This is a genomic window from Rhizobium sp. 01L419, from assembly GCF_056400025.1.
The window spans coordinates 54442-112112 of sequence record NZ_JBFTSM010000021.1 but is presented as its reverse complement, the minus strand read 5'-3'; the positions used below and the strand labels follow the sequence as shown (position 1 = coordinate 112112).

General features: G+C 59.4%; 48 protein-coding genes and 3 pseudogenes (1 of these 51 running past the window's edge). 27 read left to right on the top strand and 24 right to left on the bottom strand.

All coding sequences use genetic code 11. From position 1 onward, the window contains the following. From AC1DUP_RS31295 to AC1DUP_RS31275, 5 genes are all read right to left on the bottom strand, one after another. On the bottom strand, nt 1–70 hold the 5' end (the start) of the coding sequence (locus AC1DUP_RS31295; RefSeq protein ID WP_477836657.1) for an MBL fold metallo-hydrolase. It extends 809 nt beyond the left edge of the window; only the first 70 of its 879 coding nucleotides appear in the window; it begins with the start codon at nt 68–70; its stop codon lies off the left edge, out of view. Nucleotides 71–185: 115 nt separating this feature from the next. Further along, nucleotides 186–5654 carry an AAA family ATPase gene (locus AC1DUP_RS31290; protein ID WP_477836656.1) on the bottom strand — a complete coding sequence of 1823 codons (5469 nt, stop codon included), beginning with the start codon at nt 5652–5654 and terminating at the stop codon, nt 186–188. Between the two features lie 309 nt (nt 5655–5963). Further along, nucleotides 5964–6794, bottom strand: coding sequence for an alpha/beta fold hydrolase (locus tag AC1DUP_RS31285; protein ID WP_477836655.1), 831 nt, complete (start codon nt 6792–6794; stop codon nt 5964–5966). A gap of 256 nt (nt 6795–7050) precedes the next feature. Further along, nucleotides 7051–7398 carry a DUF302 domain-containing protein gene (locus tag AC1DUP_RS31280; protein WP_477836654.1) on the bottom strand — a complete coding sequence of 116 codons (348 nt, stop codon included), beginning with the start codon at nt 7396–7398 and terminating at the stop codon, nt 7051–7053. A gap of 96 nt (nt 7399–7494) precedes the next feature. Further along, entirely contained in the window at nt 7495–7887 is a 393-nt protein-coding gene (locus AC1DUP_RS31275; protein ID WP_477836653.1) for a DUF983 domain-containing protein, read from the bottom strand. Nucleotides 7888–8064: 177 nt separating this feature from the next. On the opposite strand from AC1DUP_RS31275, the gene AC1DUP_RS31270 reads away from it, so the two are divergent. After that, complete coding sequence (locus AC1DUP_RS31270; protein ID WP_477836652.1) at nt 8065–10395, top strand: PAS domain S-box protein; 2331 nt, start codon at nt 8065–8067, stop codon at nt 10393–10395. Between the two features lie 74 nt (nt 10396–10469). On the opposite strand, the gene AC1DUP_RS31265 is transcribed toward AC1DUP_RS31270, so the two are convergent. The 4 genes from AC1DUP_RS31265 to AC1DUP_RS31250 all read right to left on the bottom strand — a co-directional run bounded on the left by AC1DUP_RS31265 (nt 10470) and on the right by AC1DUP_RS31250 (nt 13684). Next, the gene (locus AC1DUP_RS31265) at nt 10470–10934 is read right to left on the bottom strand and encodes a nuclear transport factor 2 family protein (RefSeq protein ID WP_477836651.1); all 465 of its coding nucleotides are present in this window, start codon (nt 10932–10934) and stop codon (nt 10470–10472) included. A gap of 22 nt (nt 10935–10956) precedes the next feature. Next, a complete protein-coding gene (locus AC1DUP_RS31260; protein WP_477836650.1) occupies nt 10957–11589 on the bottom strand; it encodes a pyridoxamine 5'-phosphate oxidase family protein in 633 nt (210 codons plus the stop codon). 56 nt (nt 11590–11645) lie between these two features. Next, the gene (locus tag AC1DUP_RS31255) at nt 11646–12614 is read right to left on the bottom strand and encodes an MBL fold metallo-hydrolase (protein WP_477836649.1); all 969 of its coding nucleotides are present in this window, start codon (nt 12612–12614) and stop codon (nt 11646–11648) included. 80 nt (nt 12615–12694) lie between these two features. Continuing rightward, the gene (locus AC1DUP_RS31250; RefSeq protein WP_477836648.1) at nt 12695–13684 is read right to left on the bottom strand and encodes an alpha/beta fold hydrolase; all 990 of its coding nucleotides are present in this window, start codon (nt 13682–13684) and stop codon (nt 12695–12697) included. A 309-nt stretch (nt 13685–13993) separates the two neighbouring features. On the opposite strand from AC1DUP_RS31250, the gene AC1DUP_RS31245 reads away from it, so the two are divergent. Beyond that, on the top strand, nt 13994–14821 hold the full coding sequence (locus AC1DUP_RS31245; RefSeq protein WP_477836688.1) for a response regulator: 828 nt from the start codon (nt 13994–13996) through the stop codon (nt 14819–14821). 78 nt (nt 14822–14899) lie between these two features. On the opposite strand, the gene AC1DUP_RS31240 is transcribed toward AC1DUP_RS31245, so the two are convergent. Continuing rightward, nucleotides 14900–15148: a hypothetical protein gene (locus AC1DUP_RS31240; RefSeq protein WP_477836647.1), complete on the bottom strand. Its 249-nt coding sequence runs from the start codon at nt 15146–15148 to the stop codon at nt 14900–14902. Between the two features lie 257 nt (nt 15149–15405). On the opposite strand from AC1DUP_RS31240, the gene AC1DUP_RS31235 reads away from it, so the two are divergent. The 3 genes from AC1DUP_RS31235 to AC1DUP_RS31225 are packed head-to-tail and all read left to right on the top strand — an operon-like array spanning nt 15406 to nt 17777. Continuing rightward, nucleotides 15406–16179, top strand: a complete 774-nt coding sequence (locus tag AC1DUP_RS31235; protein WP_477836646.1) for an alpha/beta fold hydrolase — start codon at nt 15406–15408, stop codon at nt 16177–16179. Nucleotides 16180–16226: 47 nt separating this feature from the next. Next, nucleotides 16227–17174: a helix-turn-helix domain-containing protein gene (locus AC1DUP_RS31230; protein ID WP_477836645.1), complete on the top strand. Its 948-nt coding sequence runs from the start codon at nt 16227–16229 to the stop codon at nt 17172–17174. A 54-nt stretch (nt 17175–17228) separates the two neighbouring features. Continuing rightward, a complete protein-coding gene (locus AC1DUP_RS31225) occupies nt 17229–17777 on the top strand; it encodes a carboxymuconolactone decarboxylase family protein (protein WP_477836644.1) in 549 nt (182 codons plus the stop codon). 197 nt (nt 17778–17974) lie between these two features. Here AC1DUP_RS31225 and AC1DUP_RS31220 read toward each other — a convergent pair whose 3' ends face one another. The 6 genes from AC1DUP_RS31220 to AC1DUP_RS31195 form a co-directional block, all read right to left on the bottom strand. Next, nucleotides 17975–18370 carry a DUF6130 family protein gene (locus AC1DUP_RS31220; protein WP_477836643.1) on the bottom strand — a complete coding sequence of 132 codons (396 nt, stop codon included), beginning with the start codon at nt 18368–18370 and terminating at the stop codon, nt 17975–17977. A 157-nt stretch (nt 18371–18527) separates the two neighbouring features. Beyond that, nucleotides 18528–18911 (bottom strand): response regulator transcription factor, encoded by a 384-nt coding sequence (locus AC1DUP_RS31215; RefSeq protein ID WP_477836642.1) that lies wholly within the window; start codon nt 18909–18911, stop codon nt 18528–18530. A gap of 81 nt (nt 18912–18992) precedes the next feature. Continuing rightward, entirely contained in the window at nt 18993–19649 is a 657-nt protein-coding gene (locus tag AC1DUP_RS31210) for a response regulator transcription factor (protein WP_477836641.1), read from the bottom strand. Next, on the bottom strand, nt 19646–21997 hold the full coding sequence (locus AC1DUP_RS31205; protein WP_477836640.1) for a PAS domain-containing sensor histidine kinase: 2352 nt from the start codon (nt 21995–21997) through the stop codon (nt 19646–19648). The genes AC1DUP_RS31210 and AC1DUP_RS31205 overlap by 4 nt, the downstream gene beginning before the upstream one ends. 75 nt (nt 21998–22072) lie before the next feature. Then, a complete protein-coding gene (locus AC1DUP_RS31200; RefSeq protein ID WP_477836639.1) occupies nt 22073–22873 on the bottom strand; it encodes a CbtA family protein in 801 nt (266 codons plus the stop codon). Then, nucleotides 22824–23033 (bottom strand): CbtB domain-containing protein, encoded by a 210-nt coding sequence (locus tag AC1DUP_RS31195; protein ID WP_477836638.1) that lies wholly within the window; start codon nt 23031–23033, stop codon nt 22824–22826. The genes AC1DUP_RS31200 and AC1DUP_RS31195 overlap by 50 nt, the downstream gene beginning before the upstream one ends. 186 nt (nt 23034–23219) lie before the next feature. Between AC1DUP_RS31195 and AC1DUP_RS31190 the strand changes: the two genes are divergently transcribed. From AC1DUP_RS31190 to AC1DUP_RS31165, 6 genes and pseudogenes are all read left to right on the top strand, one after another. After that, nucleotides 23220–23570, top strand: a complete 351-nt coding sequence (locus AC1DUP_RS31190) for an SH3-like domain-containing protein (RefSeq protein ID WP_477836637.1) — start codon at nt 23220–23222, stop codon at nt 23568–23570. Further along, nucleotides 23567–24223: a nitrile hydratase subunit alpha gene (nthA, locus tag AC1DUP_RS31185; RefSeq protein WP_477836636.1), complete on the top strand. Its 657-nt coding sequence runs from the start codon at nt 23567–23569 to the stop codon at nt 24221–24223. The genes AC1DUP_RS31190 and nthA overlap by 4 nt, the downstream gene beginning before the upstream one ends. Next, nucleotides 24220–24552, top strand: coding sequence for a nitrile hydratase (locus AC1DUP_RS31180; protein ID WP_477836635.1), 333 nt, complete (start codon nt 24220–24222; stop codon nt 24550–24552). Before nthA ends, AC1DUP_RS31180 begins: the two co-directional genes overlap by 4 nt. Continuing rightward, nucleotides 24534–25232: an aquaporin gene (locus AC1DUP_RS31175; protein WP_477836634.1), complete on the top strand. Its 699-nt coding sequence runs from the start codon at nt 24534–24536 to the stop codon at nt 25230–25232. Before AC1DUP_RS31180 ends, AC1DUP_RS31175 begins: the two co-directional genes overlap by 19 nt. A 68-nt stretch (nt 25233–25300) precedes the next feature. Continuing rightward, nucleotides 25301–25825: a cytochrome P460 family protein gene (locus AC1DUP_RS31170; RefSeq protein ID WP_477836633.1), complete on the top strand. Its 525-nt coding sequence runs from the start codon at nt 25301–25303 to the stop codon at nt 25823–25825. A 98-nt stretch (nt 25826–25923) separates the two neighbouring features. Further along, nucleotides 25924–26091: pseudogene (locus AC1DUP_RS31165) on the top strand (SOS response-associated peptidase); the annotation flags it as partial. Between the two features lie 606 nt (nt 26092–26697). Here AC1DUP_RS31165 and AC1DUP_RS31160 read toward each other — a convergent pair. Next, a complete protein-coding gene (locus AC1DUP_RS31160) occupies nt 26698–27138 on the bottom strand; it encodes a YybH family protein (RefSeq protein ID WP_477836632.1) in 441 nt (146 codons plus the stop codon). Nucleotides 27139–27237: 99 nt separating this feature from the next. Further along, the gene (locus tag AC1DUP_RS31155) at nt 27238–27786 is read right to left on the bottom strand and encodes a DUF599 family protein (protein ID WP_477836687.1); all 549 of its coding nucleotides are present in this window, start codon (nt 27784–27786) and stop codon (nt 27238–27240) included. A 441-nt stretch (nt 27787–28227) separates the two neighbouring features. Between AC1DUP_RS31155 and AC1DUP_RS31150 the strand changes: the two are divergent. From AC1DUP_RS31150 to AC1DUP_RS31130, 5 genes and pseudogenes are all read left to right on the top strand, one after another. After that, nucleotides 28228–28452: pseudogene (locus AC1DUP_RS31150) on the top strand (glutathione S-transferase N-terminal domain-containing protein); the annotation flags it as partial. 207 nt (nt 28453–28659) lie between these two features. Continuing rightward, a complete protein-coding gene (locus tag AC1DUP_RS31145; RefSeq protein ID WP_477836686.1) occupies nt 28660–29154 on the top strand; it encodes a GXWXG domain-containing protein in 495 nt (164 codons plus the stop codon). A 4-nt stretch (nt 29155–29158) separates the two neighbouring features. Further along, nucleotides 29159–29521 (top strand): c-type cytochrome, encoded by a 363-nt coding sequence (locus AC1DUP_RS31140; RefSeq protein ID WP_477836631.1) that lies wholly within the window; start codon nt 29159–29161, stop codon nt 29519–29521. Next, complete coding sequence (locus AC1DUP_RS31135) at nt 29449–29895, top strand: SRPBCC family protein (RefSeq protein WP_113309532.1); 447 nt, start codon at nt 29449–29451, stop codon at nt 29893–29895. Before AC1DUP_RS31140 ends, AC1DUP_RS31135 begins: the two co-directional genes overlap by 73 nt. A gap of 129 nt (nt 29896–30024) precedes the next feature. Then, nucleotides 30025–31082, top strand: a pseudogene (locus AC1DUP_RS31130) (adenylate/guanylate cyclase domain-containing protein). Nucleotides 31083–31146: 64 nt separating this feature from the next. On the opposite strand, the gene AC1DUP_RS31125 reads toward AC1DUP_RS31130, so the two are convergent. The 3 genes from AC1DUP_RS31125 to AC1DUP_RS31115 all read right to left on the bottom strand — a co-directional run bounded on the left by AC1DUP_RS31125 (nt 31147) and on the right by AC1DUP_RS31115 (nt 41880). Next, on the bottom strand, nt 31147–39642 hold the full coding sequence (locus AC1DUP_RS31125; RefSeq protein WP_477836630.1) for a glycoside hydrolase family 94 protein: 8496 nt from the start codon (nt 39640–39642) through the stop codon (nt 31147–31149). A 341-nt stretch (nt 39643–39983) separates the two neighbouring features. Further along, nucleotides 39984–41198, bottom strand: coding sequence for an NO-inducible flavohemoprotein (hmpA, locus tag AC1DUP_RS31120; RefSeq protein ID WP_477836629.1), 1215 nt, complete (start codon nt 41196–41198; stop codon nt 39984–39986). Continuing rightward, on the bottom strand, nt 41191–41880 hold the full coding sequence (locus AC1DUP_RS31115; RefSeq protein ID WP_477836628.1) for a TehB-like domain-containing protein: 690 nt from the start codon (nt 41878–41880) through the stop codon (nt 41191–41193). Before AC1DUP_RS31115 ends, hmpA begins: the two co-directional genes overlap by 8 nt. 102 nt (nt 41881–41982) lie before the next feature. Here AC1DUP_RS31115 and AC1DUP_RS31110 point away from each other — a divergent pair, with 102 nt between their 5' ends. Beyond that, nucleotides 41983–42402 (top strand): RrF2 family transcriptional regulator, encoded by a 420-nt coding sequence (locus tag AC1DUP_RS31110; RefSeq protein ID WP_477836627.1) that lies wholly within the window; start codon nt 41983–41985, stop codon nt 42400–42402. A 29-nt stretch (nt 42403–42431) separates the two neighbouring features. Here AC1DUP_RS31110 and AC1DUP_RS31105 read toward each other — a convergent pair whose 3' ends face one another. Beyond that, nucleotides 42432–43451 carry a LacI family DNA-binding transcriptional regulator gene (locus tag AC1DUP_RS31105; RefSeq protein ID WP_113296413.1) on the bottom strand — a complete coding sequence of 340 codons (1020 nt, stop codon included), beginning with the start codon at nt 43449–43451 and terminating at the stop codon, nt 42432–42434. 141 nt (nt 43452–43592) lie between these two features. On the opposite strand from AC1DUP_RS31105, the gene AC1DUP_RS31100 reads away from it, so the two are divergent. From AC1DUP_RS31100 to AC1DUP_RS31080, 5 genes are all read left to right on the top strand, one after another. Further along, complete coding sequence (locus tag AC1DUP_RS31100) at nt 43593–45926, top strand: family 78 glycoside hydrolase catalytic domain (protein WP_477836626.1); 2334 nt, start codon at nt 43593–43595, stop codon at nt 45924–45926. 68 nt (nt 45927–45994) lie between these two features. Beyond that, on the top strand, nt 45995–47275 hold the full coding sequence (locus tag AC1DUP_RS31095) for an ABC transporter substrate-binding protein (protein WP_477836625.1): 1281 nt from the start codon (nt 45995–45997) through the stop codon (nt 47273–47275). Between the two features lie 62 nt (nt 47276–47337). Next, the gene (locus AC1DUP_RS31090; RefSeq protein WP_477836624.1) at nt 47338–48201 is read left to right on the top strand and encodes a carbohydrate ABC transporter permease; all 864 of its coding nucleotides are present in this window, start codon (nt 47338–47340) and stop codon (nt 48199–48201) included. Then, nucleotides 48198–49022 (top strand): carbohydrate ABC transporter permease, encoded by an 825-nt coding sequence (locus tag AC1DUP_RS31085; RefSeq protein WP_477836623.1) that lies wholly within the window; start codon nt 48198–48200, stop codon nt 49020–49022. Before AC1DUP_RS31090 ends, AC1DUP_RS31085 begins: the two co-directional genes overlap by 4 nt. Nucleotides 49023–49025: 3 nt before the next feature. Further along, complete coding sequence (locus AC1DUP_RS31080) at nt 49026–50006, top strand: ATP-binding cassette domain-containing protein (protein ID WP_113309552.1); 981 nt, start codon at nt 49026–49028, stop codon at nt 50004–50006. Between the two features lie 3 nt (nt 50007–50009). Here AC1DUP_RS31080 and AC1DUP_RS31075 read toward each other — a convergent pair whose 3' ends face one another. Both AC1DUP_RS31075 and AC1DUP_RS31070 read right to left on the bottom strand, forming a co-directional pair. Further along, nucleotides 50010–50294: an acylphosphatase gene (locus AC1DUP_RS31075; protein WP_113296408.1), complete on the bottom strand. Its 285-nt coding sequence runs from the start codon at nt 50292–50294 to the stop codon at nt 50010–50012. A gap of 113 nt (nt 50295–50407) precedes the next feature. Further along, on the bottom strand, nt 50408–51319 hold the full coding sequence (locus tag AC1DUP_RS31070) for a helix-turn-helix domain-containing protein (protein WP_477836622.1): 912 nt from the start codon (nt 51317–51319) through the stop codon (nt 50408–50410). A gap of 86 nt (nt 51320–51405) precedes the next feature. Between AC1DUP_RS31070 and AC1DUP_RS31065 the strand changes: the two genes are divergently transcribed. From AC1DUP_RS31065 to AC1DUP_RS31045, 5 genes are all read left to right on the top strand, one after another. Next, nucleotides 51406–52680 (top strand): ABC transporter substrate-binding protein, encoded by a 1275-nt coding sequence (locus AC1DUP_RS31065; protein WP_113296406.1) that lies wholly within the window; start codon nt 51406–51408, stop codon nt 52678–52680. Between the two features lie 89 nt (nt 52681–52769). Further along, nucleotides 52770–53630: a carbohydrate ABC transporter permease gene (locus AC1DUP_RS31060; protein ID WP_113296405.1), complete on the top strand. Its 861-nt coding sequence runs from the start codon at nt 52770–52772 to the stop codon at nt 53628–53630. Next, the gene (locus tag AC1DUP_RS31055) at nt 53627–54463 is read left to right on the top strand and encodes a carbohydrate ABC transporter permease (RefSeq protein WP_113296404.1); all 837 of its coding nucleotides are present in this window, start codon (nt 53627–53629) and stop codon (nt 54461–54463) included. The genes AC1DUP_RS31060 and AC1DUP_RS31055 overlap by 4 nt, the downstream gene beginning before the upstream one ends. Before the next feature lie 11 nt (nt 54464–54474). Beyond that, nucleotides 54475–55560: a sn-glycerol-3-phosphate ABC transporter ATP-binding protein UgpC gene (locus AC1DUP_RS31050; protein WP_113508605.1), complete on the top strand. Its 1086-nt coding sequence runs from the start codon at nt 54475–54477 to the stop codon at nt 55558–55560. 36 nt (nt 55561–55596) lie between these two features. Continuing rightward, nucleotides 55597–57600 carry an aldo/keto reductase gene (locus AC1DUP_RS31045; protein WP_477836621.1) on the top strand — a complete coding sequence of 668 codons (2004 nt, stop codon included), beginning with the start codon at nt 55597–55599 and terminating at the stop codon, nt 57598–57600. Nucleotides 57601–57671: the final 71 nt, after the last annotated feature.

The following is a 57671-nucleotide window of genomic DNA, read 5'->3' as shown; positions in this document are numbered from 1 at the left end:
GACCATGCTTCAACTGGTGAAAGCCATCTGCGTGAACGCCCGGCGGAAGCTTGCCCATCTCTGATGCCATGACGGTCTCCTTAGAAGTGCGTCGTCCTGGATCCTGCCGCCTTGGCTTTCGAAATGCGAGTGTGTTCCTGTGAAATCTTGTGAGCCCGATCGTCGTGATCGAGACTGTGCTGTGGTCACTTCGCTGTCCCGAGCGTAAAGGAAAATACACTTCCTGCTGGTTCGTTCGGGGTGACCCACAGACGACCTCCATGCGCCTCGACGATCGAACGGCAGATGGACAGTCCAATACCAAGACCGCCCGACTTGGTGGTGAAGAACGCGTCGAAGACCTGATCGGACGTCGACGGTTCAATCCCCGGTCCCGTGTCGGCCACACTGACGATGATCTTGTCATCGGAACACCTCGTTCCCATGGTTATCCTCCCTGCCTCGCAATTGGCTGAAGTTATTGCCTCAACCGCGTTCAGGATCAGGTTCAACACGACCTGCTGCAACTGGATCCGGTCGCCGACCGTGGATTCGCCATTGGCCTGGAGGTTCGTCTCCAGCACGATCCCGTGCCGCTGAAGTTCGGCGCGGGTGAGAGCAAGCACGTCCTCCACCATGCCATTGACATCGACTTTCGCCATGGCGAGCGGCGATTTCTTCGCCAGCGCCCTGATGCTCGTGATGATATCGCCTGCTCGATGCCCATCCCGAATGATCCGTTCCGCAGCCCCCCGAGCTTCGCCGATATCGAGTTGGTCATCGCTCAGCCATCGCAGGCACGTCGCGGCGTTTGTGACGATTGCCATGAGCGGCTGGTTAACCTCGTGGGCTATGGATGCCGTCAGCTCACCTAGGGCCGTCAGGCGCCCCGCGCGCGCCATCAACTCCTGAGCTTCTTCGATGCGCTTTAGATCCTCGATGTCGGTATGGGTGCCGTACCATTTTATGATCGCTCCGGTCTCGTCACGCACGGGCGTGCCCTGCACAAGGAAGGTGCGTGCGACTCCATCATGACGCATAATCCTCGCATCGATCTGTCCTGCCGTTCCGGTCGCGACCAGCTCGGCCCACTTGCGAACTACCTTTTCTCTGTCGTCGGGATGGTACGTGTCCACCCAACCACCTTCGCGGGCCGCCTCAGGTGAGACCCCTGTGTAGTCGTGCCATTGCTTGTTGAATACCGGGAAAAGTCCGTCGGGTTGCGTGTTCCAGGCCTGTGCCGGGATCATGTCGTACGAAACGCGAAGTTCTTCCGCCACGCGTCGAGCCTGCTCTTGGGCTTCTCGGGCGTCCCGGTACAACGCGGCGTTCTCCAGAGAAATTGCTGCCTGAGATGCCAGGAGCCGTAGGATTGTCACCTGTTCCCGGGTGAACAGATGTGAGGATAAGCTGTTCTCGAGATACAGAATCCCAACGAGCTGCTTCTGCTTGACCAGCGGGAGGCAAAGGATTGATGTCGCGCCGACCCGGCGAATGTAATCGTCACCTGAAAACAGATCGGCATCCTGCGCGTCATCGAGGATGATCACCTCCTGGGTGTGGGACACGTAGCTTACGATGGTTTCCGGGAAATCGACTATACCCTGCGGATAAAGGGATACTGAAACGCCGCTGCGATCGGTGATCGCCTCCGAAATGACCCGCATTCCCTCCTCTAGCGAGAGGAGGAGCAGTCCTCGGACAGCGCCCGAATGTTCCACCACGGTAATCATCAGACGTTCGATGAGGCGGTCGAGGACAATCTCTCCGGACACCGCTTGAGACATCTCAACGATGGCTGCGAGGTCCAGATGCTGGATCTGGTTGACGCTCGACGGCTGGGTTCGTCGGAAGTCGGCTACCCGCCTTGAGCGATCGATCTGCCGAACCTTGTCAGCCGCGCCCCATTTCGCAAAGCAAGCCCGGGCGTTTATCAGGAAGGCATCCGCGCTGGTCGTTAACCCATGTGAGGCGCAGAACTTCGATGCCAGCTCATTTGCGATGGCCTCATTCTGCGTGAAGTCATACCGCTGTGCGGACTGAACCGCTTCTTCATAAAGGCGTAGCGCATCGAGACTGTCGCTTTCCAGCCGGAGAACTTCCGCAGCAATCAACGCCCGGCGGTTGTCGAAGTTCTCGGGACAGCTTTTAGCCCAGATCTCGGTCTGCAGCTGGTGCTGCCTAATCGCATCAAGATGTACGGATCTCTCGCTTTCCGTCGCGCCATCACACTGAGCGGCATGCGCCAGGGCGCCGTAGAAGTGATATTCGGCAACGTCGATAAACGACCGTGCTGCGCGAAGGTTAGCGCGGGCCTCGGTCTCGGCCTCAATCGCTCCGGAGTAGTCACCCGCCAAGTAGCGCGCCTGAATCTTCTGTATCCAGTACCATGCAAGCGGCAGAGCGAGCTGGTCGCCTGCATCCTGCAGGTGATGCTGGAACGCCGTTTCTTCGGGCAGGCTGAGGTCGCCCGCCCCCTCGAACTCATCCAACCCACGAAGGGACCGAATAAGGAGCAGTTGGCCGATTGCAGAGTCGGCGGCGAGACCAAAACCAGCCTTCCTCGCTGAAGCCAGAAACCGTTCAGCCTCGTGTTGAACCGAGGCGAGATCTCTTCCGGAAACGAGGAGATGCGAAACCAGGAGCTGCGCGGTCGTGACGATGAACACAAGGTCGCCCGCCAACTGCCCCACCTTGATAGCGGCGCGGCTGTAGTCCTCGGATACGCTGATACGGCGCGCCCAAGGCACCACGAATGCGGCATAGCAGGTATACGCGCGTGTCTTGAAGCGGTCCAGGCCGTGCCTATCAACGAGTTCGAGCCCGAGGTCTCCGAAACGGCCTCCAGACTCATAGTCGCCAAACCTAAGGCCAAGGGGAATCATTATGGATACATATGCATAGCATGACGCGTCGCAGTTTCCGTATGTCAGGCTAAGGTTGACCATCTGGACATAGATCAGATCCTCGAGGTTCTGATCGGTCAGGAGAGCTGGAAGGATCATGTATGCAAGAACATCCATGGTCGCGAGCCAGTCCGGGTCGGACATGCGGGACAGATCCACGAGCTCTTCTATTCGCCGCCCTGCGAGAAGTCCTCGCATCGTTTCGACTTCCCTGCGAAGATACTCCTCCATGGGATGCGCCGACCAGTCGATGCCCATCCTGCGAAGGAAAGCTAATCCGGCATCGACGGCCTTTGTTTGCTCCCCCCGGGCGACGTAAAGGGAAGAGAGGAGACGCACGACTGCGGCCTCGTCAACACGCGACGTTGCATGCTTGTAGAGTTCGACCAGCCGGGCTTCCGCTGCGTCGTGATCGCCTGTAACGAACTCGCACTCGGCGCGATGAAGCTCCAGGGCGAACTTCAATGGATACCGCGTTTGCCATTCCGCGTTTTGCAGCAGGCTAGAGCCTGTCCGGAAATATCTAAGTGCCGAAGGATAGGCAGCGGACGTCTTCGCACGTATTCCAGCCTCCAGAAGAAGGCCAGCGACCTGCTCCTGCTCATCCTCCGAGGTGATGAGTGCCAGGCCCCTGTCGATCTGGTCGATGACTTCGAATATCCGGTCGCGAAGATGCGTCGGAGCCATCATCGACATCAGGGATCGGCCGATTCGGAGATGGATCATCGGTCGCTCGTCTTTTGGGACGAGACGATAGACGGCTTCCTGCACCCGATCGTGAGCGAATACGAAGCCGTCTTCCACACGCAAAACAAGCCGTGCCTGGATGGCTTCCCACAAAACCGCGAGTATCTGCTGCTTCGATTTTCCCGTTACGATACAAAGCGTCTGCAAGGACGCACCGTTGCCCAGACAGGCCATCAGCTTGACTGTCTCGAGGGTAAGGCGAGGAAGTCTTTGAAGCTTCGATGCCACCAGCTCGGCCACGTTGTCGGTGATACCCTTGCTGCTGATCCTTTCCTCATCCCAGACCCACCGCGAGAGCGCGCTGTCGAACGTTACTAGCCGCTCCTCCTCCATCGCGGTCAGGAACTGCAGCACGAAGAAGGGATTTCCCTCGGTCTTGTCGAATACGAGTGCTGCCAGCGGCGCAACCGAAGAGGCGGGCGCGCCCAGGGCATCAGCAATGAGGTTCTGGAGATCCGTCAAGGTGAGCGGGGCGAGCGTTATCTCGTGCACGTTGATCGAGGCGCCGCGCATCGCATTTCGTGTCTTGCCAAAGGGATGCTCCTCGGAGACCTCGTCGTTCCGGTAGGCGCAGATGAGCAAAAGATGCCGGACGTCCGGCTCAACGGTGATCTGTTCGAGCATTTCGATGGTGGCCACATCGAGCCATTGCACGTCATCGACGAATAGGACCAGTGGTCGCTCGGGCATGGCGAACACCGCAAGGAAACGCCGGAAAATCAGATGGAACCGTGCCTTCGCTTGCTGCGGAGCGAGATCAGGTGCATCGGGCTGCTCCCCGATGACCAGGGCGAGTTCCGGAATGAGGTTGATCATCAGTAGGCCGTTCGGGCCAAGCGCTTCCAGGAGGGCTTGACGCCACCGGGCGAGACCTGCGTCGCCCGAACTGAGCATCTGGCGGACGATTCCGCTGAATGCCTGCGCAATCGTGGCATACGGGATATCGCGGGTGTATTGGTCGAACTTCCCTGAAGCGAAGAGGCCTCCCGCCTGTGAAAGCTTTCTTCGCAATTCATGAACGATGGACGATTTTCCAACGCCAGCAGGACCGGAGACAAGGATCGTCTCCACCTTGCCCGACAGCCGCACCCGGTCGTAGGCCGCTTCAATCAGCTCTAGCTGATCGGATCGCCCGTATAGACTGCTGGGAATTCGAAGCCGATCGTTGGCATCGCCGGATGCAACTTCAAAATCCACAATTCGCCCATCCTGGATCCAGCTATGCAGGCAGCGCCTCAGATCCGCCTCCAGACCCGCGGCGGTCTGATAGCGCTCGTCAGGCTTCTTTGCGAGAAGCTTCAGTACGACTGCCTCGAGAACGGGTTGGACCTCGTCGTTTCGCTGGCGGGGTGGAATGGGCTGTCGTGCAACGTGCGAATGGATCCACTCCATGGTGTCAATCGCAACGAACGGAAGCTCACCCGTCATCGCCTGGTAGAGAACGATGCCAAGCGAATAGAGGTCACTGCGCTCGTCCACCAACCGCTTTATTCGCCCGGTCTGTTCGGGCGAGATATAAGGCAGCGCCGACGCATCGAGATCGCTGCCGCCCTCTGCCTGATCGCTAGGAACAGCGGTGCCAGCTCTCCCTAACCCGGTCAGCCAGACTTTGCCGGATCCATCGACGAGCAAATGATCCGGCCTGATATCCTTGTGGACGAGCCCAACGCCGTGAAGCTCCCGGAGTGTTGCGGCAGCGTTGGTTGCGACAACCATGAATCGCTCGGCCTCGATGGGCTTTCCGAGCATAGTTCCGAAGGGCACGCCACCGGGGTCGGACAAGACCAGGACAGGTCGCCCTTCATTGCGCTCGAGTGCGAGCGGCTTGGTTGCCCAGGCCTCATCTAGTTTTCCCGCGAGAGAGAGCTCGCGTTCAAGCTTCTGGACTGTTTTTATCGTGGGACTGGAGGAGGTCGGCGTAACCATCAGAACGGAAGATTGTCTCTCCGTTGACCAGCCGCGGTAGAGGGCGAAGATTTCGTCCTCGCAAAGTAGCTGCGGCTGGTATCGAGACATTTTCATCACGATGCTCCGGGCGGCCCGACTGTCGGTGGAATGCCAGTGCTAACGAACACCTGCGGATCAGGCGCCTGCCGCTTGTCAGCCACTCTCGATGCTAGACCATTTCGCGCGTAGCGACGCAAAAATTCCTGTTGCGCAGATCATCGTCTGCGAGCAACTCGCAACCGTTGATGATAGTGGCAAGGTACTCCGTGCGTGTGGGCCGGGCTAAAAAGTTGAAGGGAGATGTTGTGAGTTTGCGTGAGATCGAAAACTTCAGCCTTTGGCAGGTAGCCGGGAGCGGCGAACGCCAGCTCCCGGCTCCTAAGATTAGGCCTTGATGAACGCCAGGATATCCGGGTTCAGAACCTCGGGATAAACCGACAACATCCCGTGCGGATACCCGTCGTACAGTTTCAGTGTGCCGTGTTTCAGGAGCTTAACCGAGAGCTCTGCGGCATCCTTGTAGGGGACGATCTGATCGTCGGTTCCGTGAATGACGTAGACAGGAACATCGATCTTCTTCAGATCGTCAGTGAAGTCCGTTTCCGAAAATGCCTTGATGCACTCGTAGTGCGCGTTCGCCGCACCCGTCATGCCTTGCCGCCACCAGTTGTTGATGAGCCCCTGCGAAATCTTAGCATCCGGACGGTTGAAGCCATAGAACGGCCCAGTGGGGACATCGATATAAAACTGCGCCCGGTTGGCGGCGAGCGCCTGACGCAGACCGTCGAACACGTCGAGCGGCAGGCCTCCCGGATTCTTGTCGGACTTCAACATGACGGGTGGAACCGCTCCGGCTATGACCGCCTTCGCCACGCGTCCCGGCTTCGCACGGGCCACGTAGTGCACGACTTCGCCGCCACCTGTCGAATGGCCGATATGGATGGCATTCTTTAGGTCGAGGACTTCGACGACCTCGGCAACATCAGCCGCGTAGGTGTCCATCTCATGGCCCGTCCGGCTCTGCGAGGAGCGGCCGTGACCACGGCGGTCATGCGCTATGACCCGGAAGCCTTCGCCGAGGAAGTAGAGCATCTGATTGTCCCAGTCGTCTCCGCTGAGCGGCCATCCGTGATGGAATACGATCGGCTGCCCATCCTTCGGACCCCAGTCCTTGTAGAAGATCTCCGTTCCGTCCTTTACTTTCACTGTTCCCATGAACTTGTCCTCCGTTCTGGATTCTCTCGGCTTGGTGGCGGCAGAAGCAGGCGACCCGACTGCGAGGGCAACGGCGGCAGCCGATCCGACAAGCAACGCGTCCCGCCTGGTGAGGGAAATAGCTGGCTCCGAAGTCATCTGAGCGATCCTCCTGTTGCGACGAGTGGAACATCGCCGCTCCTCATCGAACGACGCGATTGTTACGTCGAGGCTGACACTGGTCTTTCGAAAGAGTCTGTTTGGGATGATCGGCCGTTCATGGTCGAGCTGAAACCGCCGCGTCGTCCGGAGTTCTGGTTGGGCAATTGCCGCACGCAGCTTCGGCGACCAGCCGCTGAACCTCGTCGAAGCGAGCTGCGGCTTCCGCCTTCACACCCAGCGACTCGAATTCCTCTGCCAGGGGTCGAAAAGCGATCGCGGATCTGTTGCCGGGCAGCTCTCGCACGAGCATCTTCAGTGGCAGATCGAGCGCGGTCAGAGGGGAACCCAGCATGACAGGCGTTCCGCCCTTGGGGTTTCCGTAAATAACGACACGGGTCCGCGGCATCGAAAGACCGTTCTCTGTTGCGGCGATAGCGTGATCGATCTCCGTGAAAACCGTCATTCCCGCTTTCGCTATCGCGCTTAGGACAGTTTCGAGTGTCTCTTCGAATGCATGGGTCGTTCGGTGCTCGATGGGCTTCGATGGCATTGTTGCTCCTCAGTTCTCGCTCGTTTCGTGACTTCTGGATAACCGCCCCTCCCTGGCCTTGTAGAAGTACTGGCTAGCGACGAGCCAGCCTTTGAGCGGACGCAGGGGCGGAATGCACGTCAAGATCAGAAACGGACCGGTGATAAAGATCTGCGTCCAGATCGACGCGTGGTGCGCCACCTCGAGCCAGACAGACAGCAACACCGTTGGAATGCATGCAAAGCAGATCACGAAGAAAGCCGGGCCGTCGGCAGGATCCGCGAACGAGTAATCTAGTCCGCAGACCTCGCATTCCCTGCGCAAGGTGAGGAAGCCGTTGAACAAGTGGCCACGCCCACACCTGGGGCACAGACCGCGAATCCCTGTCTTCAGCGGCGATAGGGGCGGATAAGGGTTGTCCATCTGTGCCTTCTCCGCTGAACCGCGTTGGCCTCTATTAAGTCATCCGTGTCATTCGATGTCGAGAACCATCCGCGGGATGTCCGCACGCGATCGTACTTTGACGAAACTTTCGGACAACTTGCCGATCTCTCGCGTCCTGATACTCTGTGTCCGGGTTCCATCTGGGCGGAACGGACGATGGATGCGACGGAAGGCATGCGATTGCTGCAAGCGCTATCCGCCGATGCGGACCGCAGCCGTATCGCTGATGCGCTCGCGACTGTGTGCCTGAAGTTCGAAGATATCGAACGGGCAGAGGTGATCTTCTCAGGAGACGGCCCCGATGCTGAAACTCCCGACCCGATCATGTCAGTTTTAGAAACGGGAATGACTGCGGCAATCGCAAGCAACGATGAACACGGGCATGACTCTGGTGCTACGTGTGGGCTTCTGGTGCCCTTGGTGGCCGATAAGGAAGTTCTCGGCGTCTTGAAGCTTGAGAGCGCTACCTCGGCTGCATTCGATTCGGAAAGAACGAATATATTCGAATTCCTAGCTTCTACCGCGGCCTTGCGTGTCGATCGGGCAAGACTCTTGAGAGATCTCGATCGCGCTCGCGAAGACGCCCGCCTTGCCGAACGCGAACTCCGACTTTCATGGGATATGCTTCCCGCACATGCATGGCATTGCAGGCCTGATGGGACCCTAGAGGCTGTGAACCGGGAATGGTCCGGGTACTTCGGACTGACCGAAGAGGAGTCTTCCGGGTTCGGATACACGCGGGTATTCCATCCTGACGACCTACCGAAGGTGATGGATGTCTGGATGCGCTCCCTATCCGAAGAAACGCCCGGAGAGGTCGAAACCCGGATGATGCGGGCCGATGGCGAGGCTCGGTCTTTCCTAATTCGCACGGTTCCCATTCGCGACGAGAATGGGAAGGTCATCCGTTGGTATGGGATCAACACCGATGTTGAAGACCTAAAAGAGGCGCAACGTGAGATCGCCCGGACGGCAGCAGCACTCGCGGAAGGACAGAAGATGAGCCGCACGGGCACCTGGTCCTGGCGACCCGATACCGATACGTTCGCATGGTCTGATGAATGCGCGCGAATCTTCGGGCTTGCGGACGCGACTCATCCGCCAACGTTCGCTGCCATGCTGGAACGTGTGCATCCGGAGGACAGGGCCTCCATTGAGCCATTGCGGGCCGCCCGAGCGAGTGCCGCGCGCGACACCTATGCCGAGAGACGCATAGTCCTCCCGGGTGGCACTACCACCTTTGTGGAAAGTCGAACCCGAGCCGTGGTGGACACATCAGGCAAGGTCACGGAATACGTAGGGACCGTGCGCGATTTAACAGAATACAAGGTCGCCGAAGATCGGATTCAAGAAAGCGAGCGGCGCTATGCAGCGACACTCTCAAGTATTGGCGACGCCGTGATATCGACAGACGACCAAGGACACCTAACATTCCTCAACCCGGTGGCCGAAAAACTCACGGGCTGGACGCTGCAGGAAGCCGCCAACAGACCGGTTGAAGACGTATTCAAGTTGATAGACGAGACCAACCAACTCATCATCGACCCGGTATACGTAGTCCTCGGTCTTGAGGTCGATCTTGCAATAGGCAACCAGTACGGGCTTCGGGCGAAAGCCGGATCAGTGCTCACAATCGAAGTCTCGGGCGCCCCGATCATTGACGCCCATGGAGACATGAAGGGCGCAGTGCTCGTCTTCAGAGACGTGACCCATAGAAACGAAACCGCCGAAGCATTGCGACGTTCAAAGGAGGATCTGACGCGAATGGGCCGCCTCACGGCGATCGGCGAACTGGCGGTATCGGTGGCGCACGAAATGAATCAGCCCCTCATGGCTATCGTAACGAACGCCGCGGCGTCCATGAGTTGGCTGAAGGGAAGTTCCCCGAACATCGACGAGGCAATGCAGGCGATGGACTGGGTTCTCAGGGATGGCCATCGGGCGGGTGAGGTGCTGAGCGGCATCCTTGCATTGGCAAGAAATTCGCGGCCGAAAGTTGAGCCCCTGAGCATCCGCAGCGTGATCGAGGAAGTGCTTCTCTTGACGAAGAGCGAGCTCCGCCAAAAAAGCGTCGTTGTGGAAACCGACTACGAAAACGAAGCAGATGCGGTGAACGGCGATCGCATCCAGCTTCAGCAGGTCCTGATCAATTTGGTCATGAACGGCGCGGACGCAATGGCGACGCTGGAAGATCGGCGGCGCTTGCTCCACGTCTTCACTAGGCGACAGAGCGACGGCCTAGTCGAGGTCAGCGTTTCGGACAACGGCGTAGGGCTCGATCCTGACACCGCCGAACGCGCGTTCGAAGCCTTCTTCACGACGAAGGCGACTGGGATCGGGATGGGTTTGTCCATCTGTCGTTCGATCATCGAGGCACATGGAGGTCACATCTGGGTGGCGACGGAAAAGGGCAAGGGTAGCACCTTCAGCTTTACACTGCGGCCTCCGTCATCCTCGACAGCGCAATCCGAAGCTCTTGCAGGATAGCTGGCCGAGAAACGAAACTCGTGTGAAAGAGATCGATGCGCCCACTCAATTCGCACACGCCGAGCTTCGTATCTTCAGAAGCCAAAGTGACTCAGCCCCCAGTGGCCATCCGGTCTCCTGCCGAGCGGCCATTTAAAGGCGCGCTCCTCAGGCCTGATCGGATGCTCGTTGATGCTGGCATGCCGATATTTCATGAGGCCATCGATGTCGAATTCCCAGTTTTCGTTGCCATATGCCCGAAACCAGGTGCCGCTGTCGTCGTGATGTTCGTAGGCAAAGCGCACGGCGATCCGATTCCCGGAAAACGCCCATAGCTCCTTGATCAGCCTGTAGTCCAGTTCCCTCGCCCACTTCCGTGCAAGGAAAGCTTCGATGGCCGCCCGTCCCACAACGAACTCTGCACGGTTCCGCCAATGGGAGTCTACGCTATATGCTAAGGCGACCATCATCGGGTCGCGTGTGTTCCATCCGTCTTCAGCCAACCGCACTTTATCGGTGGCGGACTGCAAGGTGAAGGGTGGCAGCGGCGGGCGGGTCATACCTTGAACCTCTCGAATTCCACTATCGGATGCCGGGAGATGCGGCGGATTTCAGCTTGGCGATCTCCGCCTCGAGTTCTTTGATCTGCGCGTCCCTGGTCTCGATGGCCCTCAGGACTTCGTCGGCCTCGAACCTCAGCGGTATGTGCTGCGGGCAGTTCGCGTCCCAGGCTTCGACATGGAAGATGACCACCTGCTCCGGTCTGGCCTGGTAGCCTTTCGGCATCAACTGCTCGAGGAGTGCCGGATCGTCTTCGACGACGCGGGCCGTTCCCCAGATCTTCACGCGCGAACGGCTGCCGTAGTCGATCAGGAAGAGCTGCGCCTTGTCATTATCGACGAGGTTTCCTTGGGTGATGTACTGGCGGTTGCCAACATAGTCGGCGAATCCCAGCGTGGTCTCGTTGATGACACGGAGGAAGCCCGGCGGTCCACCCCGATGCTGGATGTATGGCTGGCAGTCCTTGTTCGCAGTAGCCATGAAGATGCTAATCTGCTTTTCGATGAAGTCCTTGAGTTCAGGCGTGATGGCTGTCGCCCAGCCGCCACGTTCCTCGACCCGAGCATAGGATCGGCGCGAGCCTTTTCGTTCCTGGATCTCCTTCACCGAGCGCGAAAAGGCGACATCGCTTGAGAAGTGCTTTCCGGTGTCCACGGCCGCCTGCCCTCCTTGTAGGATCGGCGGCCGGCGCCGCCGCGAGGTGTTTCCACTCAGACGCCTTCGTAGGCAAGTCGGGTGAACAGCGCCGGCGAGATCGCCCAGTTGCCGAAGACGGGGTCCCATTTCGCCGTGGGCTTCGCGGCGATCGTTTCCTCGGCGGTGCGTCCATCCTTCTTCAACTTGGCGACATTCTCCCGGATGCCGACGAGCATGTCCCGCCAGGCGATCAGGTCCTTCTTGTTGCCAATCTCGCCGTGGCCCGGAATGACGATCGTCTGGTCGTCCACCATCTTGACGTTCGCCTCCGCAGCCTGGATCTGCCCGTCGATGCTGCCGCCCGTCGAGTAGTCGATAAAGGGATATACGCCGTTCCAGAAGGTATCGGCCACATGGACGACGTTCGCCTCCTGGAAAAAGACAGAGATGTCGCTGTCGGTATGGGCCGGGCCATAATACTTCAGCTTGATCGTCTGACCGTTATGCTTGAGCGTCTCCTCGTCGCCCTTCATCAGCATCGTGGGAAGCGCGCCCTTCGGCGACGCCGGGAAGTCGAAGTCCCAGTCCACGACACGCGTGGCGACGGTCAGATGCTTCAACGAGTTCGGGTGGGCCATGATCATGGCGCCCTCCGAATTGAGCCATTCGTTGCCGTCGGTATGGTCGAAGTGCCAGTGCGAATTGATCAGGTGCTTGATCGGCTGCGGACCGAGATCAGCGAGGGCCTTCTCGATCTTCGGGCGCGTAGCCGTAATCCCGGCGTCGACAAGCAACTTGCCGTCTTCGCCCACCAGAACACCCATGTTGCCGCCAGAACCCGAGAATGCGCTGATGCCACTCCGGAGGTTCGTCGTCGTGATGTCAGCGGCGGCCGCAGCCTCGCGGATCTGAACGACGAGGCTCTTGGCCGCGGCGAAGACTTCAGACGGAGTCAGCCATCCCCCCGTGGCAGCGAAGGTTGCGCCGCCGAGGCAGCAAAGGCAGAATCCACGTCGTGACAAATTGTAATCGTGCTTGTTCATTCTCCGCTCCATCTGTTTGGACAGTCACGCAAAAAGGGCGCCACCACGCAGGGAGGCGTGCGTGGTGGCTAGGCCTCGATCTAATCCCGGCTGAGTTTTCGATCGAGGAAATCGTGAATGAGCGGTGCCATCTCCGGCAGCTTGTCCTCCAGGGCAAAGTGCCCCGTGTCGAGGAGATGCATCTCGGCATGCGGCAGGTCGCGAAGGTATGGCGATGCCCCGTCCGCAGGGAAGATCTTGTCGTTCTTGCCCCAGACGATCAGCGTCGGCGGCTTCCTTTCACGGAAGAATTTCTGGAATTCCGGATAGAGCGGGACGTTGGTGCCGTAGTCGTGGAAGAGGTCGAGCTGGATGTCGTTGTTGCCGGGACGATCGAGCAGCGGCTGATCATGGCCCCAGTTGTCGGGGTCGATGTGCGCGAGGTCGCTCATGCCGTCCGTATACTGGAATTTGGTGGTTTCCGGCTTGAAGAGAACCATCAGAGCTTGGCGGTTCTCGGGCGTATCGTTTTTCCAGTACGCCTTGATCGGGTCCCAGAACTCCTTCAGGCCCTCCTCGTACGCGTTGCCGTTCTGCACGATCAGGGCCGACACCCGGTCCGGATGCTTCAGCGCGAGGCGGTATCCGACCGGAGCGCCGTAATCCATGACGTACATGGCATACTGTTTGATATCGAGCTTGCCGAGGAGACTATCGACGATGTCGGCGTAGTGCTGGAACGTGTATTCGAACTTGGTGTGATCGGGTGCGTCGCTCTGCCCGAAGCCGGGATAGTCCGGCGCGATCACGTGATACTTGTCCGCAAGGATCGGGATGAGGTTGCGGAACATGTGGGACGACGTCGGGAAGCCGTGCAGCAGGAGCACGACCGGAGCATCGGCAGGTCCTGCCTCGCGGTAGAAGACCTTTGTGCCGTCGATATCGACGGTATGATAGGTCACCTGCGGGACCACCAGCTTGTGTGTGACGGCAGCCTTCTTGGCGGCAAAGGACGCGGTCGGTACGGCCGTTGACGCAGATAGTGCGAATGCAAGTGCCAATACGGTCCGGCTCAAGATCATTCTGTTCATTTCAGCCTCCAGGGTGATGGTGAAATCAAATCGATCCAGGCCCTCGCAGAGCTCCAGTCGTTGTTAACTTGCTACGCTTGATGACCTTGGAGGACGAGCAAGTTGTCGTAAGGCGTGGTGAGTTCGCGTGAGACTTTATGAGGATGAAACTCGCCGACCCCCTCGATTTCCTAGACCTTGGTCTAGTTCCCCACGACCTTGTCCGAGGCCGAATGGACCTAAGGCGAATTGTTGCAGCTCAGAACCAGAGCTAGGCTTTCTCCGCAATCAGCAGTGCAGCAAACAATTGGAGCAGGCGGGGGGACAGCCATGCAAGTCCAGTTCAACGATACGCTCGCGCAGGCGGCACACGCACACACACCCAGGTATTCCGGCGAGGCATCCCGTGACGGTCTGGACGGTTCAATCCGCTTCGGCCGCTTCTGCGCCCTACCGCACTCGCGTCAGCTTCTGATGGATGGGCGGCCGCAGGAGATCGGCGGACGCGCCTTCGATCTTCTTATGGTTCTGCTCAAGTCGAATGGCGGCATCGTGAGCAAGGACGAGATCCTAAACGAGGTCTGGCCGTCTATGGTGGTCGAGGAATGCAATCTCCGCTTCCAAATCAAATCGCTGAGACGTGCCTTGGGCAGTCACGGCGACATGATCAAGACCATCGTCAGACGAGGCTACATGCTGATCAGGGACGACATCCCCCGCGGCAGCATTCGGCTCGACGCGGTTCCCTTGCCAGCGGTACACGAAGTCGACACGGGAGCGATCACCAGACCAGAAGCGCCCTACATTGTCCTGATCGAGGATGACGAAAGCGTCCGCCGCGCGATTTCGACCCTTCTTCGGTCGGTTGGCCTCACCGTCGCCGCGTTTGATTCCGTCAAAGCCTATCAGGAAAGTGGACGCTCCCCTCAACCAGACTGCCTGATCCTCGACGTCTGCCTTCCCGGCCGGAGCGGCCTGGACTTCCAGGCGGACCTTCTGCAGACGGGAGTTCGCTACCCGATCATCTTTATCAGTGGAAATGCAGACGTTCAGATGTCGGTCCGCGCGATGAAGGCTGGCGCTATCGAGTTCCTGACGAAGCCAGTGCGGCATCAGGATCTGCTCAGCGCGGTGGATATGGCTGTAAACGCTCTATAGGTTGACGCGATACTCGACATGCCGCTCGACGCATGTTTGCTCAAGCTCGCCATAAACCCGTATTGATGGACATCTTGTCTAGCGAGGCCATATCTTGATGGGCTTGATGGGTGTCCAGAGTTCCAGCTTGGTCTGCTCTTCGGTTCCTTTGAGGCCCGGTGCAAATATCTGAATGTTGGGTCCGTCGGCCCGCTCAAGGCCTAGATAAGGTGCGGTCTTCTGCCAGAACTGCTCCGTCAGCGTAAAACGCAGGTTTCCGATTTCCGACGTTGGACCTTCATAGCTCAGGACGTGGTACAGCTGCTGCGGAACAATGACGGAATCCATCGGCTGAAGAACCCCGGTGATTGCCGTCTGGGTGATAAATCCCGACAGACGACTTCGCGGGCGCGAGCGCAGACATCAACGGCAGTCCAAGCCATTTATCGAACCAGCAGCTTCATGCTGCCTGCAACACCGCTGCCGCACCACTTCTCACAGCGCATCGCGACATCTCACAACATAGGTCTAGCACCGCGTAGTAGGTTTCTCTCAACGAAACACTGCTCTGCCGAATGCTGAGCGCCAAGCGGGACAAACCTTCAATGAAAAAGTGGCTGTCGAGTTCAGTAATGGTCGCGGCTCTCATGGTGAGCCATTGTGCAATGGCGGCGTCGAAGCCCACGATCGTGCTCGTCCACGGAGCTTTCGCGGAATCAGCGAGCTGGGACGGCGTCGCCGCCAAGCTGGTGAAGGATGGGTTTCCAGTCGTCGCGGTGGCCAATCCGCTGCGGGGACTGAAATACGACTCCGACTACGTCTCGGCGGTCCTGAAGTCCATCGACGGGCCTGTCGTCCTGGTTGGTCATTCATATGGCGGCTCGGTGATCACGGACGTCGCGGTCGAAGGAACGAACGTCAAGTCTCTCGTCTTCGTGGCAGGCCTCGCGCCGGACACTGGTGAGAGTGCGGGCAGTCTTGGCAAGAAGTTCCCCACCGGGACACTCGGCGACGCTCTTGCTCCCCCCGTCCTCCAACCGGATGGCAAGCATGATCTCTACATCTTGCAGAGCAAGTTCTGGAAGCAGTTCGCCGCGGACGTCCCGGAGCAGCAGGCGGCGCTGATGGGTGCTGAACAGCGCCCGGTCACGGCCGAGGCTCTCAACGATCCTTCCGGAGATCCGTCCTGGAAGAAGCTGCCCTCGCATTTCATCTACGGAACAGCCGACAAGAACATCCCGAGTGAGCTTCACGAGTTCATGGCAAAGCGGGCGGGAGCGAAGGAGACGGTCGGCGTGAAGGGCGCGTCGCACGTAGTGATGATCTCCCATCCCGATCTGGTGTCCGCGATGATCGAGCGGGCCGCGGCCGCCAAATAGCAGCACGACCATCACATCAATTCGCGCCCTTTTGAGAGGAGCAGCCGATGCAGACCGATATCGCCATCAAGGTGAGCTTGGGCCGGATACGTGACGTTTTCGAAACCATCGACGACTGCCTGCATGTCGAGCACTTCAGCGTGACAGACCCGAACATCTCGCTAGCGAAGCTGACGCGTGAGAACGGCAATCGCGCGATTACGACCTCGCTGGGTTCCGGTGTCGGTACGTTCGTCGTTGCGGCCCGAGACTCCGAGCTTCGTCTCGAGCAGAAGGGCCACGTCCTGTTTCAAGGAGTGATGATCGAAGACAGCGTGACCTTCGTCGAAGGTCCGGATCCAATCGCCGTCGAACTCCAGTCCGACGCCTGCCTCTACGTACTCACCTTTCTGCGAAAGCCTTATCAAGGCCCATGTCCCGTCGTCGGCGGAAGGTTCAACATTCGCGATATCCGCCTGGCGGAGCTGATTGGCGAGATTTCAGAAAGCTCGCCGGCGCGGCGATGTGAACTCACGCGGGACTTCTCTCGGCTGGCGTTCGAACACTACCAGTCACTGCCGCGGGTTCATCCCCTCTCGGCATGGAGACTGAACCGGGTGAGACGCTACGCGGAGTCGCGCCTTGATCGGCGAATGTCTCTTGAGGAACTGGCCGACGTCGCAGGTTTTTCGCGGGCGCATTTCGCGGCTACGTTCAAGGCAGCCACCTCGATGAGCGCACATGAATTCCTCTTACGGATGCGAATTCAGGCCGCCGCTAGCTTGCTCGCTTGCACCAATCTGTCCCTCGTGGAGATCGCACTTCAGACGGGGTTTCAGAACCAGCCCCATTTCACAACTGTCTTCCGCAAGATCACCTCGGTCACGCCGGGAAAATGGCGGGCATCGCGCCGGGCAGCTAGTCTGGCGAGCGTGACGGACGCATTGGTCGGCGCCAGCATGGTCATCGACCATCAGGCTCAACCCGACGGATTCCTGCCGCACGATCTTCATTGAAGTCGGCTCGTAGCGCCGAAATGCAGCATCTGACACCATGGAAGGAAGTGAATCATGTCGCGAATACCTATCCCTGCAACTCTCGACGCCGCTCCGGAAGCTTCCAAGCCCACGCTCGAGGCGATCAAGAAGCAGGTCGGGGCCTTGCCTAACGTGTTCCGGATGATGTCGAACAGTCCCGCCGTGCTGGAAGCCTACGCCGCGCTCAATGGCGCGCTCGGCAAGGGGAAGCTCGATAAGAAGATCCGCGAACGGATCGCGCTGGCGATTGCCCAGATCAATGGCTGCGAATACTGCCTCGCAGCGCATACGTACACTGGGACGCATGTGGCGAAGCTGAGCCTGGATGAGATTCTCGCGGCTCGCCGCGGTGGGTCGTCTGAAGCAAAGGCCGACGCAGCGGTCAAGTTTGCGGTCAGGGTCGCCGAAGCCCGAGGCGGTGTCTCCACCGAGGAAGTCGAGGCAGTAAAGGCGGCGGGATTCGACGACGGTGAGCTGTTGGAAATCGTGGCTCACGTCGCCGCGAGCACCTTCACGAACTACATGAACGAGGTCTTCAAGACCGATGTGGATTTCCCGAAGGTCGACCGTCAGGCCGCCTGAGATCCTCTGCCCCGTCAAGTGAAAACGCCTGACGGGGCTTACGCTTGCAAACATTTGCCGCACCAAGAAAACAGACCCTCGCGGCGGGGAAAGCGCGAGGGTCTGTTCTTCGGGCATCGCGGCCTGAGAGGGTACAGGCGGCGCGGGGGCACAGCGGGTCCGCGTGCGATCGCCCTTGGACGTCGAATCCCTTCTAACTACTTCCTTTCGTGGATCACGAAACTGACCGTCTGCGCCGTGATCACATGATGGTCCGGATCGGCAAGCTCAACGAGGACCTTGTGTTCTCCGGCTGAAAGTCCGACGACGATTATTGTCTCGCCGCTGGCATCAAGGAAGTGCCATGGAAGGTCGTCTACAGTGATGTGGACATGCCCAATCCGTGGAGAAACCTGTAGCGCGCCTTTACCGAAGACCGGGACGATGCGTACGTTCTGCGCCCGGTACTGGATAAATACGAGACCTCGCGACAGAGGCTCCGGGAGCGGTGGATCGACGATGAGGATCGGCTCAGGTTCGTTCTCTATGCCGATAAGCGGCGATGGACCACGGATCTCGCGGGCGCTCGGCCTCAGGGGATACCCATCCGTCATGACGGCTCTCCAAGCTCATTGCTTCAATGGTGGCGTTTGGACGATCAGATGAGCCGTCCTCCATGCCGCCCATTGTCCGTCTGGGACCCGATAAAGTCGAACGAGATGGCGTGAGATGCGGTGTGATGTGGTTGGAAAAGCCGTCCGCCGAAGCAGTCTACGGAGTTTCCGCCAACGCAGTCCTGATGGCGTCGAGAAGATCCGCGGGATTGACGGGCTTCAGGAAGATTTTGATAGCGCCCGAATTGCGGGCCCGATCGCCGACGGCGACATCCGAATGCGCGGTGATAAGGATTGAGGGTATAGTGATCGCCATCCCGGAAAGCTTGTCCAATAAATCCAATCCTGAAATGCCGCCAAGCTGTATGTCCGTCACCAGACAGGACGCGCTCTCAAGATCCGAAGAAGCGAGGAAATCTTCCGCCGAAGCAAAGGCTGCAACCCGCATTCCCGAAGCACGCAGCAGTCCTCGCAGAGCGTCGCGAACTGGTTCGTCGTCCTCGACGCAAACCACGAGAGAGGACTGTGGAGCTTCAACCATTGACCGATCCTTTTTCTATAATCCTATGATCGCGTCAGCATGCTCACAATGCGACTTATGTCTGGAAAAAATGCCAGGAACCTAGCCTTTGGTCGAGATCTCTCGCCGCTCGTCTAGGTCGAGTAGATCAAAGTGACGTACGAGTTCCGGTAGCGTCTGGACATGCATCTTCTGCATGACGTTTCCTCGGTGCAACTTGACCGTCGCTTCCGTGATGCCCAGCGCCGCGGAGATCTGCTTGTTGCGTTGGCCTTCCACGACAAGGATCAAAACCTCCTGCTCACGCTTGGACAGCTTTTCGAAGTCTGCCCGAACATTCGCCGCTGCTTCCTCCTTCATCGTGGAGCGACTGTCTCGCTTCAGCGCCGAATGAACAGCATCCAGGAGATCTTGTTCGCGGACTGGTTTCGTCAGGAATTCCACTGCACCAGCCTTCATCGCCCTGACCGCGATCGGCACGTCCGCGTGCCCGCTCATGAAGATCACTGGTCTGTGGAATCCGCTCGCCCTAACCTCCTCGTAGAACTCAATCCCGCTCTGACCCGGTAGACGGACGTCAAGGATCATGCAGCCGACATTTGCCAACTTCCCCTTGGACGAGAACTCTGTCGCTGACGAAAATGCGACAACGTTGAACCTCATCGAACGCAACAGGCCCACAAGCGATTCCCGAACAGCCGCATCGTCTTCAATCACGACGACCAGCGCCGAGGCGTCTTCACGTTGCTTCTGGTTCATGGGTCCCCCCTTGCATACGGTATCGTGAATTCGAAAACCGTTCCCCCTGCCGCCAACGGCTGCGCCGAAAGCGTCCCACTATGCGCCTCGATTATCGACCGACAGATCGCTAGCCCCATGCCGGTCCCCTCCGGCTTGGTGGAGAAGAATGCTTCGAAAATATGCTCTGACGCAATGGGGTCGAGACCATGGCCGTTGTCCTCCACCCGAACCGCCAGATGGGAACCGAGGTCCACGCTCATCACGTTGATCGTCCTCCCATGCGCGGTTTCCGTCATCGCCTCTGCCGCGTTGAGTATGAGGTTTAGGAGCACCTGCTGAAGCTGAACCTTGTCTCCTCGGATCGCGCCGACGGTCGGCGACAACGAGACGGATGCGTTGATATGACGGCTGCGAAGTTCGCTTCGCATCATCGTCAGGACGTCGCCAATGACTTCGTTGATATCGACCATCGCGATCGAGGGACGCGAGTTGCGGGCCATGTTGCGAACGTTCAAAAGGACGTCTCCCGCCCGTTTTCCTTCCCTGACGATCCGTTCCGCTGCGACCTTCGCTTCCTCCAGGTCGGGTTCCGGACGGCTGAGCCAGCTCAGACAGGTTGCCGCGTTCGTGACGATGGCCATGAGCGGCTGGTTCATTTCGTGGGCGATGCTCACGGTTACGGCGCCCATTGCCGTCAGGCGGTTCATTCTGACGACGTCGGCCTGGGCCTTCCTGAGCGCCTCCTCACCGTTCACGCGATCCGTCAGATCGATGATCGCCCCGAACACCTCGGGCTCCTGCTCGGGGTCCGGCTCGACGCGGGTCATACAGTGGACATGCTTGATCGAACCGTCCGGTGTCAGCAGCCGGAATTCGGCCTCCCATGGGTCACGGTCACGTATAACCTTTTCTAAGTTTTTTTCGATGCGCTCTCGGTCGTCCGGATGGACCCTCGTCATCACCGCTTCGTGAGTCAAAGGCAGGGCCGGATCGAGACAGAATATGTTGTAGGTCTCTGCCGACCACATGGCCTCGCCTTTCAAAGGCTTGATGTGGAAGCTTCCGACGTGACTGAGCATCTGTGCTTCGGCAAGCGATGCCTGCGCCCGCTGGGCCTCAGCCAGGGTGGTGCGTATGCGCTCCTCGGCCCGCTTCGATTCCGTGATGTCGATAATCGTTCCGATGTATTCGCTACGGTTGCCGTTCTCGTCGGCGATCAGACGCCCGCGACCATGGACGAAGCGCACTTCGCCGTCTGGCATGACGATCCTGTGGGACACGTTCAGGTCATGGCCCGAAAGCATGTCTTCGTAGGCACCGTCAAACAGCGGGAGGTCATCGGGGTGCACCTTGGACCTCAAGTCCCCGGCGTTTATGGTCTCCTGCTCAAGTCCGACGATACGCGCGCATTCAAGCGAACATGAGAAAGTGTCAGTCGAGGCATCCCACGACCATGTGCCCGACTGGACCATCCGTTGCCCCTCTGCAAGAGCGGCGCGGCTCTTCGCCAGTTCGAACTGGGTTCGCTTCAAGTCGTCGATGTCGGCGTTCACTCCGTACCATTTTCGGATGGTGCCATCGTCGTTGAAATGTGGGACCGCTCTGAGCATGAAATACCTGGCCACTCCGTCGTGCCGCAATATGCGCGCCTCGATGCCACCCGGCTTCCCGGTAACGAGAAGCTCGGTCCACGCCTTGATTACCTTTTCGACATCCTCCGGGTGGAAGGAAGCAAGGAAGCCCAGTCCAAGCGCATCCTCGCGGCTAATTCCCGTGTACTCGTGCCATTGGCTGCTCGCTTCCTGAAGTTCCCCGCCAGGGCCGCCCACCCAGGTCAAAGCCGGGATCATGTCGAGATTCCGCCTCAACTCGCACTCGACTTGAACAGCGTCCTCGCGAGCCGATCCAAATTCTTCCCGTAGGTCGTCCAGACCGTGCGACGCTGAGAAAGCCGATGAAAGCCATTCAAGCTGCTCGATGAGATCGGCGGATGGCAAATCCTCATGGATTACGTACAGAGCTCCCTCCGACCGATGTCGGAGATCAACCGGGATGCAGACTATCCAGCCGCCCTTCACGCCGTGGACAACGGCGGTGGATTTCGTTGCAATAACTTGACGAATGACCCCCTGGTCGAGGTCCGATAGGGCCTCTCGGGTGTTGGAGGCCTGACTAACGGCGGTTTTGCCGTCAATCCAGCGGGCCACGGCGATCACAGCAAACTCGGCTCGCTCGACCTGCACCAGATAAACTGCGGCTCCGGTTGCGGAGCGCAATGCAGCCGCCAAGAACTGACGAACATCGCGGCCCAGCGCGGGGTCACCGTCCGCCGACTCCGAAACTGGTTGCTCCGAGAGATCGTTCATCGATGCGAATGCTCCGCGCTCAAGTGGCGAGATGCTATGCCTGCGGAGCAGGGAAAGCCAGACCCGGAGCTGCGGTCAAGCGTTTGGGATTATACGGCGAGATGCGTCCGCACGTCCGTAGCCGACCACATACTCCGCGACTTGTCCGAAAACGATGCCAAGCCCGCCCCAAACGATCAATTGCAGTGCTGCGGCATTCACTCGGAATTCCAGGAGCAAGCCCCTTGGAAGGGCGCGCGGAACCTCGGAGACACCGGGCATCGTGGCGATCCATACCGACGCGAGCGCGACAAACGTCGCGGCGCCCGCACTCACGGCGAGCGGGAACGTTGCTCGATGCGCGAGGCGGTACGCGATCCACGCCGCCAGTATCATGGATAAAGCCGACGCCATCACCAGAACAAAGTAGAGTTCCGTCCTGATGCCAATGGTCTCAGCAGTTCCGACACCGGGCGGGCTTGCCGGATATTTGAGCTGCGGAACCAGCACGAGCGCGATGTATCCGGCCGCCGTGATCATGCACACCATCGAGCGCGCACGCATCCTCAGCCGACCATGAAAGAATGAAAGTCCGATGGCGAGGAAACCTCCCAATGCGATGCAGTAGCTCGCGATTCCCACGAATAGGCCCCCGTTACGCTGCATGCTGCGACTGACGCTCTCCCCGTGTGCGTCCGCGTGCTGGTGATGGGAGCTCTCCTCGAGGGCAATCGCGCGCTCGATCGACGGCTCGGAATACACACGGGCGAAGGAGAAGGCGATCAGGGCCACGATCAGGCCGGAGAGCATACCCGTGATCAAAAGTCGCTGGATCATGACAGTCACCTCAGTGGCAGAAAAAGCCGAGTAGATGTCGGCCGTCGTGAACGAATTCATGCACGCTGTCCCCTTGGATCAGCGAAGTAGCACCCTGCTCCGCGCCTACGAAATAGAGGGTCATCAGGAGAAGCAGCCCGACGAAGAACGTCCAAGGAAGCAGCTCGCCCGCAGAGATGGGCGCTGGGCTGGGTGCGGGATGGACGACGATATGGGTCATCTGGGATTCCTCTTTCGATCAAGACCATTGCGGCGGTCATCATGACCGGGTCCCCGGCCCGCGTTTATCGAAAGCGTACGATTTCGCACGAGGGTGCCTCTGCTCCCGTCCCCGTGTAATCGCACAATTTCGAAAGATGAAATGCCGTCCACGGCCCTAGTGTTCGCAGACATCAGGGAGGATCGGATGAAGTCCGCTCGAACACCAGTCGGCAAGATCTCTGGCGTCGTGCCTGCGTGGGGACAGGTCGCCGTCTTTACGGTGGGCCAGCGCGTCAAGGTATTGACGCGTGCGCCCGTGGGACATTATCGGGTGCCCACGTACCTTCGCGGCAAGACCGCAGTCGTCGAAGCAGTGATGGAACCGATGGCGGTCAACAACGAAGAAGAGGGTTTCGGCCGCGACGCAGGCGCCGCCCGGCACTACTACCGCATCGCGGTGCCGATGACTGAAATCTGGAACGCCTACGCAGGATCGCCGAGCGACAACCTGCGCATCGAGGTCTTCGAAACCTGGCTGGAGGGGGTAGAGCCATGAGCGAGCACGAACACCACGACCACACCCATGATCACGATCATTCTCCGATCGTCGCAACTGACGCACCAGGCTACTACGACGTGATGGAGACGGCTTTCCAGGAACTCATGATCGAAAAGGGTTACTTCACAGCCGACGAGATCAGAAGGCAGATCGAAGTCCTCGACTCCAGGAACCCCGCTCTCGGTGCCCAGGTGGTGGCGAAAGCGTGGATGGATCCAGAGTTCAGAGCACGCCTGCTGGAGAACGGCCGGAAAGCCTGCGAGGAGCTGGGCATCAGCTTCTACGACGAAACCCAACTGATCGTGCTGGAGAACACCCCGAAGGTTCACAACCTCATCGTCTGCACGCTGTGTTCCTGCTATCCGCGCCCCGTCCTCGGACTGCCGCCGGACTGGTATAAGCTGAAGCCATATCGGGCGCGCGCCGTGTACGAGCCGCGCAAGGTACTAAAAGAGTTCGGCACCTTCGTCCCCGACAACGTCGAAATCAGGGTGAGCGACTCCACTGCCGTCCAGCGATATCTCGTGCTGCCCATGCGCCCGTCAGGAACCGAGGCTTTCACCGAGGAACAGCTTGCTGACCTCGTCACCCGGGACGCGATGATCGGTGTCATTCAGATCAAGTCGCCAGCAAAGGGAGTGGATTCATGAGTGGCAGCGAACAACTGCTGAAGAGGCTGCCAAACGATATCGGCGGGCTGGAAGCTCCGAAGATCGAAAAAGTGGAGCACGAACTCCTTCCATGGGAAAAGCGCTGCCACGCGCTGGCCGACGTGCTCGACTTCCACAAGATCATCAACACAGAAGAGAAGCGGCGCGGCGTCGAGTCCCTTGGCTCGGAGATGGTCGGAAAGTTGACCTACTACGAGCGCTGGATCGCCGCCTTTGCGAACATCGCGTTCCAGAAGCAGTTGATTACGCCGGAAGAGCTGGCTCTAAGAATGGCGGAGGTGGAAGCGCGATGGAGAGCCGACACCTAAGAGCTGTCCGGAGATCGTTGTGTTTCTTCGAGGACGACAGCACGGTATCCGTCCTCCGGCGATCGGYAGCAGAGGGAATTGGAACATTCCTTCTGATGGTCGCGGTCGTTGGATCCGGACTTCAGAAGGGAAGCTCCGTCATGTCGTCTTCCATCGCGATATCGGGGAGTCTGATAGCTCTGATATTGGCGTTCGGTGCAGTCTCGGGCGGCCACTTCAATCCGACGATTACGCTCGTCGAATGGAGGAGGAACCAACGGCGTCTCGACTGCACTGTCGGGTATGTCACCGCGCAGATCCTTGGAAGCGTTGCGGGCGCCTTGGCTTCAGGGCTGCTGTTCGGCGTGACACCCGGCAGCGCTACGTTCGATCCACCGAGCCTGTCCTCTTTGGCAAGCGAAGGGATCGCGAGCATCGGCCTGATGACGATCGTCTTCTGCTCCACGAAGAGCACAAGCAAATTCATCGGACCGTTTGCGGTTGGACTGTGGCTGATGGCCGCGATTGTTTCCACGCCTACAGGATCCATCGCCAATCCCGCAGTAGCGATCGGCCTGCTTGCGGCTCCGGGCAACATTTCAGTGTTTGCTGTAGTCACCTTCATTGTGATTCAGGTCGCAAGCGGAAGCTTGGCTGCCCAGATGGTGTCGTTGTTCTACCCGAACCCACGGCGACTGTGAGTCAGTCATTTCCAGCGCTCGGGTTCAACGGCTTGGTCGCAATAGCTCTCTCAAGGAAGAAGACCTCAATGCCCAAGAGATACGCTTTTCGATCCCTTGTTTCCGGCTGCATCGTTTGCTGCGTGGGTGTGGCTGCCGCCGGCGACGCCGCGGAGAACGTGTCTCCAATCTACGGTGTCAGTCTCCCTGATGAATACCGCGATTGGAAGATGATAACGGTGGCCCATGAAGCAGGGAAGAACAATGACATCCGTGGTATCCTGGGAAATGACATTGCTGCGAAGGCGTTTCGCGAAGGCACGCGGCCCTTTCCTGACGGATCAGTGATCGTTCGCCTGGCGTACGTCTACAAATCGTCGCCCGAAAACGACGCGGTGTTCCCTGCGCCGCAATCGTTCGTTGCCGGAGATCCCACCAACGTCCAGATAAGCGTGAAGGACTCGAAGAGGTTCGCCGATAGCGGCGGCTGGGGCTACGCGCAGTTCGAGAATGGCATCGCTAATCAAAATGAAGGACTATTGAAGTCCTGTTTTGCATGCCACACTAAGCTTGATCGTTCGAAGGACTTCGTGTTCAGCCACTACTCTCCGTGACCGATGGCCAAGTTTTACTTTCACATCCAAACGCAGGAAAGCTTCGATCCGACTACGAAGGTTTCGACATCTGGACGGAAGACGGGACCGCCGAGGCGCTCATGACGAAGGAGGAGACGGATATCTGGATGAATGCGCCGTGGGAAGAGGCGCAGCATCTCGCGCGCCCGGCGCAGGACGATGCAATCATGATCACTTCACGAGAAGCATACGGATCCAGCATCGTCTCAAAAGAGGGCGAACCCGTTCAGACGAGCTTGCTTTAGGCCTCAGTAGCATATGCAGGGCGACCCTTGTGGCCCCTGTTCTTCGAAGCTCAACTCTCCTTGGGTTATCATGGTCCAGTATTATCGCCGCTGCCTAGGGTCGCTCTTGGGCATGCAGGCAGCGCTGGACCAACCAGCAGCATCCATTCCCGATAGGAGGTACGGGCGGCAAGATGGTCGCAGTATTCTTTGTAGCGCTAATAGCCGTCGGACTCGTCGCCTTCGTCGTCAGCAGGATGCTTGGTTTGGACCTGAAGCTCCCTTAAAGCAACCGATATACCAACGCCATACGGGCTCACAGCGTCCAGCCCTGCGGACCGTTGCCTTCTGCCCGCGCCGGCACCAACTCCCGCCGGATAGTAAATGCTTGACGGTCGACCGCATGACCATTGCCATCGTCGTCAATGCGGGCGGCGGCAGCGTGCTTCCGCTTGGTTAGATCACCGAGGCGCAGTTCGATGACACCCTGGCGGCGGAACGCGCGCTGACGCTGGACGGAACGTCGCGGACAGCAACGGGATGCTCGTGGCAGAGCTTCCGTTCAGATCCTGCCTGACGCTCCAGTGAAGCGAGTTACAGTAGGTCCAAGCTTCGGCTCGAACCCGATCACGGCCTCAGATCGAGCATCGCCTTCCCGCTGCCGTCCATAGCAAATGGAACGGAAGCGTGCTGGTGAGCGACCAGCCACCGTCCATCCTTCTTCACGAGACCCAGGGTCTGACGAAACCAGAGATCGACCAGCGTGCCGTCTGTCTTTGTCCCCGTCATGTTGACGAGACCGCTCCAGAATGCCACATCCGCGCCAATCGTGAGCTTCGCATCCTGCACGTCACCGCCGATAGGGCCGTTCCACGTATCGAACCATTCCTGCAGTCCGGCCTCGTCCTTGCCATGGTAGACGAGCGGCGGCGCAAGCGAGAATTCCACGGAGTCGTCCGTGTCGAACGACAACGCCTCCTTCGCGCGCTTCTCGCCGATGGCTGTCGCGCGCATCATCAGCATGGCGACGATGGCGTCTTCTTCAGTGTTGGGGGCTTGCATTGTCATGTCCAGTCTCCTTCCACTTTCACGGAGGACGAACGGAGGTAGCGACATCCTACATCTCGAAGGAAAAATTCGGACTGCCAACCCGACACGCGGTGCCATTCAATCCAGCAGCTTGCGGATCGCCATAATCCCTTTGGCGGTGTCGGACCACGATTGGCGCCAAATCAGCAGGCCGACACCAAGTACCGTCGCCACAACGAATGGGACCGGGCCAAGAAACCAGAAGGCGGCCGCCACGGTGAAATAGTAGGAGCGGACCCCGACACTGAAAGAGCGGAGTGCTGGATTGAGAACCATTGTGAGAGCATCCGTCCACGCCGCGATATCGCGCTCCTCTTGCCGGGATGGACTGGCGCCGATTGCGGCCAGACAATAGTTGAGCTGACGCACAGCCCAGATGAAGTCCGACAACCCTCTCAGAAGYGTCGCGATGACCAGAAGCACCTTGGTCTGGAAGAGCCAGGCGGGATCCTTGGCCGCGAACGTCGCAATCAGGCCGCTACCATCCCCGTAGTTCGGTTCCATGAACAACGCGCCGCTCAAACCCACGACAACGATCAAGTTGGCGGAGCCAAAGAACGACGCCGAGTTGATCGTGTGGCCGAGGATGGCCAATACCCAGTTTCCGTTTTCAGTGGAAACTAAAATTTTCGGCTTTTAGCCTCTAACTTGATTACTTCGACGCACGAGCTGACAGGTTGCCAGCCAACCGCGGGCTGCGTCGAGAATGCCAAATTGTCATACTTATTTTGCGTCGCGAAAAGTTTGGCGCAAGCGCCGTCAGTCAGACTGAATTCGTTGAAATGTGATTATTGATCCAGTCTATATTGAAGCCATGACGGCTTTTTTCATTACTATCAGCCGTCCAGTACCTGCTGGACGGCTATTCCAACCTTAGTCGACTTGGATTAGCCTTTCAAAGAACTGTAACAAAGCCATGTAATCTCTTGATTTTATTATGATGGACGAGGCCCACAATAGCTTGCCGAGCAAGCGCAGGTAACCAGGTTTGTTATCGCCGGCATATGTTTGCTGCTACAACTTGACGTAACGTTCGATGCCCGTGACCCAATTGGATTGGAGCAGATCATGAGTGTCCTTCGAGTTCTTGGCAGGCAATCGTCCATCAATGTTCGGAAGCTTCTTTGGACCTGCGAAGAGATCGGCATGGATTACCTGCAGGAGGATTGGGGGACAGGGGTTGCTTCCACCCGGACGCCGGAATTTCGCGCGCTCAACTCGAATGGCCTGGTGCCGGTTATCGAAAGCGATGATGGCATCTTGTGGGAATCCAACACGATCTGCCGTTATCTCGCGTCCTGGCATGGTAGCGACGATCTCCTGGCGGCCTCCCCGTGGAGGCGGGCGCCGCCAGATAAGAGCAGATATCCAGCATCGAATTTGAAGGTTTCGCTCAGAGACATCCAATCAGGTCTCGGAATCTTCGTTGGCAATCGCTACTTCTTTCCTGATGTGATTGTGGGAAAAGGTGAGCCCGTGCAAGCGGACCTGCAGAAAGATATGACGGTCTGGTTCCGGTCGCTGGCGCCCGTCAAACCCGTCGAGATGGTTGGGTTATGGCGAGGCGTCGGCATTCCATCGGGGCATCCGCTCGATGGAGTCCTCGAAAACCTGCGATGGTTCGGCAAACGTTTTCATCCCGACATGCGGGCCGACGCGCTACTCTTTCAGTGGCATCCGGGACGGCTCGTGGCCATGGACCCGCGCTTCGCCCCGATCAGGCTCGCGATCAAGCTGGCACCATTCGGACGGACCGCCCTCGCCCGGACCATGTTTTCGTCTTTTCAGAAGGCGCTCCGCGCGCGAGGCACGACAGCCGCGCTGGAGGTTCGGGCATTCGAGCAGATCGCAAGCGCCGCAATGGTCTACAACGAGCAGCCGATCGTCGACCACTTCAGACGGGTGGACGAAAATACGCTGGCTGGGATGATGTGCTTGCGCGACGACGAAAAGCGGTTCTTTTTCAAGCTCACGAAGATGGACGCGCAAGGTTAGCGCGATGTTGAGGACAATCGCATGGGCAATCGCGGCAGCTTCAGTTACGGGCAACTGTTTCGCGGCGGATGCGGATCGTGGTGCGAGAATTTTCCGGGCCTGTTCTTCATGTCACACTATCGATGACACCAGAAGTACATTCGGCCCGTCTCTGAAGGGTGTCGTGGGACGGCGGGCAGCTATCAAAGACGACTATGCCTACTCTCCCGCGCTGAAGACAGCCGGCCAAGACGGGCTTGTGTGGAGCGAGCATGAACTTGCAGAATTTCTGGCAAGTCCGAGCAGAAAAATCCGATGCAAGAGGCCCTCGTCGTCCGCCGCGAAACGCATCTTTCTGCACCGCCTGCTGCAGTGTTCGCCCTGCTGACCGATCCGGAAAAGATCCTCCGCTGGATGGGAACAGAGGCGGAGATCGAGCCGCAGCCTGGAGGGCTCTACCTCGTCAACGTCACTGGTGCACGTTTCGCTCGCGGCTCTTTTCGCGAAGTGGTTCCGGTTCATCGTCTGGCTTACAGCTTCGGCTGGGATGGTAGCGAGGTGGTGCCGCCGGGCTCCAGCCTGGTGGAGATCGATCTGATCGAACAGCCTGATGGAACGCTCCTGCGTCTGACGCACACTGGTCTGCCCAATGTCGAGCAATGCGCCGGCCATGCCGAGGGTTGGGCTCACTACCTTGGCCGGCTGAGCACCGTGGCGGCCGGACGCGATCCGGGACCCGATGCTTTTCATGGCAGGAAATGACCAAGCTTCTCATTTGAAAGACAAGCTGAATTCATGCGGAGGGCGATGTCTTGCCGTATAAAAAACGGGCCGGCGTGCTGCAACAGCTACCCGGCTGACATCAGGTGAGCGCTATGGCATGATCGAGGAATGGATTTGCCCGCCCACCTTGCCTGGCTGATCGATGAGGCTAGCGGCTCGTCCGGCCCCGAACACTTCATAGCCGAGCTTGGCCCCAGTTGCTTGCCGACGGTCTGCCCCTTGTGGGCGGCGCCCTCACTCTTGCCGTTCCGCATTCGATCATTGCGCGCCGCACCTGGTTGTGGCGGGCAGAAACCGGCGCCGTCATCGAGGCGCTCGATTTTGCCGGCAGCCCACTCAACAAGGCTGCGGGCGACTGGCTTGCCGGACTTGGGCCAATACATGAAGGAAGGATCGGCCGAGACTCCGACAGCCCGATATTGGGCTGGGCCGGATCCCGTTTGTTCGATCCGACCGAGGCGGATCGGTTGAACCAGGCCGCGCGCTATGCGGCGGCACCCCTGGCAGCTCTGACCGCACGAACGGCGCTGACAACCCTGCTGGAGGCCTATCTCGGTCGACGAAGCGCCGCACAGGTGCAGGCCGGCGCGCTCGGCCGCAGCAGTGGCGAAACCATCCGCGCCGCTTTGCTCTGCGCTGATCTACGCGATTTCACAGCCCTCTCTGAAGCAACGGAACCCTCCCTCATGATCGCCAACCTTGATGCCTGGTTCGATCGGATTGCAGGCGCAGTCCACGCTTTCGGGGGCGAGGTGCTGAAGTTCATAGGTGACGGTGTCCTGGCAATCTTTCCCGTTACCGGCACGCCTGGTGAGGCCTGCGAAGCGTCGTTACGCGCCGTCGCGGCCGCCCGTGCCGGCATGGCCCATCTTGATACCTCGCGCCAAGCGCAAGGCCTGTCACCACTTCCGTTCGGCGTGGCGCTGCATTTCGGCGAGATGCTCTGGGGCAATGTCGGTGCGGCCGACCGACTGGATTTCACCGCCATCGGCCCCGCCGTCAATCTGGTGAGCCGGCTGGAGGGGTTGTGCAAGTCCCTCGGCCACCGTGTGCTGATATCAGGCGCGCTCGCTGCGGAGATCCCCACGCAACTGATCCCCTTGGGTGAGCACCGGTTGCGCGGGATTGCCGAACCCTGCGCTGTCTTCACTCTGCCAACGGATTGAACGGCGCGGTCGCGCGCAATCGCCGGGGGGCAGTGACACCAGTCAATCTGCCCCCGCAGCGTTATCATTTGGCTTCCAGCAGATATCCCTCATTCAGATCATCAAGCGCGGTGCCGTTGATCGTCACGGAGCAGCGATCCGCGTCCACCTTCGAAACGGAAACCTGATATTTTCCACTAGGCAGATTGAGCTCGGCGGAGAAGCCGTCCCATCCGGGCGGCAAGGCCGGCTTGACCTGCAGCCGGCCATTCTCCGAGCGTATGCCGAGGATGCCCTCGATTGCCACACGGTAGAGCCAGCCGGCCGAGCCAGTATACCAGCTCCAGCCGCCGCGGCCCTTGAGGGCGCCTTCACCATAGACGTCGCCGGCGATCACATAAGGCTCGATCCGATAAACATCCGCAGACGATTTATCGAGCGAATGATTGATCGGGTTCAGCATCTCGAAGGCACGCCATGCGTCTTCGGCGCGGCCCATGCGGGCGAGAGCAAGGACCGCCCAGGTGGCAGCATGGGTGTATTGGCCGCCGTTTTCGCGCACGCCGGGCGGGTAGGCTTTGATGACCCCGGGGTCGTTGACAGGCTTGACGAAGGGCGGTGTCAGCAGACGAATGAACTTGCCTTCTTCATCGACGAGCTTGTCGAGCACAGCCTTCATCGCCATTTCGCTGCGCTCGGGGTTCCCCTCGCCTGACAGCACGCTCCAGGACTGGGCGATCGAGTCGATCTTGTCCTCTTCCGACTGGCTGGAGCCGAGCGGCGCGCCGTTGTCGTAATAGCCGCGACGATAATATTCACCGTCCCAGCCGGCCGTTTCGATTGCGGCCTTGAGCTTTTCCAGATGCGCCGTCCAGAGGCCGACACGCTGGGTATCACCACGGGTTTCGGCATAGGAGATGAACTGGCGTAGCGCACCAGCCAGGAACCATCCGAGCCAGACGCTCTCCCCGCGGCCGGCCATGCCGACGCGGTCCATCTTATCGCACCAGTCACCGCTCATCATCAGCGGCAGGCCATTGACGCCGGTGCGCTTGATCGCGAGATCGAGGCCAAGAGCGGCATGCTCGTAGAGCGATGCGGTCTCATCCGAAACGCGCGGCTGAAGGAAGGCGTCGTACTGGCCGGGGCTAAGCTGCGCGCCTTCAACGAAGGGCAGCATCTCGTCCATGATCGCGCTATCGCCGGTCGCCGAGCAATACTGATCGACCGCATAAGCGAGCCAGACCGGATCGTCGGAGATGTTCGTGCGAACGCCGGCGCCGCTGTCTGCCAGCCACCAGTGCTGAAAGTCTCCTTCCGGAAACTGGCGACGGCTTGTATTGAGGATCTGCTTGCGAGCAATGTCCGGCGAGTGCAGCAGGAAAGCCAGCGAATCCTGCAGCTGGTCGCGCAGGTTCCAGGCGCCGCTCGACTGGTAGAAGGCGGTGCGGGCCATGATGCGGCAGCTATAGGTCTGATAAGGCAGCCAGCTGTTGACCATGAAGTCGAGCCGCTGGTCCGGCGTCGAAACGCGCGTCTTGCCGGTGAAGCTCTTCCAGAAATTGCGGGTCTGGCTGAGAACGTCTTCAAAGCTCACGGAACGGATTTCGGCAATCAGCGCTGCCGCTTCCTCCTGTGAGGCAGCATCACCCATATAGAAGCAGATATCGCGCACTTCGCCTGGCTGGATCGTCAGATCGAACGCCATGGCGGCTGCCGGATCCCCGTCGAGATCAATGGCGTTGGAGAGCCGCGAGCCCGCCGAGACGGTGCGTGGCTGCTGGATCGTTCCGTGGCGACCGATGAATTCGCGGCGGCTGGTAGAAACGCTCGATGGCGTTTCGCTTGCCGCAAATGCCGCGACACGCGTCCCGAAGCTTACGCTGAACGGATTGCTCGCGAAGACCGACCCACTCGCGCTGTCGAAGCTGGAGATGATGAACGGTTTGCTCTTCGTCGGGTTGTTGCCGAGGATCCATTCCGCGTAGCCATAAAGGCGCAGCTTGCGTGCCTCGCCCGCATCGTTGCGGATGCGCAGCTGCGTCAGCTTGACCGACTTCTCCATATGCAGGGTCTGCGTGACCTCCAGGGCGATTTCGTCCTGAACCGTCGAGAAAACCGAGTAGCCAAGGCCATGGCGGGCTTCGAAGCGCGTGTCGGACCGCTGTGCGAGCGACGCATAGGGTACGATGACAGAGCCACGGTCGAGATCCCTCAGATAGAAGGCCTCGCCCGGTCTGTTGGCGACCATATCGTTCGTCCATGGGGTAAGCTGATGGTCGCGGGAGTTCTGGCTCCAGGTGAAGGCGGCACCTTCCGCCGAGACATGGAAGCCGAAGCTGTCATTGGCCATGATGTTGACCCACGGATGCGGCGTCTGCTCGCCGCCCGACAGGCGTACGACATATTCGCTGCCATCGGCTGCAAAGCCTCCATAGCCGTTCCAGAACGCAAGATCGCTGCCGTCAGCCGGTTCTGGCGAGGCTACGCCGCGGAGCGTCCTCGGCACGAGGGTGGAATCACCCCACTGACCGAGCAGTGCGGGCGAACCGGCAACGGAGCGGGCCCGCTGCAACTGGTCGATGAGGCTGCCGTCGCGCCCGCGCAGAACGACGCGCGAGGCGGCGATGATGGCGTCATAGGCTTCGGGCGTCGTCAGATCCTTGCGCAGCACATAGATGTTGCGCTGGATACCGGCGATTTCGCTGGCGTGACGCGCCGCATCGCAGAGCTGGTCGATCGTGCGCTGCATCTCAGAGGCCGCCTCGCCGGCGCGCTCGTTGAAGATAACGAGATCGACTTCGACGCCGCGCGACTGCAGGAGACCCTGTGCCCGCAGCAACTCCTTGACGAGGTCGGTACCGAGCTCATCAGTGATGCGCAGCGTCATCAGCGGCGCATCGCCGGACAGGGTCGCGCCCCAAAGCACGGACTGGGACTTCAGGCCTTCGCGAACCGCCTTGCTGTCGGCACGCAGAGCCATATCGGGATAGATGATATAGCGCGCAAACCGCTGGTAGGCTGCTGCTTCCTTCGAGTTGACGCCGATCTGGCGCAGCTGGCTCTGTGTTCTCGTCCAGGCTTGAACGAGGCCCTGGGCAAAGCTTTCCGGCTGGCGATAGTGTTCCAGCGCCGCCTCAAGTTCAGAGCGTTCAGCAGCCGCAACGGTCCAGAAAGTCACGCTGACTTTTTCACCGGCCGGCACGCGTAGCGTACGGCGCAACGACACGCAGGCATCCATGGTGAAGCCGTCGGTGCCTGACAGCTTGGCGTCCGCGTCGAAGGCGGCAGCTTCGGTCAGGGTGCGCCCACGGCCGAGGAAGCGCATGCGGTCGGTTTCGTATTGCGTCTGGCCGTTCTCACCAGACGTATCGACGATGAGCTGCGCGATGGCGACATCGGGATCGGTCAGGCCGCGCTTCTGGCGTTCCACGAAGATTGCGTCACCGGCAGCGGCAATCTCCGTCTTCAGGAACATACGGGCAAAGACCGGGTGTCCTGTATCGACGATATCGAGTGTCGCGACCGGCTCCATATAGGAGGTCACTTCAATGACGCGGTCTTCTGTGCCAGTATTGGTGATCGTCAGGCGGCGGCCTTCCGCATCGTGATCGCTGGCGACGAAGACTTCCATCTCGCTTGTCAACTCGCCGACGGTCTTGATGAATTCCGCCTTGTCGTCGCTGAAGCTGACGCGGACATGCTCGTTGGCAATCGAGCGCGGCTCGGCCGTCGCAGACCACCATTCGTTGGATTCTGTATCCCGCAGGAAGATGAAGGAGCCCCAGCGGTCTTCGGTCGGGTCAGCCCGCCACCGGTTGACGGAGAGGTTTTTCCAGCGGCTGTAGCCAGAGCCGGTCGCCGTCAGCATGGTCGAATAACGGCCGTTGGACAGCAGCAGCAATTCGCGCTCGCGCGATGCCGGATCTTCCAGGCGTCGCACTTCCGGACGCATGAGATCGCCCTGGATGGTCGCCGGCGCATCGGTTTCGTGCTTGGCCGCCATAACTGGAATGTCACGAGGCGCCTTTTCCTGCAGCAGCAATTCGGCTGCCTCGATCACAGGATCGGCGTGGAAGAGTTCGCGCAGCATGCCGTCGAAGGCGACGTTGGCGACGGCAGCGATCGACATGCCGTGATGGTGCGCATAGTAGTTGTAGACCACGGAGCACTGCTTGCCTTCGGGCACACGGCTCGGCGTGAAATCGACGGCATCATGGAAACCGTACATGCCGAGCGCACCAAGGGTCCGCAGCCTGTTGAGGTTTTCGAGGGCGGCGACCGGGTTGTATTGGCTTGCCAGCAACGAGGCATAGGGTGCGATGACGGCGTTCTGGCCGAGGCCACGCTTCAGGCCGAGCGTCGGGACGCCGAAATTGCTGTACAGATAGTTCATCTGGTGGTCGCGGGCGTTGAAGGCCGCTTCCGAAATGCCCCAGGGCGTGCCGAGGCTGCGGGCATAGTTCATCTGCTCGAGAACGATCAGATTATTGGTCTGGTTGAGGATGCCTCCGCTGCGCTCCTGCATGACGAGTGGCGGCATCAGATATTCGAACATCGAACCGGACCAGGAAACCAGAGCGCCGCGCGGACCGACCGGGACGACATGACGGCCGAGCTTGTACCAATGCTCTGTCGGCAGGTCGCCCTTGGCGACGGAAAACAGGCTGGTCAGACGTGCCTCCGAGGCAAGCAGGTCATAGCACGCCGCATCGACTTCTTCCGTCTCCACGCGGAAGCCGATCGACAGCAGCCGGCGCTCGGGGCGGTAGAGGAAGCCGAAGTCCATGTCGAAAGCGATTTCGCGGGCGCGACTGCCGACGCGGATCAGCCTCTCGCTGATGGCATCCACCTGCGAGGGATCGAAGGCCTTGTCGGTCAGGTGAAGCTCGCAGGTTTCCACGAGCTTTTCGGCCCAGTGGACGATCTCGTCACTTTGCGCTGTCTTCACCTCTCGGTCGAGGCTGCCGGCAAGTTCGCGGATTTCCCGAGCCTGTCCGGCAAATCGCTCAATCAGGCCCGAGGAGAATTCTTTCTCCCGCTTGCCTGTGGCAACCGCCGTCTCGAGATCGGCGATCCGGCCATCAAGCCGATCGTGGAGAGAGCGGACCGATTTATTCTCTTCCCTGAGATCACCGAGCACCTCGCGAAGAATGGCCGCGACATCGCCGATGCCATCGAGGTCGGTGTGAACCTGTGTAAGGGGAGACTGGGCCCAGATCCGGCATGCCGACGATACGGCGATCAGATGACCGGCAAAATTGCCGCTGTCGACTGATGACACATATCGGCGGCCGAGCGGCTTCAGCGTATCGGTGTGGTACCAGTTGAAGAGATGGCCGCGATACTTCTCGAGCCTGTCGACTGTCTCGATCGTCTGCTCGATGCGCTTGATCGCATCTTCGAAGGAAATCCAGCCGAAACGGCGTGCCGAAATCACCGACAGCAGATAGACGCCGATATTGGTCGGCGAGGTGCGCATGGCGACAACGGCATGCGGCGTCTGCTGGACATTGTCAGGCGGCAAGTAGTGCTGGCCGGGAACCACGAAGTGATCGAAATAGCGCCAGGTGCGCCTTGCGATCTTTCGAAGCTCGTTGCGGACATTGTCAGGCACATCGAGCCGGTCTTCGGTTTCTGCCGTCTGGCTGACCGTCCAGGCGATGGCCGGCGACAGGACCCAGAGGATGACGAAGGGAAGGCCGACCACCCAAGCGCTGTCGCCTGAGGAAATGGTAAAGAGCAGCGCCAGAATGGCCAGCACCGGTGCCCGCCACATGACCTTGTAATGACCGAGGATCGTCGTCTGCGCCATAGCCTGCGCACTTGCGGCAGTGCGCCACTGCAGCATCAACTTGCGGCTGACGAAGAGGCGGTAGAGCGAGCGGATGATGGCGTCGGCCATGACGCAGGCAGTGTCGGCGATGAAGACGATGCGCATCGCCACCTGGGCGTTGGCATTCTCGATATCTTTCCAGACGGTATGCAGATGGGCCTGAAGAATGATGTCACTCGTGCGCGGGATGATGCCGTTGATCAGCGACAAGGTCGGCGCGACGAACAGGCTGAAGATCAGCAGGATCTGCCAGATGAGTGCGCCGAGCGGGTCCATCCAGTACCAGCCCATCACGGATGCCAGGAACCAGGCGATCGGCGTCAGCGACCGGCGTAGATTGTCGAACATCTTCCAGCCGCCGAGCGCAGTGACGCCGCGGCGGTCATCAAAGATGTAGGGCAGAAGCTGCCAGTCGCCCCGCGCCCAGCGATGCTGACGCGAGACTTCCACTTCGTAGCGGATCGGAAAGTCCTCGACGAGCTCGCAGTCCGTTACCAGTGCGCAGCGCGCCATCGAACCTTCGAGCAGGTCATGGCTGAGAACCGAGTTTTCCTTAATTCGGCCCTTGAGCGACGCTTCGAAGGCATCGACGTGATAGAGACCTTTGCCGGTGAAGGTGCCTTCGCCGGTGATGTCCTGATAGACGTCGGAGACGGCAAAAACATAGGGGTCGAGGCCGCGATTGACAGAGAAGACGCGCTGGAAGGTCGAAGCATCCTTGCCTGTCGTGAGCGACGGCGTCACGCGGGGCTGAAGCACGCCATAGCCATCGACGACGCGTTTCTTCTCGGCGTCGAATACCGGGCGATTGATCGGATGATGCAGTTTGCCGACAAGCTTGGTCACGGTATCACGGACGACCCGCGTGTCGCTGTCAAGCGTCATGACATATTTCACATCCTGCGGCACGCGATCGGCACCGGGCAGGAAGCTCGTGTTCGGTGCGCCGCGCAACAGCATGTTGAGCTCGTGCAGCTTGCCGCGCTTGCGCTCCCAGCCCATCCAGGCGCCTTCGCCTGGATTATATTGACGGCGACGATGCAGCAGATAGAAGCGCTGCTTGCCCTCCTCGGCATAACGGGCCTCCAGATTGGCAATCTTGCTCAGCGCATAGTCGAGCACTTCGAGATCGCGGTCGCTCTGCTCCTCCTGCGCGTCCGGCCAGTCGCTCAAAAGCGCGTAATAAATTTCGCCGCGGGCATTGGCGAGATAATGGACCTCGAGATTGCGGACGAGTTCATCGACATGCTCGCGCTTGCCGATCAGGCAGGGGATGGTGACAAGCGTGCGAGCGTCTGCCGGCAGGCCCTTCTTGAATTCGTAACCGACAAGACGATCGGGCGTGATGAAGAAGGTAGCGAAGAAGTTGAAGAGACCGGTCGCGCCTTCGGATGCCGGAAGCGCAAACATCAGCAGCAGAACGATCATCGCAAAAAGCGGCATGCCGGCATCGACGAAAATCGCATCGGTGATGACCAGCGCCAGCAGCGTCAGGAGCAGAACCGGCACGGCGATCGCCAGCCAGTTCAGCTTGCGGATCGCGCGCATGAAGCGCAGGCCAAGCGTTGGCCGGAAACCGATCTCGGCCTCCAGCGCCCGTCGCCCGTTGCCGACGAAATAATAGCCGACATTGCCCGCCGAAGAGGAGGGATCCTGGCTTTCTGCTTTCGCGCGATCGGCCAGACGCACGGCCGCCTCGGCAATATCCATTTCCGTCTTGTCGGAGCGCTTGGCAAGCTTCTCGATCTGGCGGCGATAGCTGTTGCGGGATCCGGAATCAAGCTCGGCATAATCCGTCTGCTGCCAGAGCAACTTGTCGATCGTGCTGACTTCTTCGACCCATTCGGACCAGTCGGTATCGTTGATCTCGCGCAGGCTCTTGATGATGCTGCCCATCAGCGTGTTGGCCGCGCCAAGACGCACCTGCTCGGCCGACATCACCGCTTCGGCATCGGTCCCCTTTGCCGCGAGTTTCGCCTCGAGCCAGCTGAGCGCAGCTTCGGTTGGCTCCAGCGCGTTGCGCAGGCGATAATGTAGCTGGGTGACGAAGGTCGTATCGTCGAGATTGGCGACAAGGGTCTCCAGGAAGCCGGCGGACCCTGCATCACCGAGCGCTATCGCCTGGGTCGCGGCTGCATTGGCGCTGGTGCGCATTTCACGACTCTTGTCGACGCGCGTCGCAACATGGCGAAGATTGTCGATCAGCACGTAGCGGACGAGCGAGGGCAGCGCCCAGAGTTCGCCGATGCGCAGCGTCTCCTTGTCCTGGAAACCTTCCGTGACCGCCGCCATGCCGGCATTGCTGATATTGCTATGCGCATGCGCCATGTAGAGCCAGGCGAGCGCTAGCGTGCGCGGCACTTCCGTTCCGTCGAGCTTGATCTTGCGCAATTCGCGATAGAATTTTTTCGGGAAGTCACGGCGGACTTCCTGGATGGCTTCCTCGACGATGTAGTGGTTGTCGAGCAGCCATTCGGTCGCCGGCGTGATGCTTTCTCCCGCATCGACATCCTTTGCAGCAGCGCGATAGACCCTCAGAATCTCGCCTTCGTTCTCCCGGTGCCGCTGGAAGAAATCGAAATTCTTGAAACTCGTCACATCAAGCGCGCGGCTTTCCGCAAACTGCGCCGCCTTTACCCTCAGCTGATCATTCGACAGGAGAGCGGCGCGGATGCCGAAATCGGGATCAGCGGCGGTTGCATGAACATTCGCGCCCGAAGCGCCCGTAATATTTTGAGAGGACATAGCGTTTTCTCTTCTACTGGGTTCGTGTCCGGCCGATGCATTCTTGCGGAACTGGATGCGAGAAGGGGCACGAGCGTTTCGAATTGGGCTTTTTCATTGCTTTTGAGCGGGAGTTTACATTCAAAATTGGATTGTTCGAAATGGCGGATAGTGGTCAATAGCGGCGGCAAAATGAACGGGCGATTAATCGAACCATTGTCCGGATAAAATCAGTCCCTTACCGCTATGCCGACGCTTCCATCGCCGTCTCTGAAAATGCAATCGACCAGGCGGTGCCATGGTGGCTCCGCCTGGTCGATTATCTGTTCGTGCTGTGGATTCAGACTATCCGCCGGACGCTTTCAGGCCGCCAGCAATTCATCCGCCGGCCCGAAGAATTCATAATGGATTCGGTCACTGGAAACGCCAAGCGTGCGCAGATCACTGACCACTGACCGCAAGAATGGTTTCGGGCCGCAAATATAGAAATTTGCCGTTTCGATCGGCGTGTTTGCTTCCAACCACCCGCCGGTGATGAAGCCATCCTCGTCATGAGAAAAGCCGGCAACATCTCTGGCGGCGGGCTCGCTGTAGAAGGTGCTTACCGATACCCGGCCGTGCCGCTGGGCAAGCGAACGGACATGCTTGTCCATCGCATGCGTCGAGCTGTTCATTGCTCCGTGAACGAAATGGGCTTCGACGTCAGGATAATCGGCTGCGATTGCTTCCAGCATGCTGACCATCGGCGTGAGGCCTACGCCGCCTGAAAGCAGAATCATTTCGCTGGTCGGCTCTTCAGGCAGGTAGAAGTCTCCGGCGGGCGGTGTGACCTTCAACACCGTTCCGACCTCGACGTGATCGTGCAGATAGCGCGAGGCGCCCTTGCCGTTCTCTTCCCGCTTGACCGAGATGCGATAGAAGTCCTGATTTGGTCCGGACGAGATCGAATAGTTCCGCTTCATCTGGCTGCCATCGGGCAGGCTGAGATCGAAGGTCAGATACTGGCCGGCTCGATGAAGCGCAACGCCTTTGCCGTCGACCGGACGCAAGACGAACGATGTCACCACATCGCTTTCCTTGATTTTTTCGTCAACCCTGAATTCGCGCCAGCCGTTCCAGCCCCCTGCCCGCATTTCAAGCTCGGCTCGTATCTGTTCCTCTCTTTCGATCAGGGTGTCGGCAAGGTACCAGTAGGCTTCTCCCCAGGCATTGATCAGTTCCTCGGATACCGCCTCACCCAATACCTCGCGGATTGCCGCCAGCAGCGATCTGGCGACGTGAGGATAATGTTCGGAGAGGATATGAAAACCGATGTGCTTATGCGCGATCCTTTCGATGACGGGCAAAAGAGGCGCGAGGTTATCGATGTTCTGGGCATAACCGACGATTGCCGCCGCCAGCGCGTGAACCTGTGAGCCGTTCTCACCGTGATTGGCCTGATTGAAGAGCGCCTTGATATGCTCGTCTTTGAAGAGCAGCCCGTACATCGTCTTCGTTATGTCACTCGCATGAACGGCAACCGCCGGAGCGCTCTGCTTCACCAGTTCGATGGTGCGTGCCGAAAGTGGTTTAGGCATGTTCTTTCCTTTCAATGCTATGAACGTGGAGAGGATCGCGATCGAAGAATTCGATCTGAAATTGAACCGGGCCATGGAGCTCAAGGTGATGCTCCACTTCCGGCAGGACCCGGCCGATGCGATCGGGATTTAATGGGCTCACCGTCTGCCCTGTCACCAGGCGCATGCTGCCCGTCAAAACGCGGATGAGTGCCCAGGCGCCGGATTTGACCCGATGGCTTTCGAGAAGTGCCGTTGGCACAGTGGTTTCGTCGAAGATCTTTGTCGTCTTGTATGGCTTCAGCGCCGGCGGTGCAGGCTTTTCGGCCCGCAACTCAAGCATCTCCCCGGTCAGCGCCAGGTTCAGCCGCGAGGCTATCCGCCCTGCCTTGATCTGCATTTCCCGCGAGACCGCGAGCGGCAGCATCTCGTCCGTCGTCTCGCGCCATATCGCAAGCCAGCGTTCGAACATTGCGGGCTCTATCTTGTCGGCATGGATGAGGTGGATCGCGACAGGATTGCCCTTGTATTTGCCAGATGTCAGCATCAGCGAAGACCAGAATTCTGTCAGTCGCTGCAAATGCTCCGGCCAATCCGCCACCACGACGAAAATCGGACCAAGCAGCGAATCGCCCCGGACTTTCTCGTAAAACCGTTCCAGCACCGGCAGAATCTGGCTTTCTTCCAACTTGGTCGCGTCCATCGCGCCACTCCATAATCATGCATCTGGAATGCATGTATACGCAGCCAGTAAAAGATGCTATCAAAATGCATCATTTATTTTGGGCGTTTTGACGCAGGTGCCATGAAGCTCACCCGGTATACGGACTATGCGATCCGCGTGCTGATCTACCTCGGATCACACGAGGAAGAAATCCGTTCCATCAAGGAGGTCGCCGACGCCTATGAAATCTCCCAGAACCATTTGATGAAGGTAGTTCAGGATCTGGCGAAAGCCGGTTTTGTGGAATCGATCCGGGGCAGAAATGGCGGAATCCGACTGGGCCGCCCGGCAACTTCCATCAATCTCGGTCGTCTGCTCAGACATACTGAGGGCCTGGACGAGATTCTCGAATGCTCTTCCTGTTCCATCAGGGCCGGATGCGGCATGCCGTCAGTTTTGAGAGAGGCGACGGCCGCTTTCGTCGGTGTCTTCGATCGGTACAGCGTCGCCGATATCATAGAACGGAAAGACGTGCTGAGAACGCTCTTTGCCGCCGCATAGGCCGCGGCCTGCCAAAAGGCCGTCAGCTCTCAGGTGCTTCCGCGCATCTTGACATGCGGCTCGATCAGCAGATGACGAGCCTCTCCGCGGCCATCAATCCTGCCGAGCAGCGTCTCCGCCGCCGTTCTTCCAAGTGCAGCGGCGTTCTGGTCCACGCTGGTCAGACCGACGAGCGGTATGGCCGCCACCGGCGAATTGTCGTAGCCGATGATGGCAAGATCTTCCGGAACCCTTACGCCGCTCATGCGCGCGGCATTGATAAGCGGTACGGCATCGAGATCGGACCAGACGAAGACCGCGCGGGGTCGGTCCTTCAAGGCCAGAAAATCATTGATTGCTGCCCCACGGTCAGCACCTACCGATGGCAGCCGGATGATGCGGCCTTCCAAGCCCGCCGCCTTCATTCCGTCTAGATAGCCCTTCTCGCGCTGAACGGCGACGATGGTCGGCGGCGAATCGGCAAGCTCGTAGCCGAGCATTGCGATGTCCCTGTAGCCGCACTGCAAGGCGGTCTCGACCGCCAGACAGGCGCCTCCATGGTCATCGGAATTGACGGTGTCGTAAGTCTGGGCATGCGGCTCGTGATGGGCGATCACCACGATCGGAATTTGTCGCGCATAGAGCTCAAGGATCTTGCCCGGTATTCGCGGGGCGATGATCAACACGCCATCCATGCGGTTATCGATCATCGATTCGATCATCGATGCCTCGATCGAGCTCGCGGAACGGCCGATCCCGATCAGCGCCTTGAAGCTGCTCTCGGCCAAGGTCGCATTGGCTTCCTCGATGACACCCGCAAGGAATGGGTTCGACAATTCGATGACCAGCACACCGACCGTTTGGGTGCGGCCGCGCATGGCGCGAGCAGCGACAGAGGGCCGGTAATTGAGCTTCTCGATTGAGGTCTCGACCTTTGTCCGCAAGATTTCGCTGACACCGTAGGCGTTACGAAGAACCTTCGATACCGCAGCGACGGAGACGCCGGCATCTTGTGCCACGTCACGGATCGTTATCCTGTCTCTTGTCGCGTTAACGGACTGATTTTTCATTCCAAATTGCCTCACTCTCAAGTGTCGTTAAATTATAGGCACAAAACCTCTTGCGCAGCAATCGATAGTGTAGAATGATATACATAGAACGATACACACGGAGCAACCGCTGGAGGAATTGGCGGTTGAGGGAGGTTCTAAATGAAGACTGTTTCGGCCCACGGCATCGCCGGGGAAGATGGCCTTACCGGTTCTGCTTTCCAATTTACGGCATCGATGATCGGCCCCTCCTGTGACGGCGGCCAGGCAAGCGCAGGCACGTTCGTGTCGCGCGAATTCGCGCTCGATGCCGTTCCAGCCGAAGCAACGCTGCGCATCTCGGCACTCGGCCTCTACCGCGCCTTTATCAATGGCAAGCGCGTTGGCAGCGACCTCCTGACGCCGGGCTGGACCTGCTATGATGACCGGATCGCCTATCAGACCTATGACGTGGCGAAGCTCCTCCAGTCCGGTAACAATCGTATCGAAATCTGGCTGGGTGACGGCTGGTATCGCAGCCAGCTCATGTGGGCTTCCAATCCGATCATCAATTGCTGGGGCGACCGGACGGCCGCGATCGCAGAATTGCGCTCCGGCGGCGAAACACTCCTGAAGACGGATGACAGCTGGAAGAGCGGCTTCACCCCCGTTGTCCGCAACGGGATCTATTATGGCGAAGATTATGACGCCCGCATCCGCCCGCAGGACAGCGACGGCGTCGATGTCCTCTCCTTTGACAAGGCTTTGCTGGTTCCGCATGAGACCGGCGCGGTCAAGGAACTGAACGAACGCTCCCCCATCGATAGCTGGACGGAAGCCGATGGCCGAACTGTCTATGATTTTGGGCAGAACGCAGGCGCTTATGTAAGACTGCGCCTCAAGGGCGCTGCCGGTGCGCAGGTGCGCGTCGAGCATTCCGAAATGCTCGGCCCCGCTCGCTTCTTCGACAACCGCAATTATCGCAGCGCGCGTGCCGAGCTGATCTATACGCTGTCTGGACAGGCCGAAGAGGAATATGCACCGCTCTTCACCTTCATGGGCTTCCGCTATGCGCGCATTACCGTGACCGGCCAGGCCGCGCTGCTCGCCATCACGATGGTGCCGGTGACGTCGGTGCCAACAAGTGCCGGCGGCTTCACGTCCGGTGTTGCCGCTGTCAATCAGCTCGTCGACAATACCATCTGGTCGCAGCGCTCCAACTTCATCGAAGTACCGACAGATTGCCCGCAACGCGATGAGCGCCTCGGCTGGGCAGGCGACGCCCAGGTCTTTGCCGGAACGGCTTGCTGGCTTGCCGACAGCGAAACCTTCCTCAAGAAGTACCTTCGCGACGTGATCCATGACCAGCGTGCCGATGGTGCAGTCCCGCATTTTTCGCCTGATCCGACACGATTGCACCCGATCGACGGGCGCGGCGATTGGGCAGGCTCAACTGGCTGGGGTGATGCGATCACCATCATTCCTTGGCAGCTTTACCTGCATTACGGCGACAGCGCCGTATTGGTAGAATGCTTCCCCGCAATGCTGCGTTGGCTCGATTACCTCTGGAGCATCTCCGATGGACCGATCATCCGTCCACCGGCTGTCTGGGGCGCGCACGGCTTCACCTTCGGCGACTGGCTGCAACCGGTCGGGGACAACAGGAAACCGCGCCCGACCGTAGCAGACGATTGCGCCGCCACCCTGTATCATTTCATCTCCACCCAGCTGACGGCAAAGATCGCGCGCATTCTGGGTGAGAGTGTCGAAGCGACAAGGCTCGACAAGCGCGCTGATGAAATCAAGGCGGCGTTCAAGCACGAATTCTTCTCGCCCTCGGGCCGTATTGCCCATAACGACCAGACGTCCTGGTCTTTGGCGTTTCTCTACGGCCTCGTCCCGCCGGAGTATGAACCGGCTGCCCGCGACTATTTCCGCAGGGTCGCGGAAGAGACAGACGGCGTTATCGGCACAGGTTTCATCGGCACCCCTGCCCTACTGCCGGCGCTGACCCGGCTCGGCATGCTGGACCTTGCCGAAAAGATGTTCCTGAACCGGAAGGTTCCCGGATGGCTGTATCAGGTCGAGCGCGGCGCGACGTCGATCTGGGAACGATGGGATGCGCTTGCCGAGGATGGCACGATCTACGATCCCGATATGAACAGCTACAACCACTATGCCTATGGCGCCGTATGCCAATGGCTCTTCGAAGATGTTGCCGGGATCAAACCGCTGGAAGACAGGCCCGGCTTTGAGGACGTCGCCTTCGATCCTGCGATCCTGCCTGCTCTCTCGCCGGTTTCGGCCTGGCACGACACGCGCTATGGTCGTATCGAGGCTGGATGGACTCTGGAGGAGGGAACCGTCACATGCCGCCTCGTACTGCCACAGGGCGTGACGGCACGTCTGCAGGGCAGAGGCGACCGCAAGTCGCTGACGGCAGACGGCGCCCGGATCGAGCAAGGTGAGGAGACCAGGCTCGGTGCGGGAGAACATACGATTACATTTTTCATCTGATGCGTTTGCCCGCGGATTTCGATCCGCGGGCAAACAGCCCAACGCATTCCGGTCTTCAAGAGGAGGAAATGACTATGCGAATGACGAAGTGCAGCATCCTTGCAGCCAGCATCATGGCTCTTGCCGCTGGAGTGGCACATGCGGATGTGACCCTCAGCGTGCTGATCGATACCAATCTGGAGACGATTGCCTCGTTCGATGCCGTTTCCAAAGCCTATATGGAAAAGCATCCGGACGTCACCTTTGACGTTGAACAGCGCGCCGGAGGCTCGGAGGGCGACAACATCATCAAGACCCGGCTCGCCACGGGCGAAATGGCCGATATCTTCCTGTATAACGGCGGCTCGCTTTTCCAGGCCTTGAAGCCGGAGGAGACGATCGCAGATCTTTCCGACCTTCCGTCAGAAGCCGGCATTCTCGAGAGCTTCAAGAAGGTCGTCACCAGCCCGGATGGCCGTGTTCGCGGCCTGCCTTTCGGTCCTGCCATGGGCGGTGGCATCCTCTACAACAGGAAGATCTACGCTGATCTCGGCCTCACCCCGCCAAAGACCTGGGCGGAATTCATGAGCAACAACGAGAAGATCAAGGCAGCCGGCAAGGTTGCCGTGGCGCAGACCTACGGCACGACCTGGACCTCTCAGCTCTTCGTGCTGGCCGACTTCTATAACGTTCAGGCCGAGGTGCCGAACTTCGCCGACGACTATACTGCCAACAAGGTCAAATATGCCAATACGCCGGCAGCGCTCCGTGGCTTCGAACATCTTGAGGAAGTTGCGAAGGGCGGGTACTTCAATGCGGACTTCGGTGCGGCGACCTTTGACGACGGCATGCGCATGGTCGCCACGGGCGAAGCCGCGCACTATCCGAACCTCACCTTCGGCATCGGTAACATCCAGCAGAATTTTCCTGATAACCTCAAGGATCTGGGCTTTTTTGCCCAACCTGGAACGGACGCTGCCAAGAACGGCCTGACCGTTTGGATGCCCTCTGCGCTCTATGCTTCAGCAAAGTCCGAAAACCTGGAAGAGGCCAAGAAATTCCTCGATTTCGTCGGCTCCAAGGAAGCGTGCGACCTGATGGCAAAGGCCGTTCCGTCAGGTCCCTATCTCGTCAAGGGATGCGAACTGCCGAAGGACATTCCGCCTGTTGTTTCTGACATGCTGCCCTATTTCGAAACCGAAGGCCGCAACGGTCCGGCGCTCGAATTTCTCTCACCCGTCAAGGGACCGGCACTTGAGCAGATCACTGTCGAGGTCGGAACCGGCATACGTTCGGCCAAGGACGCAGCCGCCCTTTACGACCAGGATGTCGAGAAGCAGGCCAAGCAGCTTGGCCTGCCGAACTGGTAACCTCCCAGTCGATCCCCCACCCAGCCTTATCGGCTCGGGTGGGGACGCTTCACGGTGTCCGTATGATAACACGCAAGTCGCCCTATCCCTACTGGTTCGTCCTGCCGGCGGCGGTGGTATTCACCGTCCTCTTCCTGGCTCCGACAGTTGCCTCTTTCTGGTTCAGCCTCACGCGCTGGGACCTGTTCACGACGCAATTCATCGGCCTGGAAAACTACCGGCAGTTCTTCCGCGAACCCTTCCTGATCCAGGGTCTGGTCAATACAGTCATCTACGCGGTGCTGACCTCCGGCACCAAAACCGTTCTCGGTCTCCTGCTGGCGGTGCTCTTGACCTCCGGCCTGTGGGGACAGGGCTTGCTTCGGACCGTGATCTTCTTTCCGGTTCTCGTCTCGACGATCGGTGTCGGGATCACATTCGCGGTGCTCATGCATCCGACACGCGGTCTGATCAACGTGGCGCTCGCCGCCATCGGGATCCACGGTCCCGGCTGGCTGACCGACCCTGGCCTGGCGCTCTATTCCATTATCTTTGTCGATCTCTGGAAGGGGATCGGGCTTGCCACCGTGATCTATATCGCCGGGCTCGCGTCGATCGGCCCCGACTATTATGAGGCCGCCCGCATCGATGGCGCGACCCGCACCCAGATGTTCTTCCGCGTCACCGTCCCGCTGGTCAGGCCTGCGACGGTGACGGTCGTGACGCTCTCGCTGATCGGTGGCCTCAGAAGCTTCGACCTGATCTGGGCGATGACGCGCGGCGGTCCCGGCTTTTCCTCGGATGTGCTCGCAAGCGTCATCTACAAGCAGTATCAGGCGGGCTTCTACGGCCTGTCGACCGCCGGCAACGTGATCCTCTTCCTGCTCATTGGTCTCATCGTCCTGCCGTTGACAGCCTGGTTCAATCGCAAGGAGGTGGATCTGTGAACCGCCGCCAGCTCTCTACCGGGATTGCGGCATTGGCCGCCTGCGGCGTGATCTTCGTGCTGCCCTTCCTCTTCATCTTCATCACCGCCGCCAAGACGAAACAGGATGCGGCAACGCTACGATTCAGCTGGCCAGTCGAGTGGCAGCTCTGGCAGAATTTCATGGAGGTCGTGCAGACCCGCAACTATATGCTGCTGCTCGCCTACTTCAATTCGACCGTCATCACGGTGGCTGCCGTCACGTTGCTGGTGCTGTTCGGTGGCATGGTCGGTTATGTCTTGCAGCGCCGTCCTTCACGCTGGAACACCGTCATCTATGGCTGTGTGCTCGCCGGCTTGATGATCCCTCCCGCCATTGTTCCGACTATCTGGGTTCTACAATTGCTCGGCCTTTTCAAGACGCTGTCGGGCATGGTGCTCATCCAGGTCGCCTATGGCCTTGGTTTCACGGTTCTCCTGTTTCGAAGCTTCATCGCAACCATCCCGCGGGATCTCGACGAGGCTGCTATCATCGACGGGGCAAAGCCGTTCCAGATCTTCTTTCGCGTCATCCTGCCGCTCTTAAAGCCGGTCACCGTGACTGTTATCGTCGTCCAGTCCATCGCCATCTTCAACGATTTCACCAACCCGCTCTACTATCTGCCGGGCCGGGAAAACGTCACGGTGCAGCTGACACTCTATAACTTCCAGGGGCAGTTCCAGACCCAGTTCAACCTGCTGTTCATGAACATCCTGCTGGTGACCATTCCGCCCCTGATCGTCTTCATCTTCTTCAACCGGCAGATCGTTGCAGGCATGACCGCCGGTGCAGTCAAGGGATAAGCCATGACATCAGTTGTTCTCGAAAGTGTCCGCAAGAGCTTCGGCAGCCTGGAGGTGATGAAAGGCGTCGATCTGACGGTCGATGCGGGTGAATTCTGCGTCTTTGTCGGTCCATCCGGCTGTGGGAAATCGACCCTGCTGCGCATCATCTCCGGGCTGGAGACGCAGACCTCGGGCAAGGTATTCATCGACAGCAAGGACGTCACTTATGCTGAACCATCCGAGCGTGGGATTGCCATGGTCTTTCAATCCTATGCGCTCTATCCGCATCTCACCGTCGCAGAAAATATCGGCTTCGGCCTGTCGCTCGCCAAGCGGCCCAAGGCGGAAATCGCCGAAAGGGTGAGGCAGACTGCCGATGTGCTGCAGCTTTCGCATCTGCTGGATCGCAAGCCGAAAGCGCTGTCCGGCGGTCAACGGCAGCGCGTCGCGATCGGGCGGGCGATTATCCGCAATCCAAAGGTCTTCCTGTTCGATGAGCCGCTGTCGAACCTCGATGCATCGCTGCGCGCGCAAATGCGGATCGAACTGACCGAGCTTCACGCCAAGCTCGGCGCCACGATGATCTATGTCACCCATGACCAGGTCGAGGCGATGACGATGGCCGACAAGATCGTCGTCTTGAACGGCGGACAGATCGAGCAGGTCGGAACGCCGATGGCGCTCTACAACAATCCGGCGAGCCCCTTCGTCGCAGGCTTCATCGGCTCGCCGAAAATGAACCTGTTTGAAGGAGAGATCGCTGCAAAGGAAGGATGCCGGACCTATGGCATCCGGCCCGAACATATTTCGCTCTCGTCAACCGACGGAAAATGGCAAGGAAAAGTGCGCCATATCGAACGGCTCGGCGCAGACACGGTGGTCTATCTCGATGTGCCGGAACTGCAGACCCTTGTCGTGCGCACGGATGGCGACCGGCCGGTGACAATAGGTGAGACGCAGTTCGCCTCTCCGCTGCCCGCTAAAGAACACAGGTTCCCGTAATCCTCAGCGAACGATGCGGAAATCGCTCGGCACCTCGTCCAAAGTTGCCTCCTCCGCCTTGACGTCCGAGACGGATGAGCCGGCAGGGCCGCTCCAGAAGCGCTCGATCATGGTGCTGATAGCGTCCTGAGAGCCGACGACCAGCGCGCTGACTGAACCGTCGGCCTCATTCCGTACCCAGCCGGTCAGGCCGAGTTGCAAGGCTTGGCCGCGCGTCCAGGCGCGATAACCGACGCCCTGCACCCCGCCGGTGATGCGCACACGAAAAGCATCCTGGGTCACTGTCATACGAAAGCCTCCCTGACAATTGGATGATGATGTCGCGTCGGGCACTCATTGCAAGGGTCATAACGTCATCGGCAGCAACCGAGAGATATCTTCAAGGGCAGACGACGACCGTCTCAACCTCCGACCGCGACCGTCCCGATCATCGAGCGCATATCCCGCCGGAAATCGGATGGGGACATACCAGCAATATTGCGGAAGGATTTGTTGAAGGCGCTGATCGAGCCAAAACCACTGTCCATCGCGATTTGGAGGACGTTTGCCCCTTCCCCCATAAGCTGCGCCTGGGCGTGAGAAAGGCGAAGCAGGTTGATATATTTGCTGATCGTCATGCCCGTCGTCTTCTTGAACAGGTTCATCGCGTATTTCGGGTGCAGATCTGCGGCGCGGGCAATGTCGAGCGAATCGATATCCTGCAGGAAATTGGCGGCGATGAAATCGCACATGCGGGCAACGCTACGCGAAGAGTGCGGTTGCGGATGATCGCCCCCGAGAGAAACCGGCGCCCTGGACGCCAAGGTGTAGGGTTCAAGGGCGATGCGCTCGACGCGCAATAGTAGCTCGTCGACAGCGTGCTGCGCTTTCATCGGATCGCCCGAATTGGCGTAGCGGAACCAGCGCGGGAAGTTTTCCTCGTCCGCCGCATCCGTCGCTGACGTTAGCAATGTTTCGCCCCTCATCAACCGGGTCGATATTTCAGGCGGTAGCCGCATCCGGAAGAAATAGACGAGCGGCAGATGCGCGCCCGCATAAATCGAATCGTCGGACGATTCGTCCATCTGATGCGGCTGCCCGCCCCAGAAAAGGCAAATCTGGCCGGCCTCGAGGCGAATCTCGTGATCGCTCATGCGGTAATGCACCGTACCGCGCATGATGTAGTTGACTTCGACCTGAGCATGCCAGTGCGGCATGACCATCATAGGCGGATGTGCGTGAAACATCTGCAGCGCCGTCGGCAGCCCTTCGATGCTGCTTGCGCCCGGCTGATAGATCGCCCGCGTGCCAACCTTACTTTCCGCCAAATTCATGTTCCCTTTTTAGGAGACAGCCGCTCCCTTGCCGTTAGTGTAAGCGGGTTCGCGAAAGAACGGCAATTGAAAAGGGAGGATTTTCAATGCGCTTCAATCTTCTTACTGCGACCGCAGCTGTCGCATTGCTTGCTTCCGGCTCCGCATTCGCGCAGTCGGCCAATCTCACGATCTGGAGCTGGAACACGGCAGCGTCGGGACTGAAGTCCACGCTCGAAGGCTTCAACAAGCTTCATCCGGACATTAAGATCACGGTGGAAGATCTTGGAAACAATCAGGTCTTCGACAAGACGCTTGCAGCCTGTGCTGCCGGCGGCGATGGCATGCCCGATATTGTCAGCATCGAAAACTTCGAGGCTGAAATCTTCTGGAGCCGCTTTCCGGACTGCTTCGCCAACCTGAAGGAACTCGGATATACGCCTGAAATCCAGGCGAAATTCCCCGAGTTCAAACGCACAGAGCTCGAAATCGGCGACGTTGCCTACGCCATGCCATGGGATTCTGGTCCGGTCGCCGTTTTCTACCGCCGCGACCTCTACGAAAAGGCCGGCGTCGATCCGAATACGATCAACAGCTGGGACGATTTCATCGCTGCCGGCAAGAAGATTTCTGCTGCCAACCCCGGCGTCGTCATGGCGCAGGCTGACTTCAACGGCGATAGCGAATGGTTCCGCATGATCGCCAACGAACAAGGCTGCGGCTATTTTTCGACCGACGGCCAGAACATCACCATCAACCAGCCGGCCTGCGTTGCGACGCTCGCCAAGGTGAAGGAGATGAAGGACGCCGGCACGCTGACGGCGGCAAACTGGGAAGAAAAGATCCAGGCCGATACCGCCGGCAAGGCAGCAAGCCAGATGTACGGCGGCTGGTATGAAGGCACCGTCCGCTCGACCTCTCCCGATCTCAAGGGGAAGTGGGGCGTCTACCGGATGCCGAGCCTGACAGCCGATGGCCCGCACGCGGCAAATCTGGGCGGTTCGTCACTTGCCATTTCCGCGACCTCGGCCAACAAGGAAGCCGCCTGGACCTATGTCAACTACGCCCTTGGCACGAATGAGGGCCAGGTGACCATGCTGAAGGAATTCGGCCTGGTTCCGTCGCTGCTTTCAGCCGTCCAGGATCCTTTCATCAGCGAAGCGCAGCCCTATTGGGGCGGCCAAAAGGTCTGGTCCGATATTCTGGCGACGCTGCCGAAGATCGTGCCGAGTCGCGGCACGGCGTTCCAGAGCGATGCCGATGCCATCTACAAGGCAACGCAGACGAAGTTCTTCTCTGGCGGCTACCCGGACGCAAAGGCAGCGCTCGATGACGCCGCAAACCAGATCGCCTCGGCGACCGGCCTTCCGATTGCTCAATGAATGACATCGCCGGGCGTCTGGTACGCCCGGCAACCCACCTGCCAGATAAGGCAGGCGGTCATTCACTGGTTTCGTAAGGAGGAGGCCCGATGCCGTTTAGAACTCGGAGCGCCTATGCGTTCCTCGCCCCCTATCTTCTGGTCTTCGCCACCTTCTGGGTTTGGCCGATCGTCAATTCGTTCCTGATTTCCTTCCAGAACACGCGCGTCAATCCCTGGAAATATAGTTTTCAGGCAAATTGGGGCCGGCTCTTCTACGACCCGGCTTTCTACAATGCGCTCTACAACACGTTGATCATCCTGGTGATCCAGGTGCCGGTCATGATTGCTCTTGCGACCGTGATGGCTGTGCTCCTCAATTCACCTCTACTCAAGGCGCGCCCGCTCTTCCGTTTCGCTTTCTTCGCGCCCGTCGTCGTCGGTGAGGTCGCCTATGCCGCAGTATTCCGGCTGATGTTCACCCTCGATTTCGGCATCATAAACAAGCTGATTTCAGCCATTGGACTCAGCCCGGTCTCCTGGTTCGACAACGCAAATGCAGCCATGGCCCTGCTGATCATCGCCGTCACATGGCGTTGGGCGGGCTATAACGCCATCATCATCCTTGCCGGCCTGCAGTCGATTCCTGAAGACGTCTATGAGGCCGCCACGCTCGACAAGGTGAGCAAGATCCAGCAATTCTTCCATATCACCCTGCCGCTCCTGAAGCCGATTATCCTGTTCTGTGTCGTTCTGTCGGTCATCGGCACCATGCAGCTCTTTACCGAACCTTTCCTGATCACGAACAGAGGCGGGCCTGGCGGCGGTACCGAAACCCTCGGCCTGCTGCTCTACCGCCAGGGCTTTACCTCGCTGAACTTCGGCTACGCCTCGGCGATCGCCTATACGATGGCGGCACTGGCCGTGGTGATCTCGCTTCTCAATCTGTGGGTAGGGAGGGATCCCAAATGAGATCCAAATCGCAATCCTTGCTTTTGCGCCAGATCGCCCTTCACGCGGTACTCGCACCCCTCGCGATAATCTGGCTCTTTCCGCTCTGGATGATGTTCGTCTTTTCGACCATGCCGGATAACGGCATCTTCAGCCCTGAGATCGTGCTCTGGCCTTCCACCAATTTCATCGAGAACTTCAAAAACCTGCAGGCGGATACGGATTTCATCGGCGCAATGACGATCTCAGTCGGCGTCGCGATTATCTACACGGTTCTCTCGGTGCTTTTGACCTCGATGGCTGGCTGGGCGCTGGCGCGCTACCGTTTTGTCGGCCGCTCTATCGTCATTGCCATCATTCTCGGCACCATTACCTTGCCATTCTCCGTGGTCGTCATTCCGCAATTCATCATGGTGGCGCGCGAGTTCCGGCTGGCCAACACCTGGGTGGCACTGATCGTGCCGCCGCTCTTCAATTCGCTCGGCGTGCTCTTCATGCGGCAATCATTTTCGATGATGCCGAACGATCTTTTCGATGCGGCCCGTGTGGAAGGGGTCAAGGAATGGCAGATCTTCCTGCGTATCGCCTTACCGCTAGCGCGGCCGACGATGGCGGCACTGGCAATCATCCTCTTCCTCGCCTCGTGGAACAACTATCTCTGGCCGCTACTCATCAATTCCAAACCGGGGATGATGACGGCACCGGTGGCATTGGGGACGCTGATCGGCCTCACCAAAGTTTCCTGGGGCGGCATCATGGCAGGCTCAGTACTGCTGACCGCGCCGATCCTCGTTGTCTTCGTGGCTCTACAACGTCACTTCATCGCCGGCATCGCGGCCGGCGCAATCAAATAATCGGGGAGCCCATGGCAGAGCTTTCACTCAACAATATCGTCAAGCGTTACGGCGCGCTTGAAATCATTCATGGCGCCGATCTGGACGTGAAGGACGGCGAGTTTGTCGTCTTCGTCGGCCCCTCCGGCTGCGGTAAATCGACCCTACTGCGCATGATCGCCGGTCTCGAAGACATTACGGGCGGTGAACTGAAGATCGGTGGACGCCTCGTCAACGATGTCGAGCCGGCCGATCGCGGCATCGCCATGGTCTTTCAGTCCTATGCGCTCTATCCGCATCTGACCGTAGAGGAGAACCTAAGCTTCGGGCTGCGCATGAACGGCAACCCGAAGGCCGATACGGAACGGCGCGTGCGCCATGTCGCAGAAATCCTCCAGATCACGGAACTGATGAAGCGTCGGCCGAGGCAACTGTCCGGCGGCCAGCGTCAGCGCGTGGCGATCGGCCGGGCCATCGTGCGCGAACCGCAGGTCTTCCTCTTCGACGAGCCGTTGTCGAACCTCGACGCGGAACTGCGCGTGCAGATGCGCGTGGAAATCTCCAGGCTGCACAAGCAGCTCGGCACGACGATGATCTATGTGACCCACGACCAGACCGAGGCGATGACGCTCGCCGACAAGATCGTCGTTCTGCGCGCCGGCAATATCGAGCAGATCGGCGCGCCGCTCGATCTCTACGACGATCCGGCCAATCAGTTCGTCGCCGGCTTCGTCGGTTCGCCGAAAATGAATTTTCTCGAGGCCGAGGTAGTCGACGTGCAGGCGGGCAAGGCAACGGTCGTGCTCACTGGCGATAAGACAGTTCGGCTGGAGGTACCACTTTCCGACCCGTCCGTAACATCAGGCGCGGCGATAACGCTCGGCATCCGGCCAGAGCATTTCGGCGTGGCGGGTCAGGGCGAAGCGGATCTGACGGTTGCCGTCGATGTCGCCGAGCACCTCGGCAATACCAGCTACATCTATGCTAACTTTGGCGCCGAACAGCTCATCATAGAGCAGCCGGAATCCCGCAGCCTCGGCAAGACGGAGACGCTGACGGTGTCGCTACCCGCCGCCCGCACCTTCCTGTTCGATGCCGCCGGCAAGCGGCTCCGATAACGTGATCCCAAGACTGAAAGACGAAAGAGGATAGTCATGACTTCAGATAAACCGATCCGCTGGGGCATCATTGGCCCCGGCACCATCGCCCGCACCTTTGCCGATGGCGTCGCGCATTCGCGCACCGGCAAGCTCGTGGCGATTGCGACCCGCAACCCCAACAAACCGGGCCTTGCCGAGGGTTTTCCGGGTGCGCGTATCGTCAACGGCTATGAGGCGCTGTTGGTCGACAAGGAAGTCGATGCGATCTATATCGCCACGCCCCACACCGGCCATGCCGAATGGGCTATCAAGGCAATCCGTGCCGGCAAGCATGTGCTGGTCGAAAAGCCCATCGCGCTCTCGGCCTATGATGCCGAGGCGATCTATTACGAGGCGAAGAAGGCGGGCGTCTTTGCCGGCGAAGCCTTCATGTACCGCGTGCATCCGCAGACCGAGAAGCTGGTTGAGCTCGTCAAGAGCGGCACGATCGGCGAAATCCGCATCATCCGCTCCTCGTTCGGCTTCAGCATGGGCACCTACAAGCCGGAACATCGCTTGTTTGCTAATGAGACGGCTGGCGGCGGCATCCTCGACGTTGGCGGTTATCCCGTTTCCATGGCCCGGTTGATCGCGGGTGCTGCGGCCGGCAAACCCTTCCTCGATCCGGAAAAGGTTTCGGGTGTCGCCCATCTCGGCCAGTCCGGCGTCGATGAGTGGGCCTCCGCCGTACTCAAATTCCCGAACGAGATCATCGCCGAAGTCTCATGCTCGATCATGGCGCAGCAGGACAACGTGCTGCGTATCATCGGTTCGCAGGGCCGCATCGAGGTCAGGGATTTCTGGTTTGCGTCCGGTCACAAGGGGGGCGTCGGCAAGATCGAGATTTTCAAGAATGCCGAGCAGGAAACAATCGAGATCAAGGAAGATCGCTGGCTCTATTCCTTCGAGGCCGATGCGGCCGGCGATGCCATCCGCGCCGGCGAGAAGGAATTCCGCGCGCCGGGCATGAGCTGGGCGGATTCGATCAACAACCTCAAGGTGCTCGACCAGTGGCGCGCCTCTGTCGGCCTCGAATATGCCGTCGAGAAAGCCGCCAAGCGGACGTCGAATATCGCCGGGGGTGCCGTCCGGCAGGGCAATTCCATTCCCCAGCGCCAGATTCCAGGCATTGTCAAACCAGCCTCCGTCGTCACCCTCGGATTCGAATTCTTCCCGAATTTCGCCGCCGCCTCGCTGACGCTCGATACCTTCTACGAAGCCGGCGGCAATGTCTTCGACACGGCCTTCGTCTATGGCGGCGGCAAGACGGAAAGCATTTTTGGCGACTGGCATACCAGCCGCCAGGTTCCGCGTGAGGAGATCGTCCTGATCGGCAAGGGCGCGCACTCACCGCTCTGCTATCCCGACATCATCAGCAAACAGCTCGACCAGTCGCTCAATCGCCTGAAGACCGACTATGTCGATATCTACTTCATGCATCGCGACAACACCGACGTGCCGGTCGGCGAGTTCGTCGATGCCATGGATGCCGAGGTCAAGCGCGGCCGAATCCGCGGCATCTTCGGCGGCTCGAACTGGACGCGCGAGCGTTTCGACGAGGCGATCGCCTATGCGAAGAAGAACGGCAAGGTAGCCCCTGCCGTGCTTTCCAACAACTTCTCGCTTGCCGAAATGCTCGATCCGATCTGGGCCGGCTGCGTTGCCGCCTCCGACGATAAGTGGAAGACGTGGCTGAACGAGAAGCAGATCCCGAACTTCGCCTGGTCGAGCCAGGGCCGCGGCTTCTTCACCGAACGGGCCGGGCGCGACAAGCGCGACGACGAGGAAATCGTACGCTGCTGGTATTCGGATCGCAATTTCGAACGGCGCGACCGGGCAATCGAACTTGCCAAGCAGCTCGGCCGGCATCCGATTCACATCGCGCTAGCCTATGTCATTGCCCAGCCCTTCCCGGTTATCCCGCTGATCGGGCCGCGCACGATCGCCGAGCTGGAAGACAGCCTCTCGGCATTGGACATCAAGCTGACGCCCGAACAGGTGAAGTGGCTGGAGGGCTGATTGCCTCTCCCAGAAGCTACGTGACAACAAGCGGCAGGCCTGAGCGCCTGCCGCTTTTCTGTCGCGCAACG

Bases quoted from the DNA above. Each gene is read 5' to 3' on its own strand.
- AC1DUP_RS31110 (WP_477836627.1), top strand. From the start codon at position 41,983: ATGAAGCTCACCCGGTATACGGACTATGCGATCCGCGTGCTGATCTAC.
- AC1DUP_RS31065 (WP_113296406.1), top strand. From the start codon at position 51,406: ATGCGCTTCAATCTTCTTACTGCGACCGCAGCTGTCGCATTGCTTGCT.
- AC1DUP_RS31140 (WP_477836631.1), top strand. From the start codon at position 29,159: ATGTTGAGGACAATCGCATGGGCAATCGCGGCAGCTTCAGTTACGGGC.
- AC1DUP_RS31105 (WP_113296413.1), bottom strand. From the start codon at position 43,451: ATGAAAAATCAGTCCGTTAACGCGACAAGAGACAGGATAACGATCCGT.
- AC1DUP_RS31045 (WP_477836621.1), top strand. From the start codon at position 55,597: ATGACTTCAGATAAACCGATCCGCTGGGGCATCATTGGCCCCGGCACC.
- AC1DUP_RS31190 (WP_477836637.1), top strand. From the start codon at position 23,220: ATGAAGTCCGCTCGAACACCAGTCGGCAAGATCTCTGGCGTCGTGCCT.
- nthA (WP_477836636.1), top strand. From the start codon at position 23,567: ATGAGCGAGCACGAACACCACGACCACACCCATGATCACGATCATTCT.
- AC1DUP_RS31245 (WP_477836688.1), top strand. From the start codon at position 13,994: ATGCAAGTCCAGTTCAACGATACGCTCGCGCAGGCGGCACACGCACAC.
- AC1DUP_RS31250 (WP_477836648.1), bottom strand. From the start codon at position 13,684: ATGAACAGAATGATCTTGAGCCGGACCGTATTGGCACTTGCATTCGCA.
- AC1DUP_RS31280 (WP_477836654.1), bottom strand. From the start codon at position 7,398: ATGACGGTTTTCACGGAGATCGATCACGCTATCGCCGCAACAGAGAAC.
- AC1DUP_RS31070 (WP_477836622.1), bottom strand. From the start codon at position 51,319: ATGAATTTGGCGGAAAGTAAGGTTGGCACGCGGGCGATCTATCAGCCG.
- AC1DUP_RS31080 (WP_113309552.1), top strand. From the start codon at position 49,026: ATGACATCAGTTGTTCTCGAAAGTGTCCGCAAGAGCTTCGGCAGCCTG.
- AC1DUP_RS31235 (WP_477836646.1), top strand. From the start codon at position 15,406: ATGAAAAAGTGGCTGTCGAGTTCAGTAATGGTCGCGGCTCTCATGGTG.
- AC1DUP_RS31095 (WP_477836625.1), top strand. From the start codon at position 45,995: ATGACTATGCGAATGACGAAGTGCAGCATCCTTGCAGCCAGCATCATG.
- AC1DUP_RS31225 (WP_477836644.1), top strand. From the start codon at position 17,229: ATGTCGCGAATACCTATCCCTGCAACTCTCGACGCCGCTCCGGAAGCT.
- AC1DUP_RS31100 (WP_477836626.1), top strand. From the start codon at position 43,593: ATGAAGACTGTTTCGGCCCACGGCATCGCCGGGGAAGATGGCCTTACC.
- AC1DUP_RS31135 (WP_113309532.1), top strand. From the start codon at position 29,449: ATGCAAGAGGCCCTCGTCGTCCGCCGCGAAACGCATCTTTCTGCACCG.
- AC1DUP_RS31210 (WP_477836641.1), bottom strand. From the start codon at position 19,649: ATGAACCAGAAGCAACGTGAAGACGCCTCGGCGCTGGTCGTCGTGATT.
- AC1DUP_RS31230 (WP_477836645.1), top strand. From the start codon at position 16,227: ATGCAGACCGATATCGCCATCAAGGTGAGCTTGGGCCGGATACGTGAC.
- AC1DUP_RS31090 (WP_477836624.1), top strand. From the start codon at position 47,338: ATGATAACACGCAAGTCGCCCTATCCCTACTGGTTCGTCCTGCCGGCG.
- AC1DUP_RS31215 (WP_477836642.1), bottom strand. From the start codon at position 18,911: ATGGTTGAAGCTCCACAGTCCTCTCTCGTGGTTTGCGTCGAGGACGAC.
- AC1DUP_RS31195 (WP_477836638.1), bottom strand. From the start codon at position 23,033: ATGACCCATATCGTCGTCCATCCCGCACCCAGCCCAGCGCCCATCTCT.
- AC1DUP_RS31255 (WP_477836649.1), bottom strand. From the start codon at position 12,614: ATGAACAAGCACGATTACAATTTGTCACGACGTGGATTCTGCCTTTGC.
- AC1DUP_RS31075 (WP_113296408.1), bottom strand. From the start codon at position 50,294: ATGACAGTGACCCAGGATGCTTTTCGTGTGCGCATCACCGGCGGGGTG.
- AC1DUP_RS31060 (WP_113296405.1), top strand. From the start codon at position 52,770: ATGCCGTTTAGAACTCGGAGCGCCTATGCGTTCCTCGCCCCCTATCTT.
- hmpA (WP_477836629.1), bottom strand. From the start codon at position 41,198: ATGCCTAAACCACTTTCGGCACGCACCATCGAACTGGTGAAGCAGAGC.
- AC1DUP_RS31115 (WP_477836628.1), bottom strand. From the start codon at position 41,880: ATGGACGCGACCAAGTTGGAAGAAAGCCAGATTCTGCCGGTGCTGGAA.
- AC1DUP_RS31125 (WP_477836630.1), bottom strand. From the start codon at position 39,642: ATGTCCTCTCAAAATATTACGGGCGCTTCGGGCGCGAATGTTCATGCA.
- AC1DUP_RS31205 (WP_477836640.1), bottom strand. From the start codon at position 21,997: ATGAACGATCTCTCGGAGCAACCAGTTTCGGAGTCGGCGGACGGTGAC.
- AC1DUP_RS31240 (WP_477836647.1), bottom strand. From the start codon at position 15,148: ATGGATTCCGTCATTGTTCCGCAGCAGCTGTACCACGTCCTGAGCTAT.
- AC1DUP_RS31265 (WP_477836651.1), bottom strand. From the start codon at position 10,934: ATGACCCGCCCGCCGCTGCCACCCTTCACCTTGCAGTCCGCCACCGAT.
- AC1DUP_RS31170 (WP_477836633.1), top strand. From the start codon at position 25,301: ATGCCCAAGAGATACGCTTTTCGATCCCTTGTTTCCGGCTGCATCGTT.
- AC1DUP_RS31050 (WP_113508605.1), top strand. From the start codon at position 54,475: ATGGCAGAGCTTTCACTCAACAATATCGTCAAGCGTTACGGCGCGCTT.
- AC1DUP_RS31160 (WP_477836632.1), bottom strand. From the start codon at position 27,138: ATGACAATGCAAGCCCCCAACACTGAAGAAGACGCCATCGTCGCCATG.
- AC1DUP_RS31055 (WP_113296404.1), top strand. From the start codon at position 53,627: ATGAGATCCAAATCGCAATCCTTGCTTTTGCGCCAGATCGCCCTTCAC.
- AC1DUP_RS31275 (WP_477836653.1), bottom strand. From the start codon at position 7,887: ATGGACAACCCTTATCCGCCCCTATCGCCGCTGAAGACAGGGATTCGC.
- AC1DUP_RS31285 (WP_477836655.1), bottom strand. From the start codon at position 6,794: ATGGGAACAGTGAAAGTAAAGGACGGAACGGAGATCTTCTACAAGGAC.
- AC1DUP_RS31220 (WP_477836643.1), bottom strand. From the start codon at position 18,370: ATGACGGATGGGTATCCCCTGAGGCCGAGCGCCCGCGAGATCCGTGGT.
- AC1DUP_RS31200 (WP_477836639.1), bottom strand. From the start codon at position 22,873: ATGAATTCGTTCACGACGGCCGACATCTACTCGGCTTTTTCTGCCACT.
- AC1DUP_RS31290 (WP_477836656.1), bottom strand. From the start codon at position 5,654: ATGAAAATGTCTCGATACCAGCCGCAGCTACTTTGCGAGGACGAAATC.
- AC1DUP_RS31270 (WP_477836652.1), top strand. From the start codon at position 8,065: ATGGATGCGACGGAAGGCATGCGATTGCTGCAAGCGCTATCCGCCGAT.
- AC1DUP_RS31145 (WP_477836686.1), top strand. From the start codon at position 28,660: ATGACGGTCTGGTTCCGGTCGCTGGCGCCCGTCAAACCCGTCGAGATG.
- AC1DUP_RS31180 (WP_477836635.1), top strand. From the start codon at position 24,220: ATGAGTGGCAGCGAACAACTGCTGAAGAGGCTGCCAAACGATATCGGC.